The following is a 56606-nucleotide window of genomic DNA, read 5'->3' as shown; positions in this document are numbered from 1 at the left end:
CCTGGATGCCATAGGCGTTCCGGCCGTAGTAGCTGGTGTTCATGTACCCGGCGAGGATTTCGTTCTTGCTGTAGCGCTGGTCCACCTTGAGGGAGATCACGATCTCCTTCAGTTTGCGGGTGACCGTCTGCTCCTGCGTCAGGTAGTTGTTCTTGACGTACTGCTGGGTGATCGTCGAGCCGCCCTGGGCGCCCTTGCCCATCAGGGTCTTCAGGATGCCTCGGGTGGTGCCCTTGAAGTCGACGCCCTTGTCCTCGTAGAACGTCTTGTTCTCCAGCGCGACGAAGCTGTGCTGGATGGGCACGGGGACCTTGTCGAGGCCGACCGTCTCGCGGTTGACCGTTCCGGTGCGGGCGAGCACCTGGCCGTTGGAGAGCTTGAAGACGTTGCTCTCCATGTGGGCTTCGGCGTTGTCGCTGGGGATGGGCACCATCAGGTAGATGACGTAGAACGCGCCCATCGCGAGAAGGCAGAGCCCGAAGAACGTGCCGAGCATCTTCTTCCAGGTGAAGAACCGGCGTATGCCCTTCTTCTTCACCTTCTGTTTGGCTCGGCGCGTCCCGCCCTGCCGGGCGCGCCGCTCTTCCGCTCGGCCCATAACCTCAGTCGCTCGCCTTCATATGACTCACCAGACTCGCCAGATCAGCTCAGAAAACTAACACCGCACGTACGGACAAAGCGGATCCGATCACGTCTTTTCCGTACGTGAGAATCAGCACCTGCCCCATGGGAACCGACGAGCGAATCGTGCCAAGGGTTGCGAGTGATCTCGACACCGCCCCGATTTGCCCCCCAATGACCCGGTCGCGAGCCACTATTCACGCCGGGTATACACCGCAGGTATACCTAGTGCGTATAGTGCCTTCCATCAAGCGACGCCTTCCGCTGCGGGTGATCTCTTCGCCCATGGGCGGCGGCAGTTGAGAAGCGAGGCACACGCCATGTCCATCGGACACACCCTCCTCGGGCTCCTGGAGTCGGGCCCACGTCACGGGTACGACCTCAAGCGCGCCTTCGACGAGAAGTTCGGCCACGACCGTCCGCTGCACTACGGGCAGGTCTACTCGACGATGTCCCGGCTCCTGAAGAACGGCCTCGTCGAGGTCGACGGCGTCGAGGCCGGCGGCGGCCCCGAGCGCAAGCGGTACGCCATCACCGAGGCCGGCGTCACCGATGTCGAGACGTGGCTCAGGCAGCCCGAGAAACCCGAGCCCTACCTCCAGTCGACCCTCTACACCAAGGTCGTCCTCGCCCTGCTGACCGGCCGCGAGGCGGGCGACGTGCTGGACACCCAGCGCGCCGAGCACCTGCGCCTGATGCGCGTACTGACCGACCGCAAGCGCCACGGCGACCTCACCGACCAGCTGATCTGCGACCACGCCCTGTTCCATCTGGAAGCCGACCTGCGGTGGCTCGAACTGACCGCCGCCCGTCTCGGCCGGCTCGCCACGGAGGTACGCGCATGACGCCCGCCGGCTCCCTTCTCGTCGCCCAGGACCTGCACAAGGCCTACGGCCCCACGCCCGCCCTCGACGGCGCCGCCTTCTCCATCCACCCCGGCGAGGTCGTCGCGGTGATGGGCCCCTCCGGCTCCGGCAAGTCGACGCTGCTCCACTGTCTCGCCGGGATCGTCACCCCGGACTCCGGAAGGATCATGTACGACGGCCGCGAGCTGTCCGCCATGCCGGACGCCGAGCGCAGCGCCCTGCGCCGCACCGAGTTCGGCTTCGTCTTCCAATTCGGCCAGCTGGTACCGGAGTTGACCTGCGTGGAGAACGTGGCCCTGCCGCTGCGCCTGACCGGCGTCAAGCGCAAGGAGGCCGAGCGCAGGTCCCTGGAGTGGATGGAGCGCCTCGAGGTCGCCGACCTCGGGCACAAGCGTCCCGGCGAGGTGTCCGGCGGCCAGGGCCAGCGGGTGGCCGTGGCCCGCTCGCTGGTCACCAAGCCGCGCGTCGTCTTCGCCGACGAGCCCACCGGCGCACTCGACTCGCTCAACGGCGAGCGTGTCATGCAGCTGCTCACCGAGGCGGCCCGGTCCACCAACGCCGCGGTCGTCCTGGTCACCCACGAGGCACGGGTCGCGGCCTACTCGGACCGCGAGATCGTCGTCCGCGACGGCAAGTCCCGCGACATGATGCTGGAGCACTCCGTATGAGCCTGCTGCGCGACCTCGCGTTCGGCGCCCGGTTCGCCCTCACCGGCGGCCGTGAGGGCTGGACGCGCACGCTGCTCACGGCGGTCGGCGTGGGTCTCGGCGTCGCCCTGCTCCTTGGCACCACCGCGCTGCCCGGCGCGCTCACCGCCCGCCAGGCCCGCGACAACGCCCGCAACGACTACGGGGCCTCCACCAACGAGGGCCCCGGCCCGGGCACCCTCCTGATCGGGCGCGCCGACACCCAGTTCAAGGGCGCGGACGTACGGGGCAGGCTGCTCCAGGCGGAGGGCCCCAGGTCGCCGGTGCCGCCCGGCGTCTCCGCGCTTCCCGCGCCCGGCACCATGGTCGCCTCGCCCGCCCTGCGCGACCTGCTCGCCTCCCCCGAGGGCGAACTGCTGCGCCGGCGCATCCCGTACAAGGTGACCGCGACCATCGCCGACCGGGGTCTGATGGGCCCGCACGAGCTGGCCTACTACGCGGGCAGCGACATCCTCAAGAAGCGCGACGACGAGGTGAGCGATCGCGGCGAGGTGGTGCGGGTCAAGGGATTCGTCAACGCCGTCCAGGAGAAGCTGGACCCGGTCCTCGCGCTGCTCATCGTCATCATCTTCGTGGTGCTGCTCATGCCGGTCGGCGTGTTCATCGCGGCCGCCGTGCGCTTCGGCGGCGACCGGCGCGACCGCAGGCTCGCGGCGCTGCGCCTGGCGGGCGCCGACCGGCGCATGACCCGCTGGATGGCGGCGGGCGAGGCGCTGGCCGGAGCCGCGGTCGGCGTGGTCATCGGCGCCGTGTTCTTCCTGATCGGCCGCCAGTACGTGGGCGACGTCTCGGTGGCGGGGCTCAATGTCTTCCCCTCCGACATCGACCCGAGCCCGCTGCTCGCGGTGGGCGTGGTGCTCGCGGTGCCGGCGTCGGCGGTGGCGGTGACCCTGTTCGCGATGCGCTCGGTGGTCGTGGAACCCCTCGGCGTGGTGCGCACCACGGTGGCGCGCAGGCGGCGCGTGTGGTGGCGGGTGCTGCCACCGCTCGCGGGCGCGGGCCTGCTGCTGCCGATGATGGGCCGGGGCCGTGACAACGGCATGTTCAACCAGGCCCAGGTGATCGGCGGCACGGTGCTGCTGCTCATCGGCGTGACCGCGCTGCTGCCCTGGCTGGTGGAGGCGGTCGTACGCGGACTCGGCGGCGGCCCGGTCGGCTGGCAACTGGCCGTGCGCAGGCTCCAGTTGACGTCCGGTTCGGCGGCCCGCATGGTGAACGGCATCGCGGTCGCGGTGGCCGGGGCGATCGCCCTTCAGATGCTGTTCGGCGCCGTCGAGGGCGACTACGTGAAGGCCAATGGCGAGGACACGAGCCGGGCCCAGCTGGTGGTTCCGCTCGGTGACGCCTCGCCCGACGCCCAGTCCCGCGAGATCAGCGCCATCAAGAGCACCGAAGGCGTGACGGCCACGGTGGTGCTGGGTTCGCTGGACGGCGGCGACAAGGCGAAGGAGCCCCAGCACTTCACCCCGGTCACGGTCGCCACCTGCGCGGACCTGGGCCAGATCGCGACCCTGCCCTCGTGCCGGGACGGCGACGCGTTCCTCGCGACCGGCGGCGACTGGCAGCCCGAGGGACTTCCCGCGCCGGGCGGCACGCTCTACCTCGACCCGACCAACGGCGGCTCCACCACCAAGGGCGCGGAGGTCCGCTGGACCGTTCCGGCGAGCGCCCGCAAGGTCACGGCCCGCACCGACCCGGGCGGCCAGCGCCGCCCCGGCGTCCTGGTGACCCCGGGCGCGCTGCCGCACGGCGTCAAGCTCCCGGTCCACTCCACGGTGTACGTCTCCACCTCCCCCGGTGACGGCCTCGCCAAGGAGCGGGTGCTGACCCAGGCGGCCGAGGCCGACCCGCTCAGCTCGGCGCGCGCGCTGACCGGCACGCAGACCAACGCCCGGTTCGCGGGGGTGCGCCAGGGCCTGTACATCGGGGCCGCGGCGGTCCTGATGCTGATCGGCGCGAGCCTGCTCGTGTCGATGCTCGAGCAGCTGCGCGAACGCAAGAAGCTGCTGTCCGCGCTCGTGGCCTTCGGCACCCGGCGCACCACGCTCAGCCTCTCGGTCCTGTGGCAGAGCGCGGTGCCGGTGGCGCTCGGTCTCGCGCTGGCGGCGGCGGTCGGGCTCGGGCTCGGCTCGGTGCTGCTGCGGATGGTGGGCCGCCCGGTGACGATCGACTGGGTTCCGGCGGTGTCGATGGTGGGCATCGGCGCAGGCGTGGTGCTGCTCGTCACCGCCCTTTCGCTGCCGCCGCTGTGGCGCCTCATGCGCCCGGAGGGACTGCGCACGGAGTAGCCGCGAACGCTCGAACTCCCCTGGAAACCAAGGGAGTTCGAGCTCCGACGGCCCTACTTGGAGACCCGTACCGGAAGGTCGCGCAGCGCCCCGCGCAGGGCGGCGGCGAACTCCTCGAACTCGCCCTGGCGCGCGGCACCCGTCCGCATCGCCAGGGCGATCGTGCGAGAGGGGGCGGGCTCGGCGAAGTACCCCGTGACCAGGCGGTCGTTGCGCCTCGTCTCGATCTCGACGGCGGTGCGCGGCAGCAGCGTCACGCCGAGCCCGCCGGCCACGAGCTGCACCAGCGTGGAGAGCCCGGCCGCGGTCGTCGTCACCGGCGCCCCGTCGGTGCGCCCGGCCTCGCGGCAGATGTCGAGCGCCTGGTCCCGCAGGCAGTGCCCCTCGTCGAGGAGCAGCAGCCGCAGTTCACGCAGCGCCTCGCGCGGGATCTCGCTGCGTCCGCCGAGCCAGTGGTCGTGCGGGGTCACGAGTACGAAGTCCTCGTCGAACAAGGGGAGTTCGCTGACGCCGGGCACCCCGAGCGGCACGGCGAGCAGCAGCAGATCGAGCCGTCCCGCCGTGAGCCCTTCGAGCAGCGAGGAGGTCTGCTCCTCGTGGACCTGGAGGTCGAGGTCGGGGTAGCGCTCATGGACGAGCCGCAGCACGGCGGGCAGCAGATAGGGCGCCACGGTCGGGATGACGCCGAGCCTGAGCACCCCGGTGAACGGCGCCCGTACCGCCTCGGCCACCTCCATCAGCTCGCCGACCGCGTCCAGCACGGCCTTGGCCCGCGCCGCGAGCCGTTCGCCCGCAGGCGAGAGCAGCACCTTTCGGGTGGTGCGCTCCAGGAGCCGCACGCCGAGGGTGTCCTCCAGCGAGGAGACCGCGCCGGACAGGGCGGGCTGGCTCATCCCGATCGCGGCCGCCGCGTCACGGAAGTGCAGATGCTCCGCGACCGCCGCGAACGCGCGCAGCTGCGCCAGGCTGGGCTGCTTGCCCCGGCTGCTCAGAGCCACGACCGGCCACCTCGCCCACTCGGCCCCATGGACCCACGCTCCTCTTTACTCAGGCGCACTGATAGGCACCTCCGATCAGGCTGACCCAGTCTAGCTATTTCCCTGATCAATGCCTCCTGTGCCAGGATCGGTAATCCGTCCAACCCCCCAGGAAGCTTCCGAATCCGCTCGAATCGGTACTTCCTCGATTTGCTAGGAGAGCGCGTGCTCACTGTTGGTGACCAGTTCCCCACGTACGACCTGACTGCCTGTGTGTCGCTGGAGAGCGGCCAGGAGTTCCAGCAGATCGACCACAAGACCTACGAGGGCAAGTGGCGCGTGGTCTTCGCGTGGCCCAAGGACTTCACCTTCGTCTGCCCCACCGAGATCGCCGCGTTCGGCAAGCTGAACGACGAGTTCGCCGACCGTGACGCGCAGGTCCTCGGCTTCTCCGGTGACTCCGAGTTCGTGCACCACGCCTGGCGCAAGGACCACCCGGACCTGACCGACCTGCCCTTCCCGATGCTGGCCGACTCCAAGCACGAGCTCATGCGTGACCTCGGCATCGAGGGCGAGGACGGCTTCGCGCAGCGCGCCGTCTTCATCGTCGACCCGAACAACGAGATCCAGTTCACGATGGTGACCGCCGGTTCCGTGGGCCGTAACCCCAAGGAGGTCCTGCGGGTCCTCGACGCCCTCCAGACCGACGAGCTGTGCCCGTGCAACTGGACCAAGGGCGAGAACACCCTCGACCCGGTCGCGCTCCTGGCCGGTGAGTGATCCATGTCCCTCGACGCGCTGAAGTCCGCCGTCCCGGACTACGCCAAGGACCTGAAGCTGAACCTCGGCTCGGTCATCGGCAACTCCGAGCTGCCGGCCCAGCAGCTGTGGGGCACGGTGCTCGCCACCGCCATAGCCTCGCGCAGCCCGATCGTGCTGCGTGAGCTGGAGCCGGAGGCCAAGGCCAACCTGTCGCCCGAGGCGTACTCGGCCGCCAAGTCGGCTGCCGCCGTCATGGCGATGAACAACGTCTTCTACCGCACCCGCCACCTGCTCTCCGACCCGGAGTACGGCACGCTGCGGGCCGGTCTGCGGATGAACGTCATCGGCAACCCGGGCGTGGAGAAGGTCGACTTCGAACTGTGGTCGCTCGCCGTCTCCGCAGTGAACGGCTGCGGCCAGTGCCTGGACTCGCACGAGCAGGTCCTGCGCAAGGCCGGCGTCGACCGCGAGACGATCCAGGAGGCCTTCAAGATCGCCGCGGTGATCCAGGCCGTGGGCGTCACGCTGGACTCCGAGGCCGCGCTCGCGGCGTAACCCCTCCGGGGGCCGCGGGTAACTCACCCGGGCCGGGCCCTACGCTTTCGCCCCGTCGTTATGCGGCGGGGCGAAGTGCTGCCCAGGGGGCTGGTGCGGGCGCGGGCGCGGGGTTTGCCGACGAGTCAGGTGTCGGTGCGGATGCTCGCGGCGCTGGAGAGGGCTGGACCCGAATGGCCAGCAGTCCATCTTGCGAACGGGGCGGGTTCCACTGCGTGCTGGTGATGCCGTTCGGGCAGGTCACGTGCTGGTTGTCCCAGTAAATCGTGGCGGGCGTCCTGCCGGTGGGCAACCTCGCCGCGGGCGTGCGGGACGGTCACGGACTTCAGTGATCCGCACCGGAGGCAGTGTCCGGTGTCCGAAGCGCCAAAGGGGCGTCATCGGTCCAGATCATCTTCAACAGCCGCATGCCGTCGGTGCCGATCCGGCGCCCCACCTCGACCCGTCCGGCCTGGGCCTTGGGGAAGCGGGCGTCCTCGACCCGGTCCGTCGCCGGGTGGATCGTCGGCTTCGTGTCCGGCGTGGGGGCACCGTCGAGAACGTACCCTCCGGGGCCTGGGGCGGGCTCTTCGGATCGCGGGCGGAGGCATTCGGAGGCGTCGTTCGATATCGGCGGGGCCCTTTCGCTGCCCGCCCCGGGGTTACTCGGGCTTTCCGGCGGGTGGGCCGGGTGGCGCGTCGGGGGGCGGGGTCTCGTCGTGCGTCGACGCTTCGGGGGCCGCCTCGGATGGCTTCTCCTCGTGCGTCGGCGCGGACGCACCGTGGCCGGGCGGCGTGGCGTCGGGCGGCGTTCCGTCCGGGCCTGGCTCCTCGGGGGACGTCGTCGCGCCCTCCGGGTGCGCGGCGCGCATCGCGTTGTCGCGGGCGTACTGGCGCAGATAGCCGACCACCGTGTTGGTGACGGCAACCAGCGGGACCGCGACGACGGCGCCGCCGATGCCGGCCACCAGACCGCCGGCGGCCACCGAGAGGACCACCGCGAGCGGGTGCACCCGCACCGCGCGGCCCAGGATGAACGGCTGGAGCACGTGCCCCTCGATCTGCTGCACCGCGAGCACCACGATCAGCACCATCAGGGCGTTGAAGACGCCGTGGGTGACCAGGGCGACCACGACCGCGAGCGCACCCGAGACGACCGCGCCCACCAGCGGGATGAAGGCGAACAGGAAGATGAACACGGCGAGCGGCACTGCCATGGGCACGCCGAGGAAGTAGATCCCGACGCCGATGCAGATCGCGTCGATCAGAGCCACTATCACCGTGCCGCGCACATACGCCGTGAGCGTGCGCCAGGCCTTGGGGCCCGCGCCCGCCACCCCCGGCCGGGCCGCCGCCGGCACCAGCTTGAGCACCCACTGCCAGATCTTCGGGCCGTCGTAGAGCAGGAACAGCGTCGAGAACATCGCGAGCAGTATGCCGGTGAGCACTTCGACCAGGACGGTCACGCCCTGGAGCCCGGCCGTGGTGATCTCGTTGGTGTTGGCGCCGATGGTGTCGCTGAGGTTCTTGGCGATCTGGTTGATCTGGTCCTCGGTGACATGGAACGGGCTGTTCAGGGCCCAGCTCTTCAGCTCCTCGATGCCGCCCTGCACCTTGTGGGACAGGTCGTCGAGGTTGTCCATGACCTGCCACACCACGAACCAGCCGACGAGCCCCATGATGACGAACCCGGAGATCGCGGTGACCGCGGTGGCGAGCCCGCGCGGCAGTCCCCTGCGCTTGAGCCGGGCGACGGTCGGCTGGAGCAGCGCGGTGATCAGCAGAGCCGCGACGAACGCGAGGACCACCAGGCTGACCGCGCTGATGATCTGCGTCAGTACGTAGATGGCCCCGGCCAGCACGAGCAGCCGCCAGCCGACCTCGGCCGCGACCCGCATGCTCCACGGCACCGCGTGCACCGGATCGGGCCGGGCCGCCACGGCCGGCGCGTACGTGGGCGGCGGCGGTACGTGGTCGGGGGCGTGATCCTGCGAAGCGTCCGCCGGCGCCCGGGACTTGGCCGCTGCGGCTTCCCGTACGGCCCGTGCCGGGGCCGCCTTCGGCGCGTGGGCCGCGACCGGGACGGAGACCTCCTCATCGGCCCCGGCCTCCGTCTCGGCCCGGCGCTCCTCAAGGCGCTCTCCCCACCGGGTCAGGCCGGCGCCAAGCCGTGCGAGCAAACCGGGCACTGTCGACATGATCCCGCCGTTCCCTTTTCCCCCGGCGCCGGTTCTCCCCGGCGCCTCCCCCGTGCTGTCCGAAGCCGACCGTACACGGGCGAAGCCCCGCACCGAAGGACGGTGCGGGGCTCCACGAGGTCGAGTGGGCCCTGGAGGTTTCCGTCGGGCCGCCCAACCGGCCGGACTAGTACCAGCTGTGGGACTGCCAGTACGACCAGGCGCCGCAGGGGCTGCCGTAGCGCTCGTTCATGTAGTTCAGGCCCCACTTGATCTGGGTGGCCGGGTTGGTCTGCCAGTCGGAGCCCACCGAGGCCATCTTGTTGCCGGGCAGCGCCTGGACGAGACCGTAGGCGCCGGAACCGGCGTTGGTGGCCTGGTAGTTCCAGCTCGACTCGTTGTTCACGATGTGGCTGAAGCACTGGAACTGGCCGGAGGGGACGATCTGGCGGGCGATCGCCTGGATCTCGGAGACCGAGTAGGAGCTCTTGACCGCGAAGTCGGTCCGGCTCGCCGAGCGGCTGGCCGCCTGCGTCTCCAGATCGCGGGCCTTGGCCTCCTCGTCGGCCTTGTCCTGCTTCTCCTTGTCCGCGGCGTCCTTCTTGGCCTTGGCGTCCTGAGCGGCCTGGACGCGCGCGGCCTCCTCGGCGGACTTCTTCGCCGTGGCGCTGGCCTGCGCGGCCTGCGCGTCCGCCTGCTGCGTCAGAGAAGCGGTCTGCACCTGGGCCTGCTGACCGGCGGGGAGGTCCGCGAGGAGCGTCGTGCCGGCCGCGGTTGCCTCGAAGTTGTCGTTCGAAGCGGCGGCGGGACTGCCCGCGGCAACGCCGACTACGGCGCCAACGGTGGTGACCGCAGTGGCAGATGCCACCGCGAATCCCCGGACCGAGATCCGGCTCACACGGTTTCCTTCCAGCGGCGTCCGCACGGGTGACCTCGCGGACGCGATCGTGCCCCTGGCTCTCTCCTCCCAACTGCTGGGTCACGGGAGGAACTGACCCGATGGGCAACTTCCTCGCGGGAAGCGCCGCGTGATGCGCGGGCGGCATACGGCTCGGCTATTGAGTTGCGTGGGTACCGGGGTACCCGGGATACAGGGGTGCCGTATGCGGGGCCTGACGGATCCAAGACTCTGCCGGAAGGCAACGCCGCGAAGCAATTCTCCGTTGCGTGGGAAACGTCACACCACGTTCGGCGCCCCTGATTTCACCAACCTGACGCAGAAAAAGGCGCCGCCCGGCTAAGCTGCTGCGCTCGCCGGACGGCGCCAACTGGCGCGTACTGCCTCAGAGCTGAACATCCTCCAGCATTTCGGTCACCAGGGCGGCGATCTGCGAGCGCTCGGACCGGGTGAGGGTGACGTGGGCGAACAGCGGGTGTCCCTTCAGCTTCTCGACCACCGCGACGACGCCGTCGTACCGGCCGACCCTCAAGTTGTCGCGCTGGGCCACGTCATGAGTGAGCACCACGCGGGAATTGGCCCCAATCCGGGACAGAACGGTCAGCAGGACGTTCCGTTCCAGCGACTGCGCCTCGTCCACGATCACAAAGGCGTCGTGCAGGGAGCGGCCCCGGATGTGGGTGAGTGGCAGGACTTCGAGCATGCCGCGCGAGGTGACCTCCTCGATGACCTCACGGCTCGTCACGGCGGACAGCGTGTCGAAGACGGCCTGCGCCCAGGGGCCCATCTTCTCGGCCTCCGAGCCGGGCAGATAGCCGAGCTCCTGCCCGCCCACCGCGTACAGCGGCCGGAAGACCATCACCTTCTTGTGCTGTCTGCGCTCAAGGACGGCTTCGAGGCCCGCGCAGAGTGCGAGCGCCGACTTGCCCGTGCCGGCCCTGCCGCCCATCGAGATGATCCCGATGTCGGGGTCGAGGAGCAGATCGAGCGCGATGCGCTGCTCGGCGCTGCGGCCGTGGATGCCGAAGGCCTCGCGATCGCCCCGTACCAGCTTCACGTTCCCGTCCGGCGTGACCCGTCCGAGCGCCTTGCCGCGCTCGGAGAGCAGCACGAGCCCGGTGTGGACGGGGAGCCCGGCCGCCTCCGGGACGTACAGCGTCTCCTCCTCGAACAGGAGGTCGACCTGTTCGCCGCTGAGCGGCAGTTCGGCCATGCCGTTCCAGCCGGAGTCGGTGATGGCCAGTTCCGCCCGGTACTCCTCGGCGAGCAGACCCACCGACGACGCCTTGATCCGCAGCGGCAGGTCCTTGGACACGACGGTGACGTCGTAGCCCTCCGCCTGGAGGTTGCGTGCGACGGCGAGGATCCGGGAGTCGTTGTCCCCCAACCTGTAGCCGGCGGGCAGTACGCCGGGATCGGAATGGTTCAACTCGACGCGGAGGGTCCCACCGAGGTCTCCCATCGGGATGGGGGCGTCGAGGCGTCCGTAGCGGACCCGGAAGTCGTCAAGCAGGCGCAGCGCCTGCCGGGCGAAGTAACCGAGCTCGGGATGGTGCCTCTTGGCCTCCAGCTCCGTGACCACGACGATGGGGAGCACCACTTCGTGCTCCTCGAACCGGGTCATCGCGTTGGGATCGGCCAGCAGGACGCTGGTGTCAAGTACGTAGGTGCGCCGGTCGGGCATGCGGCGCTTTGTGCTGGTCACCACGGAAGGACGTACCCCCTCGTAAGAGGCGCATGAGATCGGGGTGCGACGGCGTCGCGGAAACGGGGACCGGGCTTCGGCCGCGCTGCGCGGGCCGAGCTCCGGCCCTCCACGTCGCCCGCGTGCGGTGCGCGGTCGTCCTGGTGCAAAGGGCCTCCCGGGCGGGTGGCGTTGTTCGCCGCCCACTGAGATCCGACGGCCGTGGACCGGACGTCGACCTGGGGTGGTTATGCCCTCGAACAAGCGAAGCCATGCCCCGTCATATGCCCAGAGTTCCCACCGGACCCAGCCCCGCCCGGCCGGGGGCAACCTGCCTGGGAGCGCGGGGAACTGCGCGACCAGCCACGCACGGACCGCACGCATAGGCCGACCCCTTGGGGCTCCGCCCCAAACCCCGGTCGCGCTGAAGGCGCTCGTCCTCAATCGCCGGACAGGCTGGGGTATGCCAATGCGGGCCAGCACGGACCCTGCCGGGGGCAAACGCCGGATCGGCTGAGGTTGCCCATGCCGGCCAGCACAGACCCTGACAGGGGCGCGGGGAACTGCGCGATCAACCGACCACGGGCCCGCACCCAAAAGCCGACCCTTGGGGCTCCGCCCCAAACCCCGTTCGCGCCTAAAGGGCGCTCGTCCTCAAGTGCCGGACAGGCTGAGGTTGCCCATGCGGGCCAGCACAGACCCTGCCGGGGGCGCGGGGAACTGCGCGGGCGGCGTTCACCCACCAGCACTCAACACACAGCGGCCAGCGCTCAGGTGCCGTACCTGCGATGCCGCGCCGCGTAATCCCGCAGCGCCCGCAGGAAGTCGACCTTGCGGAAGGCCGGCCAGAACACTTCGCAGAAGTAGTACTCGGAGTGCGCGGACTGCCAGAGCATGAACCCGGACAGCCGCTGCTCGCCGCTCGTGCGGATCACGAGGTCGGGATCCGGCTGCCCCCGCGTGTACAGGTGCTCCGAGATGTGCTCGACGTCGACGATCTCCGCAAGCTCCTCGAAGGACGTCCCCTTCGTCGCGTGCTCGAGCAGGAGCGATCGGACCGCGTCCGCGATCTCCTGGCGGCCGCCGTAGCCGACGGCGACATTGACCAGTATCCCGTCGATGTCGTGCGTGGCCTGCTCGGCCTCCTTGAGCACGGACTGGGTGTGCCCGGGCAGCAGATCCGCGTTGCCCACGTGATGCACCCGCCAGCGCCCGTCCGCCGCCAAGTCCCGCACCGCGTCCTCGATGATGCCGAGCAGCGGGATCAACTGGTCCTCGGGGCGGTCCAGGTTGTCGGTGGAGAGCAGCCAGAGGGTGACGACCTCGACATCCGTCTCGGCACACCAGCCGAGCAGTTCCTGGATCTTGCTGGCTCCGGCCTGGTGGCCCTGCTCGGGGCTGCGGGCCGACGCCTTGGCCCAGCGCCGGTTGCCGTCCAGGATGACGCCGATGTGCTTGGGCACCTGGTCGTGGTCGAGGCGGCCTTCCACCCGGCGCGCATAGAGCCTGTAGACCAGGTCGCGCAAACTCACCGATTTCACCCTCTCGTTGCCTTCCGGGGGCCCGCCGCCGCCCCGCACACCGGCCGCCCCAGACAAAGCACAGTACTGCGCAGGGGTCATGGCGGCCCAACTCGGTCTGTCACAAGTCCGTGATAAGCAGGGAAACGTGACTGAATCCCTCCGCTTCCTCGCCGACCCCCACCGTTACGACTCCATGGAGTACCGCCGCACCGGCCGCAGCGGCCTCAAGCTCCCCGCCGTCTCGCTCGGCCTGTGGCACAACTTCGGCGACGACCGGGCCCTTGAGTCCCAGCGCGCGATCCTGCGCCGCGCCTTCGACCTGGGCGTCACCCACTTCGACCTGGCCAACAACTACGGCCCGCCGGCCGGCTCCGCCGAGCTGAACTTCGGCAAGATTTTCGGCCAGGACTTCGCCCCGTACCGCGACGAACTCGTCATCTCCACCAAGGCCGGCTATCTGATGCACCCCGGCCCCTACGGCGAGTGGGGTTCGCGCAAGTACCTGATGTCGTCCCTCGACGCCTCCCTCAAGCGGATGGGCCTGGACTACGTCGACATCTTCTACTCGCACCGCTTCGACCCCCACACCCCGCTGGAGGAGACGATGGGCGCGCTCGCCTCCGCCGTCCAGCAGGGCAAGGCGCTGTACGTGGGCGTCTCCTCGTACAACAGCGAGCAGACCGGGCAGGCGGCGCGGCTGCTGCGCGAGATGGGCGTGCCGGCCCTGATCCACCAGCCGTCGTACTCGATGATCAACCGCTGGACGGAGCAGGACCGCCTGCTCGACACCCTGGAGGCGGCCGGCATGGGCTGCATCTCCTTCGCGCCGCTGGCCCAGGGGCTGCTCACCGACAAGTACCTCAAGGGCATTCCGGAGGGCTCCCGCGCCAGCCAGGGCAAGTCCCTCGACCCGGGTCTGCTCTCGGACGACGTGGTACGCCGGCTGCGCGGCCTGAACGACATCGCCTCGCGTCGCGGCCAGTCCCTCGCGCAGCTGGCGCTGACCTGGGTGCTGCGCGACCCGCGCATGACGTCGGCGCTCATCGGCGCGTCCAGCGTGCGCCAGCTGGAGCAGAACGTGGCGGCGCTCGGCGGACCGGCGCTCACCGAAGGGGAGTTGAAGGAGATCGACACCTTCGCCGTGGACACCGAGGGCACCAACATCTGGGCCGGACGGAGCTGACGGCACCCAGCTCCCGGAGGTCCCGCCGGGCGGCCGGAAGAAAAAACGGGCCGGTCCGTGGGGGGGGGATACGGACCGGCCCGAGGGGGGGTTTCCACCATAACCCTTCGTAAGTGCTGCTGTGTGCCACGGCGCCTCGGAACTACGCTCCGAAACCGGTCCAGTACGCCTTTCCAGTCCCCCGCAGGGGTGACCCCGCCCCGGGGTTCGGGCTTGACCGTCCAGGTCAGAGGGGTCGCGGGGGCGCGGGAAGCCGCTGAGGGACGCGAGAAGGCGGCGCGATCGCCCTCCGGGTGTGCTTCACCCCACTGGCGCACCGGGGAGCGCGCGCCGTGACCGTACGGCGTCAGCGCGTGCACAGCGGGCGCTCAGGTCCGCCGGCGCAGCAGCGAGACACCGTCCGCCTGCGCCACCCGCACATACCCGTATCGGGCGAGCGCGAGGGCGTACTCGCGTTCCTGCCGCTCGGCCGGGTAGGGCCAGGCGCCGGGCGGATAGGGCCAGGACTGCGGGGGCCGGCGGTCGTAGGCGATCCACCGCGCGGTGGGGCGCGGGATGGCGCGGTCCGTGGAGTACAGCTTCCCCTCGACCGGGAAGGTCGGGAAAAGGACGACCGTGGCGCGTGAAGTCAGTTGCGGGGCAAGGCGGTTGGAGGCCGCGACGCTCGCGCCGTCCGGCACGCGCCGCAGGATGTCGCGCACCGCGAGCACGTGCGGGTCGGTGCGCCAGGTGGAGCGGTGGGCGAGCTGGGCGAGCGGGAAGGACGGTACGAGGACGAGCGTGACGGCGGCGACCGTCGCGAGCGAGGCCCGCACATGCCGCCGGGCGAGCGGATCGCCGGCGGCGGCGTAGGGCCGCAGCGCGTCGATGAGGGCCGCGAACACGATGGGCATCAGGACGGCGGAGTAGTGGAAGGCGGTGCCCCAGTGGAAGGCGTTGGCGGACAGCATCCGCCAGCCGAGCGTGGGCACTGCGACCAGGGCCAGCGGTGAGCGCAGGGCGATGAGCGCGGCGGGGGCGAAGACCAGGACGAGGGTGGTCGCCTTGACCTCGGGGCGCACCGCGTCCAGCGGCGCGAGCAGCAGCGTGACGAGCGGCGCGTGGTGGGCGGGCGCGAGGTTGGCGGCGTGCGCGTAGCCGCCGGAGGGGTTGAAGAACGGCAGCACCACGGTGAACGTGAGCGCGCTGCCCGCCAGGCCCAGCGCGAGGGCGGCCAGGCCGAGCCGGCGCGGTCCTCGCCAGGCCACGTACGCCCCGATCGCGGCCAGCGTGAGCCCCAGGTCCTCCTTGACCAGGAGCAGTGGCGCGGCCCAGGCGAGCGCGCGCCGCCAGTTGCGGCGGGCCAGCGCCTCGAGCGCCCAGGAGACCAGCGGGACCGCGAAGCACACCTCGTGGAAGTCGAAGCCGACCGCCGACGCGATGCCCCAGCTCAGCCCGTATCCGAGGGCCACGACATGGGCGGCGCGCCGGCCGATGACCCGGGTGGCCTGTCGGGCGAGCGGCACCACGGCGAGCGCGAGCAGCGCGGCCTGGGCCAGGAGCAGCGTGTACGGGGAGGGGGCGAGGCGGTAGAGAGGGGCGAGGACGGCGAGCACGGGGTGGAAGTGGTCACCCAGGAGGTTGAAGCCGTCGCCGCGCAGGGGGGCGATCGGCGCGTCCAGATGGGCGTAGGCGCGGACCGCCTGCTCGAAGATGCCGAGGTCGTAGCCGGTGGTGCGGACCAGGGCCTGGCGGCGCGCGGAGACGGTCGCGTACAGCGGGAACAGGGCGCAGGCCCACCCCCACCACAGGAGGGCGGGCCGGCCGGCGCGTACGCGCGCGATACGGGAGCTGACGGGTGCGGGCGTGATCGGTCGCGCGCCCCGCCCCACTCTTTGATCGGCGATTGTCCCCATATGCCCCGATGCTAGGCAGCGCGTGTGGGCCGCAGCGGTTTCCGTGCCTCGATGAGGAACCGTGTCGTGTGGGCGACGAAGGGGCCCTCGGTACGGATCTGCTCGTCCAGCGCCTTCAGCTGGTCGCGGTACTCCTCGACGGTGAAGCCCGGCACCATCCAGATCACCTTGCGCAGGAAGTAGACGACGGCGCCGATGTCGTTGAACTCCGTACGCAGCTTCTCCAGACGCAGATCGACGACTTCGAGCCCCGCGCTCTCCGCCTCCTTGCGCGCCTTGCCGGGGTCGCGCCCGCCGCGCACCTCGGGCGGCTGCGGTCCCAGGAAGTACTCGACGAGCTCGAACACGCTGGCCGGGCCCACCTGTTGGGAGAAGTACGTGCCGCCCGGGGAGAGGACGCGGGCGATCTCGGACCACCAGGTGGTGACGGGGTGGCGGCTGACGACGAGGTCGAAGGCGCCGTCGGCGAACGGCAGCGGCGGCTTGTCCTCGTCGGCGACGACGGCCACCCCGCGCGGGTGGAGCAGGCCGGTGGCGCGGGCGACGTTCGGCGGCCAGCCCTCCGTCGCGACGGCGAGCGGCGGCAGCTGGGGCACGGCGGCGAGGACTTCGCCGCCGCCGGTCTGGATGTCCAGGGCGGCGGTGGCCTTGGCCATCCGCCCGGCCATCGCACGGGCATATCCCCAGGACGGCCGCTCTTCCGTGGCCCGGCCGTCGAGCCAGGAGAAGTCCCAGCCGTCGACGGAGACGGACGCGGCCTCGTCGATCAGTTCCTCGAAGGGGCGGTTGTTGTGATTCCTGATGTTTCGGCCCATATCGCGGACCCTACGCGGCGGCCCCGCGAGCCACTACCGTTTATCCATGGGCCGATGGAGGGACGGGACGGGCGTGTTGCGCGTGGCGGGGGGCGCGGATGTGGGGATCGCGCTGGAGATCGCGGCGTCCTACCGCACCCGTACGCGGGGCCTGCTCGGGCGGGACGGCGTCCAGGGCGCGCTCCTGCTGACCCCGGCGAGCAGCGTGCACACCTTCCGGATGCGCTTCGCCATCGACGTCGCCCATCTGGACCGCGAGCTGCGCGTGATCGCCGTCACCACCATGCGCCCGGGCCGCCTTGGCCTGCCGCGCCCGCGAGCACGCCACGTCCTGGAGGCGGAGGCGGGGCAGATGGCGGGGTGGGGGCTTCGGCCGGGTGTCCGGCTGGTGATCGAGGCGGGCGGCCGGGAGGCAACCGGTCAGGATCTCAGGACTTGAGCTTGGCCGCCTGCGCGACGGCGAGCTGGGCGGGAATCTGGGGCGTGTCGTCCCCGGTGACGTCGACGGCGTAGTACGTCACCACGGTCGTCCCGCTGCGCACCACCTGGAAGACCATCGGCACCGGGTCGCCCTGGGCGTCGCCCATCAGCTCGTAGGCGATGGCTTCGTCACCCACTTGGGGCGTGGGCAGCTCCTTGACCGCGGTGAACGCCGACGGTTCGAGGTCGCCGCCCTTGGTGGTGAACCCGTCGGCGCACGCCTGGATGGCGGAACGCAGCCGGGGCAGCACGTCGCTCGCGCCGGAGGGGTGGGCGCCCAGCACCTCGGTGACGACGGTCTGGTCGGCCTGGCCGTCCTCGCTCGTGTTCACCAGCCGCCGGAAGACGGTCGCGGAGGGCGCGGGCTGCGGGGTGCCGTTGATGACGGAGACAAACGGCATGCAGGCGGGCTTCGAGGTCCGGGAGCTGCCGGTGGGGACGCCGCCTTCGAGGGGTTCGGCCGCGAAGTCCTTGACGTCACCGGTCACGAGCGCGGCCGCGGCCAGCTGATCCCCGCTGAGCGCCCCGGCGGCCGCCGCGGTCCGCGGGGTGGCACTGGTACCCGGCGCGGCCCCGGTCTCCCGGACCGCGCCCCCCGCCCCCTCGGCCCCCGCCCCACCGGGCCCACAGGAGGCCGCACCCACGAGCGCGACAAGACACACCCCGACCGTCGCCGCACGGCTCCGTAGCAGCCTTGGCTTCATACCCAGCACCGTAACAACGACTCCTGTGGATTGGCTGGGTCCTGCCCCGCCCAGTCCCGCTCGACGAAAACCGGTGACACCCGATGTGTCCCGGATACCCGGTCCGGAGCGCGACCAACGCCGACTTCGGAGCCGGGTTGGACGGGACAGACCGGTGGCGCTGCGGCCGGGCCGGCCAGGGGGAAGCCGGACGCCGGGGGTCGAACCGTTCCGGACGAGTCGTCGGGTCAGAACTCCTGGTCCAGCTTGGTCCCCTCGGGGGCGCGGAAGCAGCCCGATGTCACGGTCACCAGGATGAGCGGGTTGGATTCCTGACCGGCTGCCGGGCTGGACACCACCAGTTCTGCATTGATCGAGTAGCGGTCCTTCGTCGAATCAGCGGTCAGTTCGAGAGTCTTCGCCTTGCTCTTGTTCGGACCGTATTCGACGATTTTCCATCCGCGCTCGGGCAGTTTCTCGCGAAGCCGCTGAAATCCGTCCTTCAGCACCTCTTCGGAGGAGACAGCGTAGACGGACCACGGGTGGTTGGCCCGGTACAGATGACGCGGGTCTTCCGCGCACGGGGCGATACCCGGCCCGGGTTCCGTCACCTTCCCCTCCTTGATTCCGATCATTTCGAGGATCTGGCTGGACACACCGCTGGTCCTCTCGCGCGCCTTTGCCACGGACAGGGTCTCCGGGGTGTCGGCGGGGTCGTTGTTCACGTCGTCAGCACATCCTGTCGCAAAAAGTAGGACGCCGAGAAAGAGCGGCAGAGCGCTCGCGGCACGCCTGCGGATCCTCGGGCCGGTGCGGCTCAGCATCTAATCGTCTTCCTCTACGCGGTTGTAGCGGCCCACTACGACCCATGCCTGATTCTTCAACGACTGCGAGTCCTGGTTCCAGTAGTCGCTGTGCCCGCTCGTGTCGACATCCATGCGATGCGCTCCGAACGATTCGTCAGAGGGGATCGACTGGATGTACCCGGCGTCGTAAGGGATTCCGTTCCACGTGTTGACGCCCCACTTCCATCCCGCGAGAAAGTCTCTGCCCAGGAAGGGGACGGGATCGGATCTGGCGGCCTCGGACCACACATGATTCTTACCCACATCGAGCTCGTCGGCCGAGCCGACGAGCACTCCCGGACTACCGACCGTCACGACGTCGTCCGCTGCCAGATCGTGTTTCATCGCGGCGGCACCAATCACGGTCGATCCGTAACTATGGCCGATGACGGTGGTGTGGCTCTTGTCCGATCCGCCCTGGGCCGCTTGCAGTCCGTCCAGGAAAGCATTCAGCTTGGGGGCCCCGGCGTAGGCGTAGTCGTCGGACGTCGCATCAGAAACGAGTCCTTGCGGAGCGTCATAGCCGAGCCACGTGATGGTGGCTGTCGTCTCCCCCGGGGCCTGGGCTTGTGCCTGCTGCCACAAGCGGGTCGCCCGATTGATGTTTCCGCCGATCCCCGCGAGGTTCGAGGGGTCGTCCCAGGCACGTAGACGGCAGTGTGGTCGGCCGTGTCGGGGTTGCCGTTGGCGACGATGGCGTGACCGATGCCCTGGTTGTCGAAGCCCAGGAGGTACGCCTGCGGCAAACCTGACTTGCCGTTCTCCCCCGGCATGCCGCTTGCATCGAATCGAGCCTGTATGGCATCCATACCCGCGAGCTGCTTCTTGAGCGGACCGCCATTCTTGTCCCACATGCTCCACAGGGGGTTGATCACCGGTCCGGCTGTGGTCTGCGTGGTCTTCTGCGGCTCCGGACCGAGCTTGGCCAGATCGATCTGCACCTGAGCGTGTGCTTCAGCCAGCACCATACGGTTGGAGGTGTCTCGCGCGACGGCAGGCAGGCCATCGAGAGCACCCACCTCAGCTGGATACAGCGTGGCGTACTCGTCGCGTTGCTCGTCGGTCAGGCCGTCCCACCATGCCTTGTTCTCTGCCGGTGTCTTGCCGCGCGGAATATCGTCCCTGTGGACGACTCCTCCCGCCGCCTTCTGCACAGCGTCCAGGTCCTGGCCGGCATCGGCGAGCATCTCCTTGGTGACGTCCAGGCCGGCGGGGGCTTTGAGTTTGCGCAGTACACCCGCGTAGCGGCTGTCGATGTCGTTGGCTTCGCTGACAGCGGTGGAAATGCGCTCGGCTATATCCTCGGCCTTACCCTTGTTGGCGTTGCCCTGCCCTTCACCCTTGCCAGGCAGTAAGGGGAAGGGTGCACCCGGAGTGGCCTTGCCTGCGCCTAGCAGGAGAGGCGCAGAGTTGGGGTACGTCACCGACCCGTCCGCGTTCACTGTGAAGCCCAGCGAGTGTGCGTCTTCGAGAGCTTGCTTCAACTTCCTTTGCGGGGCGCAGAGTTCCACGGCGAGTGCGTGCAGCGCGGTGCGTATCAATCCACACTCGCTGTGCAGGTACTGGTAGTTGTCACTGAGCCGGTTGAGCTGACCGACGGCCGCATCAGGGGTCTCACCGTTTTGGGTGCTGCGAACAGGAATCGACATCTCCTGGTCGACTCTGATGCGTGCGGCGTCGGCGCGATGGCTGACTTTTCCCCAGCCATCAGCGGCTTCCTCGAACTCGGTGATCTTTACGTCACGCAGTTGCTGCCAAGTGGGCATCCGGGATCACCTGGCCCAGCTGGGTTTGGTCGTGCTCGGCACAGAGGGGCCCATGTGGTCGCGGACGTCGTGGTCCACTTCGCCGAAGTGCTTGCCGGTCTTGCCCAGAGTCTCGTTCAGCCGGTCACACTCATCGCGCAGGACCCGAGCCTTGCTTCCCAGGTCGGCTGTATCTCACTCAACGCGGACGTGCAGTCGAAGCCCTCGGCACCACTGCCCAACCCGTCCTGCGACTCCTTGAGTTCAGTCAGACCGTCATGGGTGGACTTGTGAAGCTCCCTGGCCACTTCGGCCGCGCCGGCCCACGGCGTGGCGGTGATCCGCAAGTCGAACCCACCGCTCCCGGCCCCGGCTGACGGGAGCCCATTGATCTGCATACGAGTGCTGTGTCGATCGGCCGCTTGCGCCTTCAGCTGCTCCCACTCGTCCCACGGCATGCGTGGCTCCTCCCTCTCGGTCAAGCGCGACCTCGAAGGCGCGTCACCCGGTTGCGTTGGCGCCCATTGAGGCCAGCGGCATGGAGGTTAGCCGGGCAGACGGACCCAAGACGTCCGGGCGATCACTCAAGCGGTCTGAGTACCCGTACTCAGGATGTCGCAATGCGGCGGCGGCCCGGGCCCACGCTCGGGCGCCGGCACACGTATGCCGGCACACGTAGAGGGCGTCGAACGACTAACTGCCGCTCCGGGTGAAGCTGACCTCCACGCGGCGGTTCTTCTTGCGGCCGTCCTCGGTCGAGTTGTCGGAGATCGGGTACTGCTCGGCGTAGCCCCGGATTTCGAAGGTGACGTCGGGTCCGAGGGAGAGGGAGAGCGCCTTCTGCACGGCGTCCGCGCGTTCCTTCGAGAGGATCACGCCGTGTTCGTGCGTGCCGAGGTTGTCCGTGAAGCCGAAGACCCGCACGCTGGTCGCCTTCTGCTTCTTGATCTCCTCGGCGATGCCCTGGATGCGGTCGTTGCTGTCGGACGACAGGGCCGCGCTGTCCATCGCGAACAGCACCTCCGCCTGGAGCGCGAACGTCACGCTCGTGTTGGTGTCCGAGCGGCGCTCCTCACCGCCCTGGTCCTCGACGATCGACTTGATGTCCAGCACCTTGGGTGCGGCGAGCGTGCCGCCCTCGGGGAGCTTCAGGTTCGGCGAGGTCGCGTCGACCTTCATCGAGGGATCGCTCGTCGCCTCGGTGCCGGGCAGCGGGGGGCTGCTGGGCGTGTCGTCGGCGTACGCGGCGCCGGCGCCGACGGTCAGGACGAGCGCGGCGGCGAACGCTACGGCTGCGTGCCGGGTTCTGGTCATGGCGTGGTCACCCGGAGACCGGAACGGTCATGGTGGGGAAGGTGGGGAGTTGGAAGTCGACCTGCTTGGTGTCGTTGGGGGGGGCGGGGAACTGGGCGAAGACCGGCACGGTCTGGCCCGCCTTGACCCCTACGATGCCCATCGTGCAGAGGCACTTGCCGCCCGTGTCGCGCAGTACGTAATAGCGCTTCTTGCCGACCTTGTCGATCAGTGTCGCCCCCGCCACGGAGTCCCCGCTGGCCAGCACGTCCTTCTCCGTGCCGACCCAGCCGGAGGTGTCGACGAAGTTCTGCGAACCTGGGTTCTTCAGCTGACCCGACACGGTGACGAAACCGCCCGGGTCGCGCGTCACGCTGTTGATGGTGAGGACGATTCCGCCCCCGCCCGTGGCCTCCGCGAGCTTGGCCGTGGACTCGGGCTGCGGCAACGGCGCCGGTTGCCGACTCTCCGAAGAGGCCGACTTCGACTGGTTGCCGCCATCGGTCGCGCCCGGCTTGCCATCCTTGCTGTCGCCGCCGCACCCACCGACAGCCAACGCCAGCGCAACCGCCAGCGCCGCTGCCACCGCCCTCCTACGGGCTCTGCCCGCATGCCCAACGCTCATCGGTGCCTTTCCTCTGCTCGTCGCGTGCTGTCAGTCGACCAGTTTCACGGTGAAGATCTTTTCCGGATCAGGCATGGGATCGGCGGGCATGTCCTGGCCGCCACAGGTGATCGTGACGGGAGCCGAAGTGGGAGACGGCGCGGGAGTCGGCGTGGTCGTGGGCGACGGCGCGGGCCCGCTGTCGGAACCACCGCCGGTCCCGCCACCGGGCGGGAGGCTGCATCGCAGCTCGATCACGGCCGTCGCGCTGGCGGTCCCGTGCTCGTCCTCGGTGCCCGGGATCACGGATCTCCCCACGGTGTACTGGGTTCTGGTGCTCACGGTGAAAGCAAAGCGCCCGGCACCGTCGGGGCGAGAGGCGAACGCCGACAGGTCCGCATGGTTCCTGGCGGCGAACACGATGGCCTCGTCATGCGCGTCAGCGGTGACAGCGCCGTCGTTGAAGATGTCGGCGGGGCCACCGGGCGCCATGAGCGCAGCCAGAACCCTCGGACCCAGCTCTTGACGCGCACGCTGGGCCGCCGCGAGAGCCGCCGCGTCGGCGGCGCCCTGAGCACCGTTGCGCGTGGCTGACGCCTGGCCCACCGCGAAGAACGCGAACGCGAGAAAGAGCAGACCCGCCACCATCACGATGTAGATGGGGAAGGCCTGCCCTCGGTCCTGGCTCAGATCCGGGATCAGCCACCGGCCTTGATCTTGTCGATCTGCTCTTTGATCTTGTTGGTGATGGACGTCCCGATCCCGGTCGCCATGATCCCCCCGATGATCGCCACCACCACCAGAATGATCCCCAGATACTCGAACGACGTCTGCCCCCGGTCCCGCTCGCCGCAGGCGTGCCGGGAGCGGGTCCTGGCGATGGCCGTGTCCCTCCAGTCGCGCACCCGCAGCTGCGCGGCGACGGCGGTCTTCAGCAGCGTGTCCTGCGGCATGTCGCGGCTCTCCTCCGGTTGCGGCGTCACGTCGTACGTCCTCGGGAACGTACGACGGGGCCTCGGAGGGCGCCGAGGGCCCTGGGGCCCAGATCCGGGCCCAGGTGCGGTGCTTACCCACCCGACACCCCCAGCCAGCACGCGATCGCCTCGCCGCGCGTGGCGCTGTGCAGCTTGGCGAAGATGCGGTTGATGTGGTTCTTGACCGTCTTCTCACTGATGAAGCACGCGGCCGCGATTTGCTGATTGCTCATGCCCGCCGCGATCAAGTCCATCACCTCGGCCTCCCGCGAACTCAGCCTGAACGCTTCCCTGTTGCGCACGCCCGTCGCCCGTCGTGCAGTTGAAGACTGTGCCACAACCGATTGCAGTTGCGAAAGGGATGGAGCGGAAATGGCGGTTACGGACTCCGGGTCCGGCTGTTCGCGCAGGTGGGCGAGGAGCGCGTTCGCGGCCGTGGCGGTGAAGGCGGCCCTGCCCTCTCTCATCCCCCGTACCGACGCGGCCAGTTCGTCCGCCGTGAACTCGCCATGGACCAGATATCCCCCGGCGCCGAGCCGCAGCGCCGCCCGGACGATCTCGCTCTCCCGGCTGTACGTCAGCATCAGGACGGGAGCCAGCCGCACCAGGTGCGGGAGCGCGGTCAGGCCGTCGGTGCCGGGCATGCGCACATCGAGCAGGATCACGTCCGGACGGTGCCGCACCGCGGCCTCGTACGCCTCACGGCCGTCGGCGGCCTCCGCGGCCACCTCGATGTCGTGGCGCCCGTGCAGCAGCGCGGCCAGCCCCGCCCGCACGACGGGATTGTCGTCCGCGACGACGATCCGCAGCGGCCGCGCCGCGCTGCGGGCGCCCGGCTCCCGCGCCCGGCCCTGACCCGCTCCCCGCCGACCCGTGCGGTACGCGATGTCGTCCTGCATGGCGCCTCCCTTCCCGTTCGGTCCGCTCCGGTTCAGCCCGCTCCGGTTCAGCCCGTTCCGGTTCAGCCCGTTCCGGTTCAGCCCGCTCCGGGGCAGTCCGTTCCGGTTCAACCCGCCTACCGCTACGCGTGCGGGTTCTCCCGTGAAGCCCTCGGGGGCAACGGGAGTTCTACCCGCACCTCCGTTCCCGACTCCGCGCCGCCCCGGCCCACCCTGATGCGCGCACCCATCGCCGCCGCCCGCTCCACCATGCCCACCAGACCGAAGTGCCCCGTGCGTTTCAAGGCGTCCAGGGTGGTGCCCGGCGGCAGGCCCCTGCCGTTGTCCTTGACGCTCAGGCGCAGCACGGCGCCTTCGAGGCCCGGCGCGTCCGACACGCCCGCCTCCACCACCAGCTCGCTGGGGTCCGCATGCCGGTGTGCGTTGTCCATCGCCTCGTTCGCGATCGCCAGGAGCTGATGGGCCACCGTCGCCGGGACCATCGGAGCCGGGCCGCCACCGTGCGCCGCCCACCGTGCTCGCACTCCCGTTCGGCGGGTGAAGTCCGTGACGGCCGAGGCCAATTCGGCCAGGATGTCCACGTCGCCGGGCGCGCGCCGCAAGTCGCCCAGAAGCTCGCGAGATTCCGCGGCCGCCCTGCGCGCGGCCCGCGCCACCAGTTCCGCCTGCCGGCGGATCGTACGCGGATCCGAGCGGTCGGCCGAGGCGGCAAGTCCGTCGGCGGCCAGCGCCAGTCCGTGCAGGGTCTTGGCCACCGAGTCGTGCAGATCGCGGGCGAGCCGCGCCCGTTCCTCCTCCACCGCGTCGTGCACGGCGAGGCGGGCCCGGGTCTCCGTGAGGGCCTGGCTCGCGGCGCCGAAACGCAGCAGAAGGTTGCGGATCGTCACGCCGACCGCCCCCGCGATCACGCAGAACCCCGGCAGCAACAGCGCTGAGGTGTCCGCGAGTTGACGGCCAGGACCCGTCGCGTACACCAGCGCCAAGATGGCCACCTGGAGGCCCGCGAAGAGTCCCGCGCCGCGCCAGCCGTAGACCAGCCCGGCCAGCAGAGGCGTGCAGATGGTGACGTACCCGAGGGGGGACTCGGGGGTCGCGGTGATCAGGAGCAGCGCGCCGAACACAGCGTCCACGGCGAGCAGCCACGGGTGGTGGAGGAGCAGCGGACCAAAGCGCTCCCAGTCTCGGAACAGGACGTACGAGCCCATGAAGGTGACGAGGACCGCCGAGCCGACCAGCACCCCGGGCGCCCCCTTGGCGGTGCCGGCCAGCGCGAAGGGGGCGCCGATGGCGATCATCGCCAGGCGGAAGCCGAACACCTGGCGGCACATCGCCTGGAGCGCGTTGATCTGGAGGGCGAGGGTGGGGGGCGGCACGGCCGGAGCCGTCGCGCGCGGACTCGCCATGCTCAGCCTCCTTGCCGGGACAGCGAGTTGAAGGGTCACTTGGGTCCTCCGAAGAAGCCCCCGAAGTCCAGGTTCGCGCCGTACACGAAGCCCACACTGAGCAGGATCAGGGTGCCGGGCAGCAGGAACGTCGTCACGGCGAAGGTCGCCTTGGGGACGGCGCGGGCCGCCTTGCGGCGGGCGTTCTGCGCGTCGGTGCGGCGCATGTCGGCGGCGATCGCTATCAGCGTCTCGACGATGGGCGCGCCCAGTTCCTCGCCCTGCTGGAGCGCGGTCACGAACATCGCGACCTGCTCGGAGTCGTTGCGCTTGCGCAGCTCCTCGAAGGCCTGGCGGCGGCTGACGCCCATGTCCATCTGGCGCAGGGTGATGCGCAGTTCGTCCGCCCAGGGCCCCTCGTACTTGTCGGCGACGCGGTCGAGGGCCTGGCGGAAGCCGAGGCCGGCGCTGACCACGACGGCGAGTACGTCCAGGAAGTCGGGCAGGGTGCGCTCGATGTGGTCGCGGCGCACCCGGACCGCCGACCAGATGCCCGCCTCCACCCAGAACAGGGCGAAGGCCACCATCAGCACGGCGATGATCCAGTGCCCTTCGAGCAGCATGATCAGCGCGGCGGCCGTACCGAGCGCTCCGTACACCGCCCGCCGGGCCGCGTACCGGTCAAGGGTCAGGCCGCCGGGGTTGCCCGCGAGGTCGATCCGGCGGCGCTTGCGCGCGACCCGCTCGGGGCCCATCATCCGCAGCACGGCCGGCGCCCAGCGCATGCCGAGGCGGTCGACGGCCGAGCCGACGGCCGTGGTGCGGGTCGCACCGACCTTAAGGGCCACCGAGAGGTCGCTCGGAAGCTTCACCTCGGCCCGGTACACGCGGATGCCGTGGAACATCCCGTACACGCTCAGGCCCATCAGGGCCGCGAAGAGCAGTCCCATGGGTCGCTCACTCCCCTCTGTGTGGCGGATCTCTGTGTGGCGGATCTCCGTGTGGCGGATCTCCGTGTGGCGGATCGCGGATCGTGCGGGCTCATACGTCGATGCGGGACAGGCGGCGGACCACGAAGAATCCGAGGGCGTACAGGGCGATCGAGACCAGGACCGCCACCTGGCCGAGGAAGGCGCCCGTCATCCGGTCGAGCGCGCCCGGCATCACCGCGTTCAGCATGAGCAGCGCGGCCATGCCGAAGCCGGGTACGGCGTACGCGGTGACCGTCACCTGGGCCAGCGTGGTGCGTACCTCCCGCCGGGTCTCCTTGCGCTCCTCCAGGGTGGTGGTGAGGTTGCGCAGCGAGCTGACGACGGTGCCGCCCGCGCGGTTGGCGAGCACCAACGTCGTGACCAGGACGACCAGTTCGCGCGAGGGCAGCCGGTCCGCGATCTCGCCGAGGGCGTCGTCCAGGGACTCCCCGACGGCGAGCCGGTCGGTGACCCGGCCCAGCTCCTCGCCCGCCGGCGCCTCCATCTCCTCGGCCGCCATGGCGATGGCGGTGCGCAGCGCAAGGCCTGCCTGGGTGGCGTTGGCCAGGATGCGGGAGAGCTCGGGCAACTGGTTGATGAAGCGCTCGATGCGTTTCTGGCGCTGCCAGTTGAGGAAGGAGTTGGCGCCCCAGAGCGCGGCGAGGCCCGCGAGCGGGCCGAAGAAGGACGCGAGGACGGACGCGGCGATCAGCCACAGCGCGGCCACCCCCGCCAACATGTACACGAAGAATTCGCCAGGGGTCACGTCGAGGCCGGTCGCGGCCAGCTTCCGGTCGATGCGGCCGCCGAGCTTCGTGCCGCGCAGCCGGCGGTCCACGCCTTGGAACGGGCGGTGGCGCCCGGTCGCCGCCGGGGCGCCCGGGTTGCTGAGCCGGTCGATGAGGGCGTGGCGCTGGGCGCGGCCCGCCCCGTAGGAGCGCAGCCCCAGGACCGCCAGCACCCCGGCGAGGATGGTGACGCCGAGCGTGAGGAAGGAGAGGTTCATCTGCGCGTTCCCTGTCGGTCGGGGTGGGCGGGCGGCTCGATCGGCGAAGTGGGGGCGCGGTCAGGTGGCGTGGCGGACGGCGAGCTGTTCGGCGTCGGCGGCGACTCCGTACGCCTGGGGGACGGGCTGGTTGGCGAGGTAGAGGCGGTCGGCGACGCGGCGGGGCAGCGGGAAGTACCGGAAGCGGCCGTGGATGACGCCGTCGGCGGCCATGGGCTGGGCGTCGAAGCGGCAGACGGTGGTGATGCGGTACGGGTCGCGGCCGTGCGATTCGAGGAGGGCGATCTCGGTGATCTTGCGGGCGCCGTCGGCGTGCCGGGTGAGCTGGACGATGACGTCGACGGCCGAGTTGATCTGGTCGTGCAGGGCCTCGAAGGGGACCTCGACCTCCGACATCGAGGCCAGTGTCTGGAGGCGCATCAGGGCGTCCTCGGCGCTGTTGGCGTGGACGGTGGCGAGCGAGCCGTCGTGACCGGTGGACATGGCCTGGAGCATGTCGAGTGATTCGCCGCCGCGGACCTCGCCGACCACGATGCGGTCGGGGCGCATGCGCAGCGAGTTGCGGACGAGGTCGCGGATGGAGATGTGGCCCTTGCCCTCGACGTTCGGGGGCCGGGATTCCAGGCGGATCACATGGGCCTGCTGGAGCTGGAGCTCGGCGGAGTCCTCGATGGTGATGATGCGCTCGTGCGGCGGGATCAGGCCGGAGAGGGCGTTGAGGAGGGTGGTCTTGCCGGTGCCGGTGGCGCCGGACACGATGATGTTGAACCGGGCCTGCACGAGCCCGGCGAGCAGCAGCAGCATGTGCTCGTCGAGCGAGCCGAAGGTGATCATCTCCTGGAGCGTGAACGACCTCGGGAAGCGCCGGATGGTGAGCGTCGCTCCGGTCAGCGAGAGCGGCGGGATGATCACGTTGACGCGTTCGCCCGAGGGGAGCCGGGCGTCCACCATCGGGTTGGACTCGTCCACGCGGCGGTTGACGGTGGACACAATCCGCTCGATCGTCTGCATCAGCTGTTCGTGCGAGGCGAACCGTAGCGGCAGCTGCTCCACCCGGCCGCCGCGCTCCACGAAGACCTGGTCGGGCCCATTGACCATGATTTCGGTGATGGAGGCGTCTTCGAGAAGGGGCTCGAGGATGCCGAGGCCGAGCGCTTCGTCGACCACCCGGCGGATCAGCTGGGCCCGCTCGGCGGTGGACAGGACCGGTCCCTCGCGGCTGATGATGTGCCCGAGCACCCGCTCGAGGCGGGCCCGGCGCTCGGCGGCGGCCAGCGCGGACATCTCCGCGAGGTCGATCTCCTCCAGGAGCTTGGACCGGTAGGAGGCGACCAGATGGCCGTCCTCGCGCCCGGCGCCGGACTCCTCGGGGACCGCGATGCGTGCCCGCAGACTCATGTGCCTCGTCTCCAGTCGTCTCGGGTCAGGGGTGGGCGTGCAGCTTCGGCATGGTGGACGTGCGGGTGGTGGTGCCGAAGTCGTCGATGCCGGGAATGACGCTGGGAATGGTGAGGGTGACGGTGTAGGCCACCGCGTCGCCGCCGCCACCGGCGGGCGCGACCCGCGGCTTGAGCCATCCGCTGACCGCGGCCGTCCCGGCGGCCACGGGATCCAGGCGCGGCCCGCCCGGCGCCGGATCGTCGAGACTGGCCGCGCGCGCCGCCGCCCGCGCCCCCGTGCCGGCCTGGTTCGCGGCGTACGCGGCAATGCCGAGCTGGATCGCGGCGAGGCCGACGAGCAGCGCGATGGCCACGAACCCAATGTATTCCAGGGCCACTTGACCCCGGTCGGCGCGCGTTGGGTGGGTGCGGACGCGCACGGCTCAGCGCTCCTTCACATGGGCGGCGGTGCCGTCGACGGGAAATCCGTTGAGGACGCCCGGGATGAGGACGGGGATCCTCAGGGTGACGGTGGCCCGGTACATGCCGGTCCCTTCGTCGTGGCAGTCGGGGGCGCCGTCGAAGGACGAGGGCAGCTCGCGCAGGGCCGCCGTCCGGCACGCGCCGTCCGCGTCGCCCGTCGACGCCGCCCCGGCCCGCGCCCCCTCGTCCGCTGCGTTGCCCGCCAGCACGAAGGTGTAGCCGACCAGGGCGCACTGCCACAGCGCGACGAGCAGCAGCAGGATCAGCGGAAGCACGCCGACGAACTCGATGAGGGTCTGTCCCGAATCCCGCTCGTCCGCACGGACCGGTAACCGCCGCGCAGGGCCCGCCCTCCACGCCTGCCTCGCGGGACGCATCAGCCGCCCCTGCGCCGCAGGACGAGCCCGGCACCGCGCGAGGCCCGCGCCTTGGCCCTGCTCTCGGGAGCCTTGAGCAGCCCGAGCTCTCCGGCCAGCTCCCACAGGGCCTGTCTGACCGTGCTCCTGTGGTCGAGGTCGTGCAGGCGGCCCGCGTCGACGGCGGACTGCAACTCCTTGAAGTGGGCCGGCACGGCGGTCTGGGCGACCTTGGTGCCGGTGATCTTCTGGACGATCGGGGGCTGGATCTCGGTGGTACGGGTGTGCCGGTTGACCACGGTGGTGGTCTCCTCGGCCTTGCGGATCTGGAGCCGGTCCCACATCCGTACGGTGCGTTTGGCGCCCCGCACCGACACGACGTCGGGGGTGGTGACCAGGAGTGCCACATCGGCCATCTCCACCACGGCCGCGTTCGCCGCGGTCAGCTGGCTGCCGCAGTCCACGATGACGGCTTCGTACCGGGTACGCAGCGCGCCGGTGATCTGGCGGGCGGCCCGCTCGGTGACGTCCTCGCCGCGCTCCCCCTCGCCCGGGGCGAGCAGCAGCGCGAGCCCGCTCTCGTGGTTGAAGACGGCGTCGGCCAGGACGCGGGGCGAGATGTCGGTGATCGCGGCGAGGTCGGCGATGGAGCGCCGGAAGTGGACATCGAGGTAGGAGGCGACGTCACCGGCCTGGAGGTCCATGTCGACCAGGACGGTGGCGCGGCCCGACGCCCGCGCCGCGAGGGCGAGTTGGACGGCGACCAGGGTGGTCCCGACGCCGCCCTTGGCCCCCGTGACGGTGGTGACGGTACCGCCGGGGCCGCTGAACACGTCGAGGTTCGCGCCGAGGTGGCGGCGTACGCCGGCGGACCACTGGGCCGCCGCCTGGACGCGTGCGGCGAGTTCTTCGTAGGACAGCGGCAGCGCGATCAGGCCGCGCGCCCCGCAGTCCATGGCGGCCGAGAAGACGGCGGGCCCCGCGTCGGATGAGATCAGGACGACGCCGACCGCGGGAAACCGCAGAGCGATTTCACGGACCAGTTCCAGGGCCGGGAGCGGTCCGATGCGTTCATGGACGAGGATGACCTCGGGGAGTTCGTCCAGGGACTCCCCCGCCAGCCTGGCCAGGGTGTCGAGCAGCTGCGTGGAGTCGCTGACGGGCATCGACGGTTCGGCGTCGGGGAGCTGGCTGAGCAGGGTGGTGACGGATCGGGCGGCCTCGGCATCGGCGACGGCCGGCAGGATACGAGTGGTCATCCGCGCCTCACTGGTCCTTTTCGAGCCGGTACGTACGGTCACCGGGCGGGATCGCGCTGTCGCCGTTGCCGCGGCCGACGAGCGCGAGGCGGACATGGGTGGCGAACGACTCGGCGTAGGCGACCCGCTGGGCGTCCAGGGTGCTGAGGGCGAAGGTGATGGGAACGGCTTGGGTCGCCTGGTTCTTGTCGGAGGAGTTGGGGCTGAGCGACTGGACCGCGCCCACTTGGATGACCCGGGCGTTCGCCACGATGAGTTTGGACTCGGCGGTGTCGCCCTGTTTCGTGGCGGCGAACGTGGCGAAGATGTTGACGCTGTCGTTTCCGTTGATCTTTCCGGCGACACCGGTCGACGCGTCGATCATGATGGCGATCTCCTGTTCACCGGGCTTGAGTTGGGGCCGGTCGGTGAACATGCCGTCCTGGAGCAGCGATCCCTTGGTGAGGTGGGTGGCGGCCATCTTGCCCACGACGTCGGAGAGGTCGGTCACCGCGCCCCGGGAGAGCCAGCGCTTGGGCATGCTCGTCTTCTCGAACTGGGCGGCCCTCAGGGGCGCGTAGGCGTCTATGTCGTCCTTGAGTCTGTACGCCGTCACCTCGGGTCCCACCTTGGAGTCCACGTCGCTGATCACCGCGAGCACCCCGGCGAAGGCGCCGAGGGCGCACAGGACCGAGAGGAGAAGAAGGATGATGCCGCGGCGCTGGCGGGAGTTCATTGACCGTACGACCTCGTTCGCTGACGTGGGGCAGAGCGGGCAAGTGGCGGGCTGCTGGCGCTGGGTGGGTGGGGGTCAGGGGCCCGGCGAGATGGCGCGGCGGCGTTCGGCCCGGGTGAGAGGGCGGGCCCGGTGGGCGGGGGTGGGGGCGAGCTCGGCGCCGTCGGGGGCGGTGTGCCGGTCCTCGGCCGGCTGGGGTGAGGAGCAGAATCCGCAGCGGTCGCCGATCAGCTCCATGGCGCACCAGCGGCACTGTTCGCGCCGTACGGAGGAGACGAGTTGGTAGAGCACCGAGAGGTCCGGCAGGTGGGCCACGAACTCGGTCAGTTTGCCGGTGCCCCACCATGTGGCCGAATCCGCGGGCGGCGCCGTTTCCTGTACGGCGCCCACGCGCCAGGCCGGGGCGAGCGTGGTGGTGACCCAGTCGGCGCCGACGGCGCCCCTGGCCACCAGCAGCTGAGAGGCGAAGTCGGGTCCGGTGAGGGCGGCCGCAGGGCCGACCTTGACCAGCTGGGGCCGGGGGTTGGCCAGCACGGCGAACTGACTGCCGGGCACCCAGGATCTGGCATGCGCGGTGAGGCCGACCGGGATCCGGTCGACATGGGTCACCGAGTTCAGGACGGCGCCCGCGTAGATGTAGTGGGAGAGCAACCGGGCCGCCGACGCGATCACGCCGGGGCTGAAGTCGCAGACCGACAGCTGCCTCAACTGCCGCACCAGGACGGCGAGCCCCAGAGGCGGCAGGCCGGATTTGATCAGGGCGATCCGGTCGGTCTCCAGCAGCGACCGCACGGTGTGCAGCCGGTGTTCATGGGCAGCGCAGAGGGAGGCCGGATACAGGGCGATGACGTATCCGTGCTGCTCCACGAGTCGGTGCGTGTCGGCGAGCGCCGCGTCGAGGGGCTGGGCGCCGGGTGACTGGAGCAGCGCCGCGAGCGGCGTCCCCGGGTCGGTCGGCGCCAGCACCAGATCGGGGCTGGTGACGGCTATCGCGGTCGGCACGTCGCGGGCCCCCGTTCACTGATCGCGGTCGCCACCGGGTGGCCCCCGTCTCCTGGCCGCGCGAGCCCGGGCGAGCCCTCACGACCGCAACTGATCACTGCGATTCCCACCTGCATCAGCACTTTATCCACGACCTACCGGCGGGAGAACCGTCTTCCCCTTTCCTGTGTGCTCCGGCGGCCGACTTTGGGGCCGGTGGGGCGGGAGATACGCGCGAAGTCGGCCAAGTCCCGGCCGGAAGTCACCCTTTGGCTCCTCCGCCGCCACGGCTGGGCCACCGGCGGCGGGCTTCCGCTTTCCCGCCCCCCGGCCCTCCCCACCCCCTTGACAACCCAATTGGTCTGGACCATCTTGTGCGACCAGGACGCCCGCCCCCACTTCTCGGACGCGTCCCGCTTTCCCGTCCTCCCCACTCCCCTCCCGGAGGCAGTAAGTGAACCGCGCGAGACATGCAAGGCTCGCTCTGGCCGTGGTCGCGGCCGGGGCTCTGTCCATGGCCGGGCTCTCCGGCACCGCTCAGGCGGCCGACGTCAACAATGTGAGGAACGCCGGATTCGAGGCGGGTCTCGGTGGCTGGAGCTGTTCGGCCGGCAGCGGCGCCACCGTCTCCTCGCCCGTGCACGCCGGGACCGCCGCCCTCAAGGCCACGCCCTCGGGCTCGGACACCGCCCAGTGCGCGCAGACCGTCGCCGTCCAGCCCAACTCGACGTACACGCTGAGCGCCTGGGTCCAGGGCAGTTACGTCTACCTCGGCGCCACCGGCACCGGCACATCCGACGTCTCCACCTGGACGCCCGGCACCGGCTCCGGGTACGGGCAGCTGACCACCACGTTCAAGACCGGCGCCGCCACCACCTCGGTGCAGATCTACACCCACGGCTGGTACGGGCAGCCCGCCTACTACGCCGACGACATATCCGTGTACGGGCCCGACGGCGGCGGTGGCGGCGACCCGGCGCCCACGGTCCCGGCCGCGCCCGGCGGCCTCGCGGTCGGCTCGGTCACCTCCTCGTCGGTGAACCTGTCGTGGGGCGCGGTGTCCGGCGCGAGCGGATACAACGTCTACCAGGGCGGCGCCAAGGTGCAGTCCGTGACGGGCAGTTCGGCGACCGTGACCAATCTGAGCGCCTCCACCTCCTACCAGTTCCAGGTGAGTGCGACCAACGCCGCGGGCGAGTCCCCCAAGTCGGCCGCCGTCACCGCCACGACCTCGGCGTCGGGCGGCACTCCGCCCGGCGGCGGCGCCGTACCCAAGCACGCGGTGACCGGCTACTGGCAGAACTTCAACAACGGCGCCACCGTGCAGAAGCTCAGCGACGTGCCGGCGAACTACGACATCATCGCCGTCGCCTTCGCGGACGCCACCAGCACACCGGGCGCGGTCAGCTTCACGCTCGACTCGGCCGGACTCGGCGGCTACAGCGTCGACCAGTTCAAGGCCGACATCGCCGCCAAGCACGCCGCCGGCAAGTCCGTCGTCATCTCCATCGGCGGCCAGAACGGCACGATCTCCGTGGGCGACTCCACCTCGGCGAACAACTTCGCCAATTCCGTCTACGCGCTGATGCAGACGTACGGCTTCGACGGTGTCGACATCGATCTGGAGAACGGGCTCAACTCCACCTACATGACACAGGCGTTGAAGGCGATCGCGGCGAAGGGCGGCGCGAAGACCGTCATCACGATGGCCCCGCAGACCATCGACATGCAGTCCCCCTCGAACGAGTACTTCAAGACGGCGCTCAACATCAAGGACATCCTGACCGTCGTCAACATGCAGTACTACAACAGCGGTTCGATGAACGGATGCGACGGCAACGTCTACTCCCAGGGCACGGTCGACTTCCTGACCGCGCTCGCCTGCATCCAGCTCCAGGGCGGGCTCGACCCCTCCCAGGTCGGTCTCGGCGTTCCGGCCTCCACGTCCGGCGCGGGCAGCGGCTATGTGTCGCCGTCCGTGGTGAACGCGGCCCTCGACTGCCTGACCAAGGGCACCAGCTGCGGCACCTTCCACCCGGCCAAGACCTACCCGTCCCTGCGCGGCGCGATGACCTGGTCCACCAACTGGGACGCCACCTCGGGCAACGCCTGGTCCAACGCGGTCGGGCCGCACGTCCACGCCCTGCCGTAACCACCACAACCACCACCGCACACGTCGGCGGCGCCCCCCTGTGCCTGGGGGGGCGCCGCTTCACGTGCCGTGCTCAGTGGGGCCGTGCCCCGGGGGTCAGGGCTTGGGCAGGGCGCAGCCCGCGCGGCTCAGGTCGATCACGCTGCCCGCGCCTATGCAGGGGACGATGAGGTACGTCTCCTCGGCGTAGTTGATGCCCTGGCGGACGGTGACGTTGCCGTTCTCGTCGACCTCGCACGGGTTGTTCTCCGTGCAGCGCTCGCCGTCCTCGTTGCCGGTGTTGTTGACGGCGACGACCTTGCCGGTCGCCGTGTCGATCACCGGGGAGCCCGAGGTGCCGCCGATGGTGTTGCAGGACGAGGTGTAGCGGACCGAGTCCTTCCAGGTCCAGTCGCCCTCCTTGAGGCGGTAGACGAACCCGTCCACATTGCAGCTGTAGGTGCGCTTCCAGTACCCGGAGACGACCTTGATGGCCGTGCCCTGGACCGGGTGGGTGTCATTGAGGGTGAGCGCGCTGATCCCGTAGCTGCTCTGGATCTTGGCGTAGGACGTATTGAGCTGGTAGATCGAGATGTCCGTGTCGGTCATCGTGGCGTACGAGACCTTGGTGGCGCGCAGCGTGGCGACCTTGGAGCCCGAGGCGTTCAGGAGTGAGAACGAGCGGGACGACGGCTGGTCGGTGATGACCTCTCCGGCGCCGGGGAACCCGGTTTCCAGGCAGTGGCCGTTGGAGAGCACGAGCGCGGGGTCGCTCGGCTGCGAGCTGGGCGTACGGACCACGGAGCCGGAGCAGTTGCTCAGCGCCACCGTCCCGGCGAAGGTGACCGCCTTGGTGGCGGGCCTGGCTGGGGCGGCCTTCCCGCCGGAGGTTTGCGCGGCGACGGCGGGCGCCGCGCCCGCGGCCGCGAGCAGCAGGGCACTGACGGCGCCGAGTGCGCCGACGAAGGACTTCTTCATGTGGGGGTTCCCTTTGTGGGGGTGCGCGGATGATGAAGGAGTGCTGTTTTGTCATGTGCATTGTTGGGTGTTCGCTCTCAACGGGCAAGTGGACGTGATGATTTGGGCGGGACCGCTCCGCGAGGCGGACCGGGTTTCGAATGGCGAGGCCGCAGGCTGCCGGGCTCCGGGCACGCCGACGTCACCGGGGGCCGCGGGCCGTCCCCCGGTGACGGGGTGTTCAGGATGTGACCGTCACAGACGGGGTGTTCAGGATGTGACCCTCACAGACGGGGTGTTCAGGATGTGACCCTCACAGACGGGGGGTCAGGATGTGGCCCTCACAGACGGGGGTCAGTGTGTGTGGCCCTCGTACTCCGGGACGGCGCCGGGCGCCCTGGCCATGGGATGGCGTGGGGCGCCCGCCGCAGCGGGTCACGGCGTCCCGTGGGCGCCACTCGCACAGGGGCTGCCGGCGCCGAAGGTCCCGCCGGCCCCTCCGGCACCGCCGTGGAAGAGCAAGCCACCGGTGGCGTTGCCGCCGGCGCCGCCGATACCGCAGGCGCCGTCGGCGCCGGCGCCCGACTTGGCGCCGCCGTTGCCGCCGTTGCCGCCGTGGCCGCCCGAGTTGGCGATGCCTCCCAAGGACAGGCCACCGGCGCCGCCGATACCCGCGGCGCCGCCCGGGTAGGCCCCGCCGGAGCTGCCGTCGCCGCCGCTGCCCGCCTTGCCGCCGGCGCCGCCGTTGCCTGAGGCGTTGACACCGCCGGCCCCGCCGTTGCCGCCCGCGCCACCGCCGTGGCCCGTGCCGCCCTTGCCCGCGTCGCCGCCCGCACCACCGTTGGATCCTCCGGCGCCGCCGATGCCGCCGCGACCGCCCGCGCCCGCGGAGGCGCCGGAGTTGCCGCCGGTCCCGCCGATGCCACCCGTACCGGCGTGGGTGCCGGGGCCACCCGCACCGCCCGCGCCCCCGGCGCCGGTGAGACCACCGGACGCGCCGGTGCCGCCGTTGCCGCCCCCGCCGCCGTTGGGGCCTGCGGCGCCGCCGACGCCGCCGGCGCCACCGGAACCGCTGCCGAGACCGATGCCGCCGTTGCCGCCCACACCGCCGGCCCCGCCGAGGATCCCGTTGCCGCCGGGACCCCCCGCGCCGCCGGCGCAGTCGCCGGTTCCGGTCGCGGGGCCACCCGCGGTGCCGGGGAAACCGCTGGGGTGGGCGGAGGTGCCGTTGGCACCTGCTACGCCGGCGGTGCCGGCGGTACAGGCGAGGGGGGAGGCGCCGGCCGATGAGCCGAGGAGAAGTGCGCTGCTGAAAAGAGCGGGGAGGGCGAGGAGGGCGAGGGTCTGGTTCCTGTTCATGACGTTTCCTCTGGCTCGGGTGAAACGGGGCGGGGATGGGGACGCTGAAGCGAGCGACGCGGAACAGAGAAGGGCCTACTCCTGCCCCGGCTTTTCCCTGCCGCACGCCGTCGGAGGTTCGGCGAATCCCCGGCTACTTCCATAGAACGCGCAGTACGCCGTATGCGTATCAAAACGGGGGGCTTAATTTGTCCCGCCATTTATCCCCGGAAGGCAGTCCTCCACCCGCCGTACGGAAATTCACCCGGCAGTCGGACGTCGGGGTGCGGCCCCATCCTTCAACGCGAAGAATCGACGATGGGACGGATTTTATCGAGCGGTCGAGCCACCCGCCCTGACCTGGCCAATTCACCAGTTTGCGGGATCGCGTGGAATTTTCCTGCCCCTCGGCGCCCCCGGTCCGCGAGTGCGCCGGTGCAGCGCCGGAGTTCGCGGAGCCGGACCGGGCACGCCCATTACGTCGACCGGGCACCCTATTGTCGTTTGGACCAGGGTTGCCCCATGTGGCAATTTTCGACATTTTCAGGCCCCGGTGTTCGAATGGGGGAAGCCCGTCGACCGCTGGGCGCCAAGATTTTATGCGCCGAGAAGCCGAGAAAGGGAGACGCCAATTGGTCACCCCTGATGGTGCTCACGCAACCGCCCCGCGGCGCATGGGGATTCGCGCGGCGGGGTGCGCTCATGGGGCGTCGGGCAAATCGTGCCCTCGGCGCCTGGGAGCGGCTGTCGGAATCGTCAGGATGCCGGGAGAGCCGGGGCGGCGGGCACCTTGCGACCTGCTGCGGCGGCCGCGCCCTTGAGGGCGGTGGCAGCCGCGTCGTCGGCCGTCTTCTGAGCCTTCAGCGCCTCAGCCGCGGTGGCCTCAGCGACGGCGGGGTTCGCGGCGATGACCAGGGCGGCCGCCATGCCGGGGGCGGCAGCTGTGCGACGAAGCTTCATGGGTCGACTTCCCTGTACCTGAGGGGGAGAGCCCGGACGGGGCGCCACCAGAACCGGAGCCCCGACGAACGGGCCGACAGCCACGCGGAGGTGACACGAGACGTGCCGCCCAAGACGCGGCAAGCCACGGCTGGCCTCCTCCCGGAGCGGACCACGCCCCACCCCGCCCCCAGCCTCGCGCATGCCGAACGAGCCCTGGGCCCATCCGCGTACGGGCGGCCACCCGGCTAGATCAACAGGCTGAGCAACGCCGCCACCGCGAAACCCGCGACCGACAGAACCGATTCCAGGACCGTCCAGGACTTCAGGGTGTCGCGTTCGGAGATGCCGAAGTACTTGGCCACCATCCAGAAGCCGCCGTCGTTGACGTGCGAGGCGAAGATCGAGCCCGCCGAGATCGCCATGATGATCAGGGCCAGATGGGCCTGGGAGTATCCCGAGCCCTCCACCAGGGGGACCACGATGCCGGCCGTGGTGACGATCGCGACCGTCGCCGAGCCCTGGGCCACGCGCAGGACGACCGAGATCAGCCAGGCGAGCAGGATCACCGGAAGGCCTACGTCGTGGAAGGTGGTGGCGAGCGCGTCCGCGATGCCGGAGGCCTTGAGGACCGCGCCGAAGACGCCGCCCGCGCCGACCACCAGCAGGATGTTGCCGATCGGCTTGAGCGACGAGGTCGACACCCTCTCCAGGGACCTGCGCGACCAGCCGCGCCGGATGCCGAGCAGGTAGTAGGCGAGCAGCAGCGCGATGGTCAGGGCCACGAACGGGTGGCCGAAGAACTCCAGGACCGAGCGGAGCGTGGAGGGGTCGAGGGCGACCGAGGAGAAGGTGGCGGCCAGGATCAGGGCGAGCGGGGTGCCGATGATGGCGAGGACCGCGCCGAGCGGCACCGGGTCCTCCCGCGGGGTGACCCCGGACGCCGCCTGTTCGGCGGCGACGGCGGCCTTCGCCTCCTCGGCGGCCTCGACCATGTCCTGGGGCACCGCGACGAAGACGCGCCTGCCGATCCAGGCGGCGTACCCCCAGGCGGCGAGCACGGCGGGGACGCCGACGACGGCGCCCATCAGGATGACCCAGCCGAGCGAGACGTGGAACAGGCCGGCCGCGGCGACCGGGCCCGGGTGCGGCGGCAGGAAGGCGTGGGTCATGGACAGACCCGCGAGCAGCGGCATGCAGTACAGCAGGATCGACCTGCCGGTGGGGGTCCCCACGGCACCGGAGCTTGTCGGAGGCGCTTGGGGGATTTTCGCGGCCGCGTACACGATCGGCGCGAGGACGAAGATGCCGACGTCGAAGAAGACCGGGATGCCGAAGATCAGGCCGGTGAGCCCCATCGCGAGGGGGGCGCGCTTCTCCCCGAACAGGCCGAGCAGCCGGCCGCTCAACACCTCAGCGCCGCCGCTGACTTCGAGGATCGCGCCCAGCATCGTGCCGAGCCCGATGATGATCGCCACATGTCCGAGGATGCCGCCCATGCCCGATTCGACGACGGAGACGGCGGCGGACTTCTGGACCGTGCCGAACAGCTCGGTGACCGAAAGGCCCGCGCCCAGGCCGACGGCTATGGAGACCGCGAGCAGCGCCACGAAGGGCTGGAGTCTGACTCTGATGATCAGGAAGAGGAGGAGCGCGATACCGAGGACGGCGACGGTCAGCAGACCGGCGGTGCCGCCGATCAGGGGCAGGATGCCACCGGTGTGGACGGGCGGGGGTGGGGCGGCGGCCGCGACAGCTGGGAACGACATGGGTCAACTCCGTTGTGCAGCAGGGGCGTTGCGGGCAGGGAGGACCGCGGCACGGCGCCCCGGCGGTCCGGGGCGCCGCACCGTGCGGCGGGTCGAGCGGTGGGGCCAGGTGCGGCAAGGGAGTTGAGGGGATCAGGCGTCCAGGACCGCGAGGGCGTCGATCTCGATGAGGAGGCCGGGCGGCAGGCCCACGTACACCGTCGTACGAGCGGCGGCGGGGGCCTTGAGGCCCTGCTCCTCGAAGTAGTCGTTGTAGATCTCGTTCATCTCGGCGAAGTGGGCCACGTCGGTGAGGTAGACGCGCATCATCATCACGTCGTCCCAGCTCGCGCCGCCCTCCTCCAGGATCGCCTTGACATTGGCGAAGGTCTGGAGGGTCTGCTCGCGCAGGGTGGGGCCGGCCGGGGTCGGGGCCTGGCCCTCGGCCGCAGGAAGGAAACCGACCTGGCCCGCGACCTGGAGGATGTTCCCCTTCTTCACGCCGTGCGAGAACCTGGCGGGCGGGGTGGTGTGCGTGGCCGGGGTGAGCGCGGTCTTCTCGGTCATCGAACTTCCTTATACGAATGGAGTGTTGGGGGTGGGGGCAGAGCTGAGGTCGGAGCTCGGACCGGGTTCGGCGTCGGAGCCGGTGCCGGTGCCGGAGTACTCCCGGCTGATGTCCTGCGCCGTGCGGCGCACCTGCGGGAGCAGGGCGAGGAGTTCTTCGGCGGTGACCACGACGTTGGGCGCGGAGACCGACATGGCGGCGACGACGCGACCGTCCGCGCCGTGGATGGGCGCCCCGACGCAGTTGATGGACTCCTCGTGGCCGCCGAGGTCGGTGGCCCACCCCTGCTCGCGCACCGTCGCCAGTTCCTTGAGGAACGCGGCCGCGTTGGGCGTCGAACGGGGCGTGTACGAGGGGTAGTCGAGCTTGTCCGCGACGGCGCGGCGCTCGGCCTCCGGCAGGTCGGCCAGGAGCAGTTTGGCCACGGCGGCCACCGTGATGGCGACGGGCTTGCCGATGCGCGAGTACATCCGCACCGGGTAGCGGCTCTCGACCTTGTCGATGTAGAGGACTTCGCCATCCTCGTACACGGCGAGGTGGACGGTGTGGCCGATCCGCTCGTTCAGCGTGACGAGGTGGGGGTGGGCGATCTCGCGCACGTCCAGGTTCTCGACGGCTTCCTGCGCGAGGGCGAAGAGCCGGGCGCCGAGCCGGTAGCGCTGGTCCTCCTGGCGGTAGACGAGCCCGTGCTCGTGCAGGGTGCGCAGGAGCCGCAGCGCGGTGGACTTGTGCACCCCGAGCCGGTCGGCGACCTGCCCGAGGTCGGCGGGGCCCCGCGCGAGCAGCGGCAGGATGCTCAGCGCCCGGTCGACGGTCTGGCTCATGACGTACGTACCTCCTGGTCGTCCCCCGTCCACCCGGGGCCGAGACGAAGTCTCCCCCAGGCGGTGTCGTCCAGGGCCACGAGCCGGTCGGCGCGCGCCGTCCAGGAGGTGTGCCGCGGGCCGGTTCCGGGCGGGACGGCGGCCGGGCTGGGAGCGGGCGGCCGGGTGAGGTCGCCGGGCACGGTGAGCACGGCGGCGGCCATGAGGTGTCCGTGCCGGATCCGGTCGCGTACGGGCAGGCCGCGCAGGGTGGCGCTGAGGAACCCGGCGGCGAAGGCGTCGCCCGCGCCGGCGGGGGCCACCACCTCCACGCGCGGCGCCCGCTCGGCCACGTGTCCGCTCCCCCGCGCGAAGACCGTCGCACCGGCCGCGCCCTGCTTCACCACCAGCACGTCCGGTTCGGGCAGCGCCTCACGCAGGGCGGCAGGTCCGCGCATCCCCCATGCCGCCTCCGCCTCGTCCGCGCCGACGAAGACGATGTCCGCGCCCCTGGCCAGGTCGAGCAGGACCCGGGGCCCGGCCGCGTCGCGCCACAGTCCCGGCCGGTAGTTGATGTCGAAGGACACCGATGGCCGGCCGGGCCGGCGTGCCAGGAGGTCGCGCATCAGGGCGAGGCAGTCGTCGGAGAGCGCGGCGGTGATGCCCGACAGGTGCAGGACGCGGCCCGCCCACAGGTCGCGGTGGGGCACGGTGGCCGGTGACATGGCGGAGGCCGCGGACCCGGCGCGGTAGTACAGGACCTCGTGGCCGTCGGCGGTGCGGTCGTCGGCGGTGCGGAAGTAGATGCCGGTGGGCCGGTGCGGGTCGCGGCGCACCGCGCGCACGTCGACACCGTAGCCGCCGATGGTCTCCACCAGATGGTCGCCGAAGCCGTCCGCGCCGACCCGGCTGACCCAGCGGGTGCTGTGCCCGGCGGCGGCCAGCGCGCAGGCCACATTGGACTCGGCACCGCCGATCGTCCGCTCGAAGGCGGGCACGTCGGCGAGGCGGCCCGGCCGGAGGGGAAGAAAGGTGACCATGGACTCCCCGAGGCAGACGACATCGACGGCGGCGTCGACGGCGTCCGCCTCGGCTGGGGGTCCCTGGGTCACTGCCGGCTCCTCACTGCTGGACGGCCGGTCCGGTCATTGACCCGGCGCTGGCCCGGATGTTAGACAGCACCAAGCGATATGCGCAATGGGTGTTGCAAATACTGCAACGCCCCTCCGAGGAGGGTGAGGTTTCCGTGGCAGCCATCCACCGCGACGACAAGCGCGACAACCAGCGCGAGGAGGGGCCCGAGGACAAGCTGGCGGAGCTGGGCGCCGAGCGCGTCGACCACCGCTTCAAGGGGCTGCCGCCGGACGCGGAGGGGCTGACCGTCGCCGAACTCGCCGCGCAGCGCCGCTCCCTGTTCACCGGCGGCTTCACCACGCCGGTCCTGACGCTGTCGGCGGAAGCGCTCGACCACAATCTCGGCCTCCTGGAAACGTACGCGCGGCGCCACGGTCTGGCGTTCGCGCCGCACGGCAAGACCTCGATGGCGCCCCAGCTCTTCGCCCGCCAGGTGGAGCGCGGCGCCTGGGGGATCACCCTGGCGGTGCCCCACCAGGTGCGCGTGGCACGGGCGTTCGGCACCGAGCGGATCTTCCTCGCGAACGAGCTGGTGGACGCGGCGGCGCTGCGCTGGATCGCCGGGGAGCTGGAGCGCGACCCGGCTTTCCGCTTCATCTGCTACGTCGATTCCGTACGCGGCGTCGAACTCATGGACCAGGCGCTGCGGGGCGCGTGCGCGCGGCGGGTGGACGTGGTGGTGGAGCTCGCCGCGGGCGAGGGCGCGCGGACCGGGGTGCGCACGGAGGCCGAGTGCGCGCGGGTCGCCGACGCGGTGGCCGGCACGGGCACGCTGCGGCTCGTGGGGGTCGCCGGGTACGAGGGCGAGGTGCCGGGCGCCGATCCCGAGCGGGTACGGGACTATCTCGGCCGGCTCGTCTCGCTGGCGGCCGGTTTCGACGCGGCGGGGCGGTTCGCGGGGCTCGGCGTGGACGAGATCGTGCTCAGCGCGGGCGGCTCCGCGTGGTTCGACGTGGTCGCGGACGTCTTCACGTCCGTGCCCCAACTCTCGCTTCCCGTGCTGAAGTTGCTGCGCTCCGGTGCGTACGTCTCGCACGACGACGGGCACTACCGCAAGCTCACGCCCTTCAACCGGGTGCCGGCCGAGGGGGCCCTGCGGCCCGCGTTCCTGCTGTGGGCCCAGGTCGTCTCCCGGCCCTCCCCCGAGCAGGCCTTCGTCAACGCGGGGAAGCGGGACGCGGCGTACGACCTGGATCTGCCGGTGGTGCGGGTGGTGCGGGACGCGGTGAGCGGGGTGGTGCGGGACGGGTCGGGGATCTCGGTTACGGGGCTCTCCGATCAGCACGGGTGGCTTCGCACGGAGGCGGGGGTTTCGCTGTCCGTCGGGGACTGGGTGGGGATGGGGCTTTCGCATCCGTGCACGGTGTTCGACAAGTGGGGCCTCATTCCCGTGGCCGGGGAGGACGGGGTGGTAGCGGATTACATCCGCACGCTGTTCTGACCCGGGATGCGAGCAACCCCTGGGGCTCCGCCCCAGCCCCCGGTTTCCGGCCCCTCCCCGCCCCTTCCCCAAACCCTCCGGGGGCGAAAAACCTTGGGGCTCCGTCCCAGACCCCGTTCGGCCTGAACGGCCTCGTCCTCAATCTCCCCCAAGGCCTCAAGGGCCAGGGGGGACCCCCATGACAGGCTGAAGATGCCGATGCGGGGACAGCACCGGATGCCCAGGGGCGATGGGAGCTGCGCGAGAAGCGAGCACGGTCCGCACCCGAAAACGAACGGGGTTTTCAAGGGGCGCGGGGAACTGCGCACCAGCCACGCGCGGCCCGCAGCCGGAGGGACCCCCGGCGGGTCTCGGGAAGGGGCGGGGTGGGGGACAAGACACCGTAGACACGAGAGGCACCCATGGACCTGGTCATCCGCGACGCCCGCGTCATCGACGGGACCGCCGCCCCCTCCTACCCCGCCGACCTCCGCATCACCGACGGCCGGATCGCCGAGATCAGGAAGCCGGGCGAGCCCCCGCTCACCGCCCCCCGCACCCGCACCCGCACCCGCACCCGCACCCGCACCCGCACGCTCGACGCCCACGGCCTCACCCTCTGCCCCGGGTTCATCGACATGCACGCCCACTCCGACCTCGCCCTGTTGCGCGACCCGGACCACAGTGCGAAGGCCGCCCAGGGGGTCACCCTTGAGGTGCTGGGCCAGGACGGGCTCTCGTACGCGCCCGTCGACGACCGCACCCTCGGCGAGGTCCGCCGGGCCATCACCGGGTGGAACGGCGACGGAAGCGACATCGACTTCGACTGGCGCACCGTCGGCGAATACCTCGACCGCCTCGACCGGGGCATCGCGGTCAACGCCGCCTACCTCGTCCCTCAGGGCGCCGTACGGATGCTCGCCGTCGGCTGGGACGACCGGCCCGCCACACCTCAACAGATGGATCACATGCGGCAGTTGGTGGCGGACGGTCTTGAACAGGGCGCGGTCGGCATGTCCTCGGGGCTCACCTACACCCCCGGCATGTACGCCGGTGACGCCGAACTCACCGAACTCTGCCGCATCGTGGCCGGCTACGACGGCTACTACTGCCCCCACCACCGTTCCTACGGCGCCGGCGCCCTCGCCGCGTACGAGGAGATGATCCGGCTCACCCAGGACGCGGGATGCGCCCTCCACCTCGCTCACGCCACGATGAACTTCGGCGTGAACGAGGGCCGCGCACCCGACCTGCTCGCTTTGCTGGACGACGCGCTCGCGCGAGGTGGCGACATCTCGCTCGACACCTATCCGTACACCCCGGGATGCACAACTCTCGTCGCCCTGCTGCCCAGTTGGGCGAGTGAGGGCGGCCCCGAAGCCATCCTCGCCCGGCTGCGCGACGACGACACCGCCGAACGCGTCCGCCACCACATGGAGGTCATCGGCGCGGACGGCTGCCACGGCGTGCCCATCGACTGGGACACCATCGAGATCTCGGGCGTGAGCCACCCCGCGCTCGCCGGATACGTAGGCCAGAGCGTCGCCCGGGCCGCCGCGCGGCGGGGCGAGACGCCCTGGGCCACCGCGCGCCGGCTGCTCATCGAGGACGAGCTCGGACCCACCATCCTTCAGCACGTCGGCCACGAGGAGAACGTGCGGGCCATCATGCGCCACCGGGTGCACACCGGAGGCAGCGACGGCATCCTCCAGGGCGACAAGCCGCACCCCCGCGCCTATGGCACCTTCCCGCACTATCTCGGGCACTACGCACGGGAGTTGGGCATCCTCACCCTTGAGGAGACCGTCGCCCGTCTCACCGCGCGCCCGGCCGCCCGTCTGCGCCTGCCCGACCGCGGCCTGGTGCGCGAGGGCTACCGCGCCGACCTCGTCCTGTTCGACCCGGACACCGTCGCGGCGGGCGCCACCTTCGCCGCCCCCCGCACGCTGCCCGTCGGCATCCCGTACGTCCTGATCGACGGAAAGTTCGTCATCAAGGACGGCAGGCGGACCGATGTGCTCGCGGGCCGCTCGGTGCGGCGGACGCCCGGGGCGCGCTGAGCGGGTCCGTCGCCAGTTCGCGCGCCGCCGTGAGGTAGACCGTGCGCAGCGGGCCGTAGTCGGCCGCGTAGGCGAGCTGGGTGAGGGCCAGCGCCTGGAGCGCCTTCGCGCTGCGCAGCGCGGCGACGGGCACGGCGGACCCGACCACCTGGTCGAGCAGGTCGATCACCTTGTCGTAGTGGGGCGCGGGCGCGTCGTACTCCCGCTGGGCGGCGGCCAGCAGGCCCCGCCAGCGCGGCCGCCCACGGGACCGCTCGGGCACGGTCGTGTCCACTGCCTGCCTCCTGTCGCCTACGGTCTGGCACGACGGACGTTCCGGCGCGTACCGGACGTTAGGAACAGCCCCGCGCCCGGCACAACACCACCGAGGGGCGGGTGGCTCAATCCGTTCCCGCTCCCGCCCGGCCCTCACGCGCCCGGACGGATCCGCACCGAGACCTCCCCTGGGCCGTCGGGCGGTGAAGTGATGTGCAGGACACGCGAGTTCGGGTCCCACCGGCCCCGCTCGGCGCCCGTGACCACGCCGCCTTCGGGGAAGAACCGGGCCGGCAGATGGACCTCGGTGTCGCCGCGCACGCCGGCCTGGGGCCGCCAGCGCAGCGACAGGGTGCGGCTCGCCTCGTCCCAGCCGTAGGCGACCGGGTCCCCCGCGATCGCCCTGGGCTCCGGGCGGTCGAGGACCGGGAGAAGAGGAGTGGGGCGCAGGCTCTGGTCCCAAGGGGCCCAGGATCCGGGGTCGTTGGACCAGTACGCGGTGCCCGCGCCCATGGCGTCGGCCAGGGCCCGCACCTTCTCCACGTACCGCAGGGCGCCGGGCAGGGCGATGTCGAGGCCGTACTCGCCGATCAGGACGGGCGCGCCGAGCCGTCTCGCGGTCTTCTCGGTCTGCTCGCGCCAGGACGCGAGCGTGCGGTCCACCCACTTTCCCGCGTCGCCGGTGTAGCCGCCGCCGAGGTCCATGGGGAGGGGGTAGAGGTGCGGCGCGTACGCGATGCGGGCCCGCTCGCCGGAGCCGCGCGGGTCGGGGAGGTAGGGAAGTGCGCTCGGCAGGCCCCAGTTGGCGCTGACCGCCTCGGGCTCCACGAAGATCCAGGAGTCGTGGTCGACGGCGCGGACGGCGGCGATGGTCTGGCGGTAGAGGGCGGCGAGCGGTCCCGCCTCGAAGGCGGGGCCCTGCACGCTACCGCCGAAGGGCTCGTTCATCAGGTCGTAGCCGAGCACGGCCGGATCGTCGGCGAACCGCGCGGCGACGTGCGCCCAGGCCGCCGCGTAGTGCGCCCGCAGGTCGCGGCCGGCCCGGCGGGTGCCCCAGAAGTGGTCGAAGGCGCGTACGGTGCCGGGCTCGACGTAAGTGAGCTCCCACGGGTCGCGGGCGGCGACCGGGAGCCCGTCGGACTCGGTCGCCCAGGCGGGCGCGCCGTTGCCCTTGACGGCGGGGCCGTAGACGTCCTGGTGCAGATCGAGCATGACGTGGAAGCCGCGCGCCCCGTACCAGCGCACGCGCTCGGCGACCCGGTCGAGATAGCCGTCGTCGTAGCGGCCCGGGCTCGGCTCGACGGTGCGCCACTGGATGAGCAGGCGTACGAAGTCGGAGCCGAGCTCGTCCGCCTCGCGGCCAACGTCCGCCTCCGTGATCCACGGCAGGCCGTCCGGGCGGGACTTGGCGTTGCTCGCGGTGTTGAGCCCGGTCAGGACGAGCGCGCGGCCCTGGTCGTCGGTGATCCAGCGGTGGCCGGTGGCCGTGTGCGCGGGGGCCGCGCTCGGGGGGCCGGCCGCCATCAGGAGGGCGACGGCCAGTGCCGTCGCCGTGGCCGCCGTCGCCCATCTCGTCGCCCGTGGCGTCACCCGTAGCCGCATGGCCGGACTCTAGGGGCTCGGCGTTCCGCCCAACACCCCTGCTCACAGCCATAGTTGAGAAATGTTCAGCATCTTCTCACCGGGCGTCCCATGGTCTAGGGTCCGGCCATGCGTCCGGCGATGCGTCTGCCCAGAACCGCTCCGGCGGTGGTCGCGGTGGGCGGGGTCTGCCTGCTGCTCACGCTGCTTTTCGGGCTCACCCCGGTCCTGACCGCGCTCACCGCGCACGCGGGCGTTGCCCTGGTGCCGAGCGCGCTCGGGGCGCCCCTGGCCCTGCCGCCGCTGCGGGCGGTGCCGTTGGGGGGTACGGGTCCGGTCCAGTTGCTCTGCGAGGACTTCGCGGCGGTGGTCCTGGTGACGGCGGCGACGCTGCGGATGCGCCGGCATGTACGGACGCGCCCGGCGGCGGGGTGGGCGCGCCGGGCGCTGGCGGGGTGGTCCGCGCTGGTCGTGGGTGGTGGGGTGTCCGGGGTGTGGCGGGGTCTTGTCGCCGCGCGGCTGGTGGACGCGGGGGTCCTGGGGTGGGTTCTGTACGGGGTGGCCGGGGCGGTGTCCGGTGCGGTCTGGGCCACCGCCCTGGGCTGGCTCCCGGCCCTGGCCACGACCCTGTCCGCGCGTCGGAATCCGGTCCCCTTCCGCTTGCGGACCGCGCGTGGTCGGGTGCGGCCCTAGCGGGGTCGGTGCTGGCCCGGCGGGTTGGCCTGCGGGCCATGCGTGGCTGAGCGCGCAGTTCCCCGCGCCCCTGACAGGGTCCATGCTGGCCCGCATCGGCAACCTCAGCCTGTCCGGCGCCCGAGGACATGCCTGGACCCCGGCTGCGGACCATGCTGGGCTGGGCGCGCCCTTCAGGCGCGAACGGGGTCTGGGGCGGAGCCCCAGGGACCTCGGCTGCGGACCGCGGTCGCTCCTCGCGCAGTTCCCCGCGCCCCTGGCAGGGCCGGTACTGGCCCGCATCGGCAACCCCAGCCCGTCCTGGGGGTCCCCCCTGGCCCTCGGCCTTGGGGGAGATTGAGGACGAGCGCCCTTCAGGCGCGAACGGGGTCTGGGGCGGAGCCCGAGGAGGCCCGGCTGCCGACCGTGCTGGGCTGAGCGCGCAGTTCCCCGCGCCCCTGGCAGGGTCGGCGCTGGCCCGCATCGGCATAGTTGGCCCGCGCCCCCCGCCAGGGTCGGCGCCGGCCCGCATCGGCATAGTTGGCCCGCGCCCCTGGCAGGGCTGGTGCCGGCCCGCATCGGCATAGTTGGCCCGCGCCCCCGGCAGGGCCCGCGTGGGGAAAGTCTCAGTTCTCGTAATCCAAGCCCCGCCAGGGCCCCGCGGCGTGCATTCCCCGGCGCCACCCACCCACCCGCATTGCGATGGAAGCCACCGGCCCCGCACCCCCACCCACCCGGCCCCAAATCCCGAGGCACCCCGTGAAACCCGCCCGTAAGGTGGCCGTCATGCAGGTGATCCAGTCGACGAAGCTCGCCAATGTCTGTTACGAGATCCGGGGCCCGGTGCTCGAAGAGGCCATGCGCCTCGAAGCGCAGGGCCACCGCATCCTCAAGCTGAACACCGGCAACCCCGCGGCGTTCGGTTTCGAGTGCCCGCCGGAGATCCTGGAGGACATCCTCCGCAACCTGTCGGGCGCGCACGGCTACGGAGACGCGAAGGGCCTGCTGTCCGCGCGGCGCGCGGTGATGCAGCATTACCAGACCAAGGGCGTGGAGCTGGACGTCGAGGACGTCTACATCGGCAACGGCGTCTCCGAGCTCATCCAGATGTCGATGCAGGCGCTGCTCGACGACGGCGACGAGGTGCTGGTCCCCGCCCCGGACTACCCGCTGTGGACCGCCTCCGTCTCGCTCGCCGGCGGCACCGCGGTGCACTACCGCTGCGACGAGCAGTCCGACTGGATGCCGGACCTCGCCGACATCGAGCGCAAGGTCACCGACCGCACCAAGGCCATCGTCATCATCAACCCGAACAACCCCACGGGCGCGGTGTACGACGACGAGATGCTGCGCGGCCTGACCGAGATCGCCCGCCGCCACAACCTGGTCGTCTGCTCGGACGAGATCTACGACCGCATCCTCTTCGACGGCGCCACCCACACCCCGACCGCCGTGATCGCCCCCGACCTGATGGTGCTCACCTTCAACGGGCTCTCGAAGAACTACCGGGTGGCCGGCTACCGCTCGGGCTGGCTCGCGGTGTGCGGGCCGAAGGCCCACGCGTCCTCGTACATCGAGGGCCTGACGATCCTGGCGAACATGCGCCTGTGCGCGAACATGCCGTCGCAGCACGCGGTGGCCACCGCGCTCGGCGGCCGGCAGTCCATCGAGCAGCTGGTGCTGCCCGGCGGCCGCCTCCTGGAGCAGCGGGACACGGCGTACGACCTGCTCACCCAGATCCCCGGGGTGACCTGCGTGAAGCCCAAGGGCGCGCTGTATCTCTTCCCGCGCCTCGACCCGGACGTCTACAAGATCAAGGACGACCGCCAGATGGTCCTCGACCTGCTCAGGGCCGAGAAGATCATGGTCGTCCACGGCAGCGGCTTCAACTGGCCCGAGCCCGATCACTTCCGGATCGTGACGCTGCCGGCGGCCAAGGACCTGGCGGACGCGGTGACGCGGATCGGGAAGTTCCTGGAGGGCTACGGCCAGATGTGACCGGCCCGGCCCCGCATCTGGGCCCGGCTCAACTTTAGACAGAATCTAAGCTAGGATGGCTTCCTGAAACGTTCAGGAGGCCATTCCCATGTACGAGCCGATCCGCACCAAGTCGGTCCACAGCACGATGGCCGCCGACAGTGAGCGCGTCCCGCACCGCTCCCGCGAGGAGGAGCTGGACATCCAGCTCGCCGGCCACCTCTCCGCGCTGCTCGCCGTCACCGACGAACTCGGGCTCACCGAGGCCGGGGACGCGATCGCGCGCCAGGTCGCCCGGCTGCGCGGCGGACTGCCGCCGGTGCGCCACGCGGGCCTGAGCGGCGCCGACACCAAGGCCCTGCACACCCGCGCGCACGCGCTCGCGGGCCGCGCCCTGGTCGTCGCCGCCTCGCGCGCCGACACCGCCTCGGCGATCCTGGCCGCCGAGCGCATGGACGCCCACGCCGAGGCCCGCGCCCTCACCGCCGCCTCCTGAGCGGCCCCCCGATCGGCCCCGGTCCGCGCGCCGCACAGGTACGCGGACCGGGCGCCTCTCACACCGGGCGTACCCCGCGAGCGTCGCGCGCGTACGCCCGCGAGCGTCACCGTACGTACGCCCCAGCCGTCACCGCACGCGAAAACGGCCGGCCCCCGGAGCCGTGAGGGGGCTCCGGGGGCCGGCCGAGGCGCGGCGGGTCACGTGTGACCCCACAGGTCAGGGCGGAAGCCGAACCGACCCGCCGCTCACACCTCCGGCCCGGCCGTGCCAGGACAGGCGGCCGGCCAGGACCGGAGGGGGTTTCGAAGGGCCGGTTCAGCCGAGGCGGGAGACCAGCGCGCGGTACTGGTCCCACAGCTCCTTGGGCGCGTGGTCCCCGAAGGTGTTCAGGTGCTCGGGGATCAGCGCCGCCTCCTCGCGCCAGACCTCCTTGTCGACCTTGAGCAGGAACTCCAGGTCGGCCTCCGGCAGGTCGAGCCCGTCGGTGTCGAGGGATTCCTTCGTCGGCAGGATGCCGATCGGGGTCTCGACGCCCTCGGCCCTGCCTTCCAGGCGCTCCACGATCCACTTCAGGACGCGGCTGTTCTCGCCGAAGCCGGGCCACACGAACTTGCCCGCGTCGTTCTTGCGGAACCAGTTGACGTAGTAGATCTTCGGCAGCTTCGCGGCGTCCGCCTTCGCGCCGACCTTGACCCAGTGGGCCATGTAGTCGCCCATGTTGTAGCCGCAGAACGGCAGCATCGCGAAGGGGTCGCGGCGCAGCTCGCCGACCTTGCCCTCGGCGGCGGCGGTCTTCTCGGATGCGACGTTGGCACCGAGGAAGACACCGTGGTTCCAGTCGAAGGACTCGGTGACCAGCGGCACCGCGGAGGCGCGGCGGCCGCCGAAGAGGATGGCCGAGATCGGCACGCCCTTGGGGTCCTCCCACTCCGGCGCGATGGTCGGGCACTGCCCGGCCGGCACGGTGAAGCGGGCGTTGGGGTGGGCGGCGGGGGTGTCGGACGCGGGCGTCCAGTCGTTGCCCTTCCAGTCCGTCAGGTGCGCGGGCGCCGTCTCGGTCATGCCCTCCCACCAGACGTCTCCGTCGTCGGTGAGCGCGACGTTGGTGAAGACGGAGTTGCCCCACAGCGTCTTCATGGCGTTGGCGTTGGTGTGCTCGCCGGTGCCGGGCGCGACGCCGAAGAAGCCGGCCTCGGGGTTGATCGCGTACAGCTGGCCGTCCTCGCCGAAGCGCATCCAGGCGATGTCGTCACCGATGGTCTCGACCTTCCAGCCCGGGACCGTCGGCTCCAGCATGGCCAGGTTGGTCTTGCCGCAGGCGCTCGGGAACGCGGCGGCGACGTACTTGGCCTCGCCGTTCGGCGGGGTCAGCTTGAGGACGAGCATGTGCTCGGCGAGCCAGCCCTCGTCGCGCGCCATGACGGAGGCGATGCGCAGCGCGTAGCACTTCTTGCCGAGCAGGGCGTTGCCGCCGTAGCCCGAGCCGTAGGACCAGATCTCGCGCGACTCGGGGAAGTGCGAGATGTACTTGGTGGTGTTGCAGGGCCACGGCACGTCGGCCTCGCCGTCGGCGAGCGGGGCGCCCAGGGTGTGGACGGCCTTCACGAAGAAGCCGTCGGTGCCGAGCTCGTCCAGGACGCGCTGTCCCATGCGGGTCATGGTGCGCATCGACACGGCGACGTACGCGGAGTCGGTGATCTCGACGCCGATCGCGGACAGCGGCGAGCCGACCGGGCCCATGCAGAACGGCACGACGTACATCGTGCGGCCGCGCATCGAACCGCGGAAGACGCCCTGCTCGCCCGTGAAGATGGCCTTCATCTCGGCGGGGGCCTTCCAGTGGTTGGTCGGGCCCGCGTCCTCCTCCTTCTCGGAGCAGATGAAGGTGCGGTCCTCGACCCGGGCGACGTCACGCGGGTCGGACGCGGCGTAGTAGGAGTTGGGGCGCTTGGCCTCGTCCAGTTTCCTGAACGTGCCCTTGGCGACGAGCTCCCCGCACAGGCGCTCGTACTCGGCCTCGGATCCGTCGCACCAGACCACGTTGTCGGGCTGGGTCAGTTCCGCGATCTCGTTGACCCACGAGATCAGTTCCTGGTGCTTGGTGGGGACAGAGAGGGGAGCCGCGATATCGCGCGCCACGATCGCTCCTAGATGAGGTCTTCGGGAGGGTTTGACGAACTACTTCATTGCCGCCCCGTGGGGGCTGCGACCCGGATGCTTGACCCCGTGGATCCTCTTGGCGCTCATCCGGTGCCGACCGCACTCATCTGATCTTCCGCGTCGTTCGCCCATATGTCCAGGGGGCCTCTCACGTGAGCATCACCACTTACCGCCTTCTTAACTGCCATTTGCCGTTCACTTACCCGTCGGCCCCAAGACGCTCCGCGACGGCCGGTACCTATCCGTAACTTACGGGGCCGTAGGTAGCATGCGGACCATGACTGATCAGGTGACGGCCCATGTGATCGACCCGGTGACACAGATGGTGAAACCGAAGATGCGCGGCTGGCTGCATGCCGGGATGTTCCCGGCCGCGCTGATCGCGGGACTGGTGCTGACCGCGTGCGCGGGGTCCACCAAGGCCCGGATAGCCTGCGGGATCTTCGCCCTCACCGCGTGCCTGCTCTTCGGCGTCAGCGGTCTCTACCACCGGGGCAACTGGGGCCCACGCGGTGAGGCGATCCTGCGCCGCCTGGACCACGCCAACATCTTCCTCATCATCGCGGGCACCTACACCCCGCTGACGCTTCTCCTGCTGCCCGCCTCAACCGGCCGGGTCCTGCTGTGGTCGATCTGGGCGGCCGCTCTGGCGGGCATCGCCTTCCGGGTCTTCTGGATCGGCGCCCCGCGCTGGCTCTACACCCCCTGCTACCTCGCGATGGGCTGGGCCGCGGTCTTCTTCCTGCCCGACTTCATGCGGGCCGGCGGCGTCGCGGTGCTCGTCCTGGTCGTCGTGGGCGGCCTCCTCTACAGCGCGGGCGGCGTCATCTACGGCCTCAAGCGCCCCAACCCCTCACCGCGCTTCTTCGGCTTCCACGAGGTCTTCCACTCGCTGACGCTGGCCGCGTTCGTCGTGCACTACGTGGGCATCTCGATCGTGGCGTACCAGCACGGCTGAGGCTCCGGCAGGGGGGCGTCGGGCGTCAATGCCGGAAGGCGACAAGTGGCGGGCGGTTTCTCCGTACCGCGCTCGTCACAGCCGCTCCCCCGGGCGTCGTTACGATCATGAAGGCGCCCGCCGGGAGCGGGGCCCGGCGGTGTGCGCGCGGGTGTACGTCACCTTCTCGCCACCCGGCCCTCCAAGGAAAGACCTCATCTCGTGAGCCTCCGCCAGATCGACCCGAAGCAGCGCGGCCTTTTGATCGTCAACGCCCACCCCGTGGGGGCCGCCGAGACGGTCACCCGCATGTGGGAGCGGATCCCCGCCCGCCCCGGCGGCACGAGTCCCGTGGTGCTGCTGCTCGGGCACAGCGCGGGCTACGGCCTGGCCACGCTCCTGACGGGGCTGCGCGGGCACGGCATCCGGGGCGTCGGCGTCGCCTTCGAGGCGCCGGAGACCGAGCGGCGCACCGCGAGCGCCGGCTGGTACCGCACCGCCGCTGCGGCCCGCCTCGTCCAGGAGGGCGGCCACGACTTCGTGTTCGTCAACGCCGACGCCTTCTCCGAGCAGGGCAAGGCGCAGGTCCTCGACCTGGTGGAGAAGCGGTACGGGCCGGTCGACCACCTCATCTACAGCCTGGCCGCGCCCCGGCGCACCGACCCGGCCACCGGCACCGTCCACCACTCGGTGATCAAGCCCATCGGCCGTCCCTACGAAGCCCCCGCGCTCGACTTCTCCGAGGCCACGCCGCGCGTGAGCAGCGTCCGCCTCGAACCCGCGACGCCCGCCGAACGGCACGCAACCGAGCAGGTCATGGGCGGCGCGGACTGGCGCCTGTGGGTCGAGGCGCTGGCCGAACGCGCCCTGCTGGCCGACGGTTTCACCACTGCGGCGCTGACCTACATCGGCTCCGAACTGACCGCCCCCATCTACCGGCAGGGCACCATCGGCGCCGCGAAGGAACACCTGGAGCGCACGGCGGGCGAGCTCACCGCGGGCGTTCTGGCGGGCCGGGGCCGGGCGTTCACCGTCGCCGCGGGCGCCGCCGTCACTCAGGCGTCGAGCGCCATCCCCTCCATCGCCCTCTACACCACGTTCCTGCGCGCCGTCCTCGGCGAGGACTTCCGTACCACCACCGAGCAGGCCCAGGACCCTTGGGACCAGCTCACCGGGGCGGCCCCGCTGGTCACGGACGGCGAGGGACGCATCCGCCTCGACGGCTGGGAACTCGACGAGCACGTCCAGGACCGCGTCCGCGCCCTGTGGTCCGACCCCCGGACGGGCCTCACGCGCGCGACCGCCGGCGCCGAGTGGTTCATGGGCCAGATCCGCGAGCTGTACGGGTGGGGCGTGCCGGGCGTCGACTACGCCGCCCCGGCCGAGACCACGGCCCCCTGGCCCCTGGCCCTTGGCGGACAATGACCGTCATGGCCGCCACCTCCCGCCCCCGCTCCCCCGCCGCCGACCGGGGCGGGTCCCTCGCCCCGGGCGCGGAGAGCCGCGTTCAGTCTCAACTGAGCCTGCGGGAGCGCAAGAAGATCAAGACCCGTGCCGGGATCCGCCGCGCCACGTACCGGCTGATCGCGGCGCACGGGTACGAGGCCACGACCGTCGAGCAGATCGCGCAGGAGGCGGAGGTGTCGCCCTCGACGGTGTTCCGCTACTTCCCGGCCAAGGAGGACATCGTCCTCACCGACGAGTTCGACCAGGTCCTGCTGCGGGAGCTGCGCGCCCGGCCGGCCGAGGAGGCTCCCCTCGACTCCCTGCGGTACGTGATCACGGAGGCGGCCCGCATCGCGCTGCTGCACGCCCGCGAGGAGACGGTGCAGCGTACGCGGCTGATCGCCCAGGTGCCGGCGTTGCGGGCCCGGGTGATGGAGTCGGTGGCGCGGACGGGCCGCCTGCTGTGCGGGGTGCTGGCCGAGCGGGCGGGGCGGGTGGAGGCGGACCTGGAGGTCCGGGTGTTCGCGATGGCGGTGCTGGGGGCGTTGCACGAGGCGTCGGTGTACTGGGCGGAGCGGGACCACGAGGACGACCTCCTGGACCTCGTCGCCCGCACGATGACCGTCCTGTCCAGCGGCCTGCCCCCGACGTAGCGCGCCGCGCCCCCGGCCACTCGGCGCCGGCCCGCCCGCACAAGCGGGGTCAGGACAACCCGGCGGGGTCAGGACAGCCCGTCGGACTCAGGTCAGCGCGTCCGCCAAGGCGTCCGGGGCCGTCACCGGAGCGTCGCACGTGAAGCGCCGGCACACGTACGCCGCCGGCGCGCCGTCCACCAACGGCCGCCCCGCGAGCAGCGGGAACTCCGCGTCCCCCGGCGCCCCCACCGCCACCACCGCTCCCGGCGCGGCCGAAAGCAGTGCCGTGCGGTGCAACGCTCCCGTCCGAGGATCCGTGGGCGCCCCCACCACCGCGACCTCGCGGGGCCCGTCCAGCGCC

At 71.0% G+C, this 56606-nt stretch carries 54 protein-coding genes (2 of these 54 cut by a window edge); 16 read left to right on the top strand and 38 right to left on the bottom strand.

The genetic code is table 11. From position 1 onward, the window contains the following. Positions 1-598, bottom strand: the 5' end (the start) of a protein-coding gene (locus tag ABR738_RS26260) for a transglycosylase domain-containing protein (protein WP_350232411.1). The gene continues 1688 nt to the left of window position 1, outside the view; 598 of the gene's 2286 nt are visible here — the first part of the coding sequence; it begins with the start codon at positions 596-598; the stop codon falls past the left edge of the window. Between the two features lie 343 nt (positions 599-941). Here ABR738_RS26260 and ABR738_RS26255 point away from each other — a divergent pair, with 343 nt between their 5' ends. The 3 genes from ABR738_RS26255 to ABR738_RS26245 are packed head-to-tail and all read left to right on the top strand — an operon-like array spanning position 942 to position 4482. Beyond that, entirely contained in the window at positions 942-1466 is a 525-nt protein-coding gene (locus ABR738_RS26255) for a PadR family transcriptional regulator (protein ID WP_350232410.1), read from the top strand. Then, complete coding sequence (locus ABR738_RS26250) at positions 1463-2155, top strand: ABC transporter ATP-binding protein (RefSeq protein WP_350232409.1); 693 nt, start codon at positions 1463-1465, stop codon at positions 2153-2155. Before ABR738_RS26255 ends, ABR738_RS26250 begins: the two co-directional genes overlap by 4 nt. Next, complete coding sequence (locus ABR738_RS26245; protein ID WP_350232408.1) at positions 2152-4482, top strand: FtsX-like permease family protein; 2331 nt, start codon at positions 2152-2154, stop codon at positions 4480-4482. Before ABR738_RS26250 ends, ABR738_RS26245 begins: the two co-directional genes overlap by 4 nt. 53 nt (positions 4483-4535) lie before the next feature. Here the strand turns inward: ABR738_RS26245 and ABR738_RS26240 are convergent, their stop codons facing one another. Further along, positions 4536-5480, bottom strand: a complete 945-nt coding sequence (locus ABR738_RS26240) for a LysR substrate-binding domain-containing protein (protein WP_350232407.1) — start codon at positions 5478-5480, stop codon at positions 4536-4538. A gap of 204 nt (positions 5481-5684) precedes the next feature. Here ABR738_RS26240 and ABR738_RS26235 point away from each other — a divergent pair, with 204 nt between their 5' ends. Next, positions 5685-6239, top strand: a complete 555-nt coding sequence (locus tag ABR738_RS26235) for a peroxiredoxin (protein ID WP_261712501.1) — start codon at positions 5685-5687, stop codon at positions 6237-6239. A 3-nt stretch (positions 6240-6242) separates the two neighbouring features. Then, positions 6243-6776 carry an alkyl hydroperoxide reductase gene (locus ABR738_RS26230; RefSeq protein ID WP_350232406.1) on the top strand — a complete coding sequence of 178 codons (534 nt, stop codon included), beginning with the start codon at positions 6243-6245 and terminating at the stop codon, positions 6774-6776. 641 nt (positions 6777-7417) lie between these two features. Here the strand turns inward: ABR738_RS26230 and ABR738_RS26225 are convergent. The 4 genes from ABR738_RS26225 to ABR738_RS26210 all read right to left on the bottom strand — a co-directional run bounded on the left by ABR738_RS26225 (position 7418) and on the right by ABR738_RS26210 (position 13046). After that, a complete protein-coding gene (locus tag ABR738_RS26225) occupies positions 7418-8953 on the bottom strand; it encodes an AI-2E family transporter (RefSeq protein WP_350232405.1) in 1536 nt (511 codons plus the stop codon). A 166-nt stretch (positions 8954-9119) separates the two neighbouring features. Next, positions 9120-9830, bottom strand: coding sequence for an aggregation-promoting factor C-terminal-like domain-containing protein (locus tag ABR738_RS26220; protein WP_350232404.1), 711 nt, complete (start codon positions 9828-9830; stop codon positions 9120-9122). A 385-nt stretch (positions 9831-10215) separates the two neighbouring features. Next, positions 10216-11538 (bottom strand): RNA 5'-3' helicase PhoH2, encoded by a 1323-nt coding sequence (gene phoH2, locus ABR738_RS26215; protein WP_350232403.1) that lies wholly within the window; start codon positions 11536-11538, stop codon positions 10216-10218. A 746-nt stretch (positions 11539-12284) separates the two neighbouring features. Next, positions 12285-13046 (bottom strand): isoprenyl transferase, encoded by a 762-nt coding sequence (locus ABR738_RS26210; protein WP_350232402.1) that lies wholly within the window; start codon positions 13044-13046, stop codon positions 12285-12287. A gap of 136 nt (positions 13047-13182) precedes the next feature. On the opposite strand from ABR738_RS26210, the gene mgrA reads away from it, so the two are divergent. Then, positions 13183-14220 (top strand): L-glyceraldehyde 3-phosphate reductase, encoded by a 1038-nt coding sequence (mgrA, locus tag ABR738_RS26205; RefSeq protein WP_350232401.1) that lies wholly within the window; start codon positions 13183-13185, stop codon positions 14218-14220. Between the two features lie 368 nt (positions 14221-14588). Here the strand turns inward: mgrA and ABR738_RS26200 are convergent, their stop codons facing one another. Together ABR738_RS26200 and ABR738_RS26195 are read right to left on the bottom strand one after the other, a co-directional pair. Next, the gene (locus ABR738_RS26200; protein ID WP_350232400.1) at positions 14589-16115 is read right to left on the bottom strand and encodes a DUF2079 domain-containing protein; all 1527 of its coding nucleotides are present in this window, start codon (positions 16113-16115) and stop codon (positions 14589-14591) included. Positions 16116-16126: 11 nt separating this feature from the next. Next, positions 16127-16930, bottom strand: a complete 804-nt coding sequence (locus ABR738_RS26195; protein WP_350232399.1) for a class I SAM-dependent methyltransferase — start codon at positions 16928-16930, stop codon at positions 16127-16129. 46 nt (positions 16931-16976) lie between these two features. Between ABR738_RS26195 and ABR738_RS26190 the strand changes: the two genes are divergently transcribed. Next, the gene (locus ABR738_RS26190; protein ID WP_350232398.1) at positions 16977-17369 is read left to right on the top strand and encodes a DUF192 domain-containing protein; all 393 of its coding nucleotides are present in this window, start codon (positions 16977-16979) and stop codon (positions 17367-17369) included. Here the strand turns inward: ABR738_RS26190 and ABR738_RS26185 are convergent. From ABR738_RS26185 to ABR738_RS26095, 19 genes are all read right to left on the bottom strand, one after another. Then, the gene (locus tag ABR738_RS26185; protein ID WP_350232397.1) at positions 17359-18114 is read right to left on the bottom strand and encodes a hypothetical protein; all 756 of its coding nucleotides are present in this window, start codon (positions 18112-18114) and stop codon (positions 17359-17361) included. The genes ABR738_RS26190 and ABR738_RS26185 overlap by 11 nt on opposite strands. A 227-nt stretch (positions 18115-18341) precedes the next feature. Continuing rightward, positions 18342-18818 (bottom strand): hypothetical protein, encoded by a 477-nt coding sequence (locus ABR738_RS26180; protein WP_350232396.1) that lies wholly within the window; start codon positions 18816-18818, stop codon positions 18342-18344. Positions 18819-18917: 99 nt separating this feature from the next. Beyond that, positions 18918-19475, bottom strand: coding sequence for an alpha/beta hydrolase (locus tag ABR738_RS26175; protein ID WP_350234752.1), 558 nt, complete (start codon positions 19473-19475; stop codon positions 18918-18920). Next, positions 19388-20704 (bottom strand): hypothetical protein, encoded by a 1317-nt coding sequence (locus tag ABR738_RS26170; RefSeq protein WP_350232395.1) that lies wholly within the window; start codon positions 20702-20704, stop codon positions 19388-19390. The genes ABR738_RS26175 and ABR738_RS26170 overlap by 88 nt, the downstream gene beginning before the upstream one ends. A 116-nt stretch (positions 20705-20820) precedes the next feature. Next, a complete protein-coding gene (locus ABR738_RS26165; RefSeq protein WP_350232394.1) occupies positions 20821-21141 on the bottom strand; it encodes a hypothetical protein in 321 nt (106 codons plus the stop codon). 235 nt (positions 21142-21376) lie between these two features. Beyond that, on the bottom strand, positions 21377-21997 hold the full coding sequence (locus ABR738_RS26160) for an OmpA family protein (RefSeq protein ID WP_350232393.1): 621 nt from the start codon (positions 21995-21997) through the stop codon (positions 21377-21379). 7 nt (positions 21998-22004) lie between these two features. After that, positions 22005-22562 (bottom strand): hypothetical protein, encoded by a 558-nt coding sequence (locus tag ABR738_RS26155; protein ID WP_350232392.1) that lies wholly within the window; start codon positions 22560-22562, stop codon positions 22005-22007. A 69-nt stretch (positions 22563-22631) separates the two neighbouring features. After that, positions 22632-23228, bottom strand: coding sequence for a pilus assembly protein TadG-related protein (locus tag ABR738_RS26150; RefSeq protein WP_502964143.1), 597 nt, complete (start codon positions 23226-23228; stop codon positions 22632-22634). Positions 23229-23278: 50 nt separating this feature from the next. After that, a complete protein-coding gene (locus ABR738_RS26145) occupies positions 23279-23563 on the bottom strand; it encodes a hypothetical protein (RefSeq protein ID WP_502964142.1) in 285 nt (94 codons plus the stop codon). Between the two features lie 83 nt (positions 23564-23646). Then, the gene (locus ABR738_RS26140; RefSeq protein ID WP_350232391.1) at positions 23647-24453 is read right to left on the bottom strand and encodes a response regulator; all 807 of its coding nucleotides are present in this window, start codon (positions 24451-24453) and stop codon (positions 23647-23649) included. A gap of 122 nt (positions 24454-24575) precedes the next feature. Then, complete coding sequence (locus tag ABR738_RS26135; RefSeq protein WP_350232390.1) at positions 24576-25856, bottom strand: sensor histidine kinase; 1281 nt, start codon at positions 25854-25856, stop codon at positions 24576-24578. A gap of 35 nt (positions 25857-25891) precedes the next feature. Then, positions 25892-26785 carry a DUF5936 domain-containing protein gene (locus tag ABR738_RS26130; protein ID WP_350232389.1) on the bottom strand — a complete coding sequence of 298 codons (894 nt, stop codon included), beginning with the start codon at positions 26783-26785 and terminating at the stop codon, positions 25892-25894. A gap of 91 nt (positions 26786-26876) precedes the next feature. After that, entirely contained in the window at positions 26877-27812 is a 936-nt protein-coding gene (locus ABR738_RS26125; protein WP_350232388.1) for a type II secretion system F family protein, read from the bottom strand. Positions 27813-27872: 60 nt separating this feature from the next. Next, on the bottom strand, positions 27873-29210 hold the full coding sequence (locus ABR738_RS26120) for a TadA family conjugal transfer-associated ATPase (RefSeq protein ID WP_350232387.1): 1338 nt from the start codon (positions 29208-29210) through the stop codon (positions 27873-27875). Positions 29211-29235: 25 nt separating this feature from the next. Continuing rightward, on the bottom strand, positions 29236-29565 hold the full coding sequence (locus tag ABR738_RS26115) for a hypothetical protein (RefSeq protein WP_350232386.1): 330 nt from the start codon (positions 29563-29565) through the stop codon (positions 29236-29238). Between the two features lie 69 nt (positions 29566-29634). Beyond that, the gene (locus ABR738_RS26110) at positions 29635-30051 is read right to left on the bottom strand and encodes a TadE/TadG family type IV pilus assembly protein (RefSeq protein ID WP_350232385.1); all 417 of its coding nucleotides are present in this window, start codon (positions 30049-30051) and stop codon (positions 29635-29637) included. Then, positions 30051-31289, bottom strand: a complete 1239-nt coding sequence (locus ABR738_RS26105; protein ID WP_350232384.1) for a CpaE/TadZ family protein — start codon at positions 31287-31289, stop codon at positions 30051-30053. Before ABR738_RS26105 ends, ABR738_RS26110 begins: the two co-directional genes overlap by 1 nt. 7 nt (positions 31290-31296) lie before the next feature. After that, positions 31297-32004 (bottom strand): Flp pilus assembly protein CpaB, encoded by a 708-nt coding sequence (gene cpaB / locus ABR738_RS26100; RefSeq protein ID WP_350232383.1) that lies wholly within the window; start codon positions 32002-32004, stop codon positions 31297-31299. A gap of 75 nt (positions 32005-32079) precedes the next feature. Next, positions 32080-33006: a hypothetical protein gene (locus ABR738_RS26095; protein WP_350232382.1), complete on the bottom strand. Its 927-nt coding sequence runs from the start codon at positions 33004-33006 to the stop codon at positions 32080-32082. Between the two features lie 493 nt (positions 33007-33499). On the opposite strand from ABR738_RS26095, the gene ABR738_RS26090 reads away from it, so the two are divergent. Continuing rightward, positions 33500-35137 (top strand): chitinase, encoded by a 1638-nt coding sequence (locus ABR738_RS26090; protein WP_350234747.1) that lies wholly within the window; start codon positions 33500-33502, stop codon positions 35135-35137. 96 nt (positions 35138-35233) lie between these two features. On the opposite strand, the gene ABR738_RS26085 is transcribed toward ABR738_RS26090, so the two are convergent. From ABR738_RS26085 to ABR738_RS26055, 7 genes are all read right to left on the bottom strand, one after another. Next, positions 35234-36094 carry a S1 family peptidase gene (locus ABR738_RS26085; RefSeq protein WP_350232381.1) on the bottom strand — a complete coding sequence of 287 codons (861 nt, stop codon included), beginning with the start codon at positions 36092-36094 and terminating at the stop codon, positions 35234-35236. A 414-nt stretch (positions 36095-36508) separates the two neighbouring features. Further along, on the bottom strand, positions 36509-37432 hold the full coding sequence (locus ABR738_RS26080) for a hypothetical protein (RefSeq protein ID WP_350232380.1): 924 nt from the start codon (positions 37430-37432) through the stop codon (positions 36509-36511). A 735-nt stretch (positions 37433-38167) separates the two neighbouring features. Then, a complete protein-coding gene (locus ABR738_RS26075) occupies positions 38168-38371 on the bottom strand; it encodes a hypothetical protein (protein WP_350232379.1) in 204 nt (67 codons plus the stop codon). A gap of 227 nt (positions 38372-38598) precedes the next feature. After that, a complete protein-coding gene (locus tag ABR738_RS26070) occupies positions 38599-40119 on the bottom strand; it encodes a GntP family permease (RefSeq protein WP_350232378.1) in 1521 nt (506 codons plus the stop codon). 132 nt (positions 40120-40251) lie between these two features. Then, complete coding sequence (locus ABR738_RS26065) at positions 40252-40665, bottom strand: RidA family protein (protein ID WP_350232377.1); 414 nt, start codon at positions 40663-40665, stop codon at positions 40252-40254. Positions 40666-40674: 9 nt separating this feature from the next. After that, complete coding sequence (locus ABR738_RS26060; RefSeq protein ID WP_350232376.1) at positions 40675-41490, bottom strand: IclR family transcriptional regulator; 816 nt, start codon at positions 41488-41490, stop codon at positions 40675-40677. Beyond that, entirely contained in the window at positions 41487-42581 is a 1095-nt protein-coding gene (locus tag ABR738_RS26055; RefSeq protein WP_350232375.1) for a sugar kinase, read from the bottom strand. Before ABR738_RS26055 ends, ABR738_RS26060 begins: the two co-directional genes overlap by 4 nt. Before the next feature lie 143 nt (positions 42582-42724). On the opposite strand from ABR738_RS26055, the gene ABR738_RS26050 reads away from it, so the two are divergent. Together ABR738_RS26050 and ABR738_RS26045 are read left to right on the top strand one after the other, a co-directional pair. Next, positions 42725-44044: a type III PLP-dependent enzyme domain-containing protein gene (locus ABR738_RS26050; protein ID WP_502964244.1), complete on the top strand. Its 1320-nt coding sequence runs from the start codon at positions 42725-42727 to the stop codon at positions 44042-44044. Between the two features lie 401 nt (positions 44045-44445). Then, positions 44446-46083, top strand: coding sequence for an N-acyl-D-amino-acid deacylase family protein (locus ABR738_RS26045; protein WP_350232374.1), 1638 nt, complete (start codon positions 44446-44448; stop codon positions 46081-46083). On the opposite strand, the gene ABR738_RS26040 is transcribed toward ABR738_RS26045, so the two are convergent. Both ABR738_RS26040 and ABR738_RS26035 read right to left on the bottom strand, forming a co-directional pair. Then, entirely contained in the window at positions 46016-46357 is a 342-nt protein-coding gene (locus ABR738_RS26040; RefSeq protein WP_350232373.1) for an alkyl sulfatase dimerization domain-containing protein, read from the bottom strand. The two genes, ABR738_RS26045 and ABR738_RS26040, sit on opposite strands and share 68 nt — an antisense overlap. A gap of 134 nt (positions 46358-46491) precedes the next feature. Beyond that, positions 46492-47940: a cellulase family glycosylhydrolase gene (locus ABR738_RS26035; protein WP_350232372.1), complete on the bottom strand. Its 1449-nt coding sequence runs from the start codon at positions 47938-47940 to the stop codon at positions 46492-46494. Positions 47941-48048: 108 nt separating this feature from the next. On the opposite strand from ABR738_RS26035, the gene ABR738_RS26030 reads away from it, so the two are divergent. The 3 genes from ABR738_RS26030 (at position 48049) to ABR738_RS26020 (ending at position 51064) form a co-directional block, all read left to right on the top strand. Continuing rightward, positions 48049-48612: a hypothetical protein gene (locus ABR738_RS26030; RefSeq protein ID WP_350232371.1), complete on the top strand. Its 564-nt coding sequence runs from the start codon at positions 48049-48051 to the stop codon at positions 48610-48612. 765 nt (positions 48613-49377) lie between these two features. Beyond that, on the top strand, positions 49378-50589 hold the full coding sequence (locus ABR738_RS26025; RefSeq protein WP_350232370.1) for a pyridoxal phosphate-dependent aminotransferase: 1212 nt from the start codon (positions 49378-49380) through the stop codon (positions 50587-50589). An 88-nt stretch (positions 50590-50677) separates the two neighbouring features. After that, positions 50678-51064: an SCO4983 family protein gene (locus ABR738_RS26020; RefSeq protein ID WP_350232369.1), complete on the top strand. Its 387-nt coding sequence runs from the start codon at positions 50678-50680 to the stop codon at positions 51062-51064. Positions 51065-51382: 318 nt separating this feature from the next. On the opposite strand, the gene ABR738_RS26015 is transcribed toward ABR738_RS26020, so the two are convergent. Next, the gene (locus ABR738_RS26015) at positions 51383-53206 is read right to left on the bottom strand and encodes a phosphoenolpyruvate carboxykinase (GTP) (protein WP_350232368.1); all 1824 of its coding nucleotides are present in this window, start codon (positions 53204-53206) and stop codon (positions 51383-51385) included. Between the two features lie 298 nt (positions 53207-53504). On the opposite strand from ABR738_RS26015, the gene trhA reads away from it, so the two are divergent. The 3 genes from trhA (at position 53505) to ABR738_RS26000 (ending at position 56263) form a co-directional block, all read left to right on the top strand. Next, entirely contained in the window at positions 53505-54185 is a 681-nt protein-coding gene (gene trhA / locus ABR738_RS26010; protein WP_502964141.1) for a PAQR family membrane homeostasis protein TrhA, read from the top strand. Between the two features lie 201 nt (positions 54186-54386). Continuing rightward, positions 54387-55589, top strand: coding sequence for an enoyl-[acyl-carrier-protein] reductase FabV (locus ABR738_RS26005; protein ID WP_350232366.1), 1203 nt, complete (start codon positions 54387-54389; stop codon positions 55587-55589). Then, positions 55586-56263: a TetR/AcrR family transcriptional regulator gene (locus ABR738_RS26000; RefSeq protein WP_502964140.1), complete on the top strand. Its 678-nt coding sequence runs from the start codon at positions 55586-55588 to the stop codon at positions 56261-56263. The genes ABR738_RS26005 and ABR738_RS26000 overlap by 4 nt, the downstream gene beginning before the upstream one ends. A gap of 87 nt (positions 56264-56350) precedes the next feature. On the opposite strand, the gene ABR738_RS25995 is transcribed toward ABR738_RS26000, so the two are convergent. Further along, positions 56351-56606, bottom strand: the 3' portion of a protein-coding gene (locus ABR738_RS25995) for a thioredoxin domain-containing protein (RefSeq protein ID WP_350232364.1). The gene runs 1766 nt beyond the window's last position; 256 of the gene's 2022 nt are visible here — the last part of the coding sequence; its start codon lies off the right edge, out of view; its stop codon occupies positions 56351-56353.

The sequence above is a fragment of the Streptomyces sp. Edi4 genome (assembly GCF_040253615.1).
Taxonomy (GTDB): domain Bacteria; phylum Actinomycetota; class Actinomycetes; order Streptomycetales; family Streptomycetaceae; genus Streptomyces.
This window is presented reverse-complemented; position numbering and strand designations above follow the sequence as displayed.

What these genes read in the sequence shown, in the direction of transcription:
- cpaB (WP_350232383.1), bottom strand. Translation starts at nt 32,004, where the DNA reads ATGAACTCCCGCCAGCGCCGCGGCATCATCCTTCTTCTCCTCTCGGTC.
- ABR738_RS26120 (WP_350232387.1), bottom strand. Translation starts at nt 29,210, where the DNA reads ATGAGTCTGCGGGCACGCATCGCGGTCCCCGAGGAGTCCGGCGCCGGG.
- ABR738_RS26160 (WP_350232393.1), bottom strand. Translation starts at nt 21,997, where the DNA reads ATGACCAGAACCCGGCACGCAGCCGTAGCGTTCGCCGCCGCGCTCGTC.
- ABR738_RS26060 (WP_350232376.1), bottom strand. Translation starts at nt 41,490, where the DNA reads ATGAGCCAGACCGTCGACCGGGCGCTGAGCATCCTGCCGCTGCTCGCG.
- ABR738_RS26135 (WP_350232390.1), bottom strand. Translation starts at nt 25,856, where the DNA reads ATGGCGAGTCCGCGCGCGACGGCTCCGGCCGTGCCGCCCCCCACCCTC.
- ABR738_RS26065 (WP_350232377.1), bottom strand. Translation starts at nt 40,665, where the DNA reads ATGACCGAGAAGACCGCGCTCACCCCGGCCACGCACACCACCCCGCCC.
- ABR738_RS26075 (WP_350232379.1), bottom strand. Translation starts at nt 38,371, where the DNA reads ATGAAGCTTCGTCGCACAGCTGCCGCCCCCGGCATGGCGGCCGCCCTG.
- ABR738_RS26190 (WP_350232398.1), top strand. Translation starts at nt 16,977, where the DNA reads ATGGGCCGATGGAGGGACGGGACGGGCGTGTTGCGCGTGGCGGGGGGC.
- ABR738_RS26140 (WP_350232391.1), bottom strand. Translation starts at nt 24,453, where the DNA reads ATGCAGGACGACATCGCGTACCGCACGGGTCGGCGGGGAGCGGGTCAG.
- ABR738_RS26185 (WP_350232397.1), bottom strand. Translation starts at nt 18,114, where the DNA reads ATGAAGCCAAGGCTGCTACGGAGCCGTGCGGCGACGGTCGGGGTGTGT.
- ABR738_RS26105 (WP_350232384.1), bottom strand. Translation starts at nt 31,289, where the DNA reads ATGACCACTCGTATCCTGCCGGCCGTCGCCGATGCCGAGGCCGCCCGA.
- ABR738_RS26200 (WP_350232400.1), bottom strand. Translation starts at nt 16,115, where the DNA reads ATGGGGACAATCGCCGATCAAAGAGTGGGGCGGGGCGCGCGACCGATC.
- ABR738_RS26085 (WP_350232381.1), bottom strand. Translation starts at nt 36,094, where the DNA reads ATGAAGAAGTCCTTCGTCGGCGCACTCGGCGCCGTCAGTGCCCTGCTG.
- ABR738_RS26110 (WP_350232385.1), bottom strand. Translation starts at nt 30,051, where the DNA reads ATGCGTCCCGCGAGGCAGGCGTGGAGGGCGGGCCCTGCGCGGCGGTTA.
- ABR738_RS26020 (WP_350232369.1), top strand. Translation starts at nt 50,678, where the DNA reads ATGTACGAGCCGATCCGCACCAAGTCGGTCCACAGCACGATGGCCGCC.
- ABR738_RS26000 (WP_502964140.1), top strand. Translation starts at nt 55,586, where the DNA reads ATGACCGTCATGGCCGCCACCTCCCGCCCCCGCTCCCCCGCCGCCGAC.
- ABR738_RS26070 (WP_350232378.1), bottom strand. Translation starts at nt 40,119, where the DNA reads ATGTCGTTCCCAGCTGTCGCGGCCGCCGCCCCACCCCCGCCCGTCCAC.
- ABR738_RS26080 (WP_350232380.1), bottom strand. Translation starts at nt 37,432, where the DNA reads ATGAACAGGAACCAGACCCTCGCCCTCCTCGCCCTCCCCGCTCTTTTC.
- trhA (WP_502964141.1), top strand. Translation starts at nt 53,505, where the DNA reads ATGACTGATCAGGTGACGGCCCATGTGATCGACCCGGTGACACAGATG.
- ABR738_RS26035 (WP_350232372.1), bottom strand. Translation starts at nt 47,940, where the DNA reads ATGCGGCTACGGGTGACGCCACGGGCGACGAGATGGGCGACGGCGGCC.
- ABR738_RS26090 (WP_350234747.1), top strand. Translation starts at nt 33,500, where the DNA reads ATGGCCGGGCTCTCCGGCACCGCTCAGGCGGCCGACGTCAACAATGTG.
- ABR738_RS26165 (WP_350232394.1), bottom strand. Translation starts at nt 21,141, where the DNA reads ATGCCGTGGGACGAGTGGGAGCAGCTGAAGGCGCAAGCGGCCGATCGA.
- ABR738_RS26125 (WP_350232388.1), bottom strand. Translation starts at nt 27,812, where the DNA reads ATGAACCTCTCCTTCCTCACGCTCGGCGTCACCATCCTCGCCGGGGTG.
- ABR738_RS26250 (WP_350232409.1), top strand. Translation starts at nt 1,463, where the DNA reads ATGACGCCCGCCGGCTCCCTTCTCGTCGCCCAGGACCTGCACAAGGCC.
- ABR738_RS26130 (WP_350232389.1), bottom strand. Translation starts at nt 26,785, where the DNA reads ATGGGACTGCTCTTCGCGGCCCTGATGGGCCTGAGCGTGTACGGGATG.
- ABR738_RS26255 (WP_350232410.1), top strand. Translation starts at nt 942, where the DNA reads ATGTCCATCGGACACACCCTCCTCGGGCTCCTGGAGTCGGGCCCACGT.
- ABR738_RS26245 (WP_350232408.1), top strand. Translation starts at nt 2,152, where the DNA reads ATGAGCCTGCTGCGCGACCTCGCGTTCGGCGCCCGGTTCGCCCTCACC.
- ABR738_RS26230 (WP_350232406.1), top strand. Translation starts at nt 6,243, where the DNA reads ATGTCCCTCGACGCGCTGAAGTCCGCCGTCCCGGACTACGCCAAGGAC.
- ABR738_RS26170 (WP_350232395.1), bottom strand. Translation starts at nt 20,704, where the DNA reads ATGCCCACTTGGCAGCAACTGCGTGACGTAAAGATCACCGAGTTCGAG.
- ABR738_RS26045 (WP_350232374.1), top strand. Translation starts at nt 44,446, where the DNA reads ATGGACCTGGTCATCCGCGACGCCCGCGTCATCGACGGGACCGCCGCC.
- ABR738_RS26150 (WP_502964143.1), bottom strand. Translation starts at nt 23,228, where the DNA reads ATGGTGGCGGGTCTGCTCTTTCTCGCGTTCGCGTTCTTCGCGGTGGGC.
- ABR738_RS26025 (WP_350232370.1), top strand. Translation starts at nt 49,378, where the DNA reads ATGCAGGTGATCCAGTCGACGAAGCTCGCCAATGTCTGTTACGAGATC.
- ABR738_RS26195 (WP_350232399.1), bottom strand. Translation starts at nt 16,930, where the DNA reads ATGGGCCGAAACATCAGGAATCACAACAACCGCCCCTTCGAGGAACTG.
- ABR738_RS26225 (WP_350232405.1), bottom strand. Translation starts at nt 8,953, where the DNA reads ATGTCGACAGTGCCCGGTTTGCTCGCACGGCTTGGCGCCGGCCTGACC.
- ABR738_RS26030 (WP_350232371.1), top strand. Translation starts at nt 48,049, where the DNA reads ATGCGTCCGGCGATGCGTCTGCCCAGAACCGCTCCGGCGGTGGTCGCG.